Source organism: Cohnella xylanilytica, assembly GCF_014212175.1.
In the GTDB taxonomy this organism is placed as follows: Bacteria; Bacillota; Bacilli; order Paenibacillales; family Paenibacillaceae; genus Cohnella; species Cohnella xylanilytica.
Genome location: NZ_JACJVR010000076.1, coordinates 1 through 57,671 on the forward strand (window position 1 = coordinate 1; position 57,671 = coordinate 57,671).

Genomic DNA, 57,671 nt, shown 5'->3' on the forward strand with positions numbered 1-57,671 from the left:
GCGCTCGGGCCGGGCGCGCCGGTCCGGCGACGGCTGCCCGCGCTGGGCCGCCATGTCGCCTGGCTCGCCCTCGCCCTGTCGCTGGCGGCGGGCGGAACGGTCGGGCTGCTGGCCCAGCAGAGGACGGGCGGCGACGCGGCTCCGCTCCCCGCGGCGCCCTATGCCGATCCGGTCCCCGCGGAGAAGAAGGACGTCGGCATGCCGGATAGGCTTCGGTATGCCGACGTCGATGCCAAGGCCGTCAAAGCGTATTTGCGCAGCCGCGATTCCCTGCTCGCGGACGAGCCATACTTCGGCGCCATCGTCGCCAGCGCCCGGAAGTTCGACGTGAATCCGCTGCTCCTGTTCGCGATAACCGGGCAGGAGCAAGGCTTCGTGCCCCGGTCGGGCAAGCAGGCGCGCCAGATCGTCAACAATCCGTTTAACGTGTTCCACAGCTGGCAGGATTACAACACGGATATCGCGGACTCCTCGGAGATCGCCGCCCGCACGATCGCGAGGCGGATGGTCAAGAGACCGGAAGGGCACGAGCCGTTCGAATGGCTGAACCTTACCTATGCCGAGGACCCCGCCTGGTCCGAAGGCGTACGTTTGATTTTCGACAAGCTCGCGAATCTCTCAAGGTCAAAATAGGCGCGGCGGCGTCGGAAAAAAATATGAAACTTGTATGCTTCTTAGCACGTAAAGGAATAATAGTTAGAAGCGCTATATCCTATTTCAGCTTATTCATCGGGAGGACAATCGAAACTCAATGGCAGACGCGACACTATCGTCAGAACCGGACTCATCCAACTCATTCTGGTCTCTACTCAGGAAGGGCAACACTTCGTCGGCGACGGCCGCGATCGGCAATACGCTGCTGGCCGTGGTCAAAGGCGTCGCGGCGTTCCTGACCGGCAGCGGCGCGATGTTCGCGTCGACGATGCACTCCGTGGCGGACGCGGTCAACCAGGCGTTCGTGTTCACGGGCAGCGTCCTGGCGGAGAAGCGGCCGACGCGAAGGTTCCCGACCGGGTTCGGGCGGGTCATCAACCTGTTCTGCATGGTCGCCGTCATCGTCGTGACGGTGATGGCGTACGAGACGATTCACGAAGGCTTTCACCTGCTTAAGCATCCCGCCCACACGTCGGGGATGTGGCTCAACCTGATCGTTCTGCTTCTGGCTCTGGCGACGGACGGATTCGTCCTGATCAAAGCGATGAAGGAGATTCTTCACGAGAGCCGGGTGGAGGCGAAGGGGCTGCGCATCTTCCCCCAAGCGTTCCGGCATGTCGGCCGGGCCGCTCCTCCGACGCGGCTCGTGTTCTACGAGGACCTGGTCGCGACGCTCGGCGCGCTGTTCGCCCTCATCGCCGTTCTGGTCACCTCGCTCACGTCGTTCCACGCGATCGACGGCGTCATGACGATCGTGATCGGCATCCTGATGGTCGGGGTCGCCTTCCGCGTCGGCTACGACAATATGGTCGGGCTCATCGGCGTGGCCGCACCTCCGGACGTGGAGGACAAGGTGGCGAAGATTATTTTCTCCCATCCGAAGGTCGTCGACATCAACCAGCTCCGCATCCTGCAGGAAGGCCGCTATTACCACGTCGAAGGGCTGATCGAGCTGAAGAAGGGACTCAGTCTCGCCGACGCGGACGATATCAAGTTCCAGGTGCGCGACGAGCTGCTGAACGATCCGCACATCTCGGACGTGACGCTGGGCATCATCGAGGACAACGGCGTGACGGACTGGGATCCGGAAGAAGACGAGGAACAAGACTAAGCCCCGCGCGGGCTCTCCATAGAACGTAAAGAAGGAACCTGAGCGTCTAGACGCCAGGTTCCTTCGCTATTCCGAGATAGTCGTCGATGGCGGGAGGCACTTCCGACAGCGCGGTTAACGTCAGCAGCGCTCCGCGAGGAGGCGTCTCGATCGTCAGCAGGTTGTACGTCCATTCCTGCTCGCGCTTCATGTGGATGGCGTGAATGCCGCATTCCACGGCGGGGAGGACGTCGGTTCGCAGCGAATTGCCGATCATCCACGTACGGTCCGCGTCGAAGCGGCCTTCGCGCAGAATCTCCTTGAGCGCGTCCGTGTTCTTGTGTACCCGAACGTAGATCCGGTCCTGGAAAAATCGCTCCAGATTCATCCGCTCGATCTTCCGCCGCTGGATCGCAGGGTCTCCGCCGGTATAGAGGTGAAGACGGTGGCCTTGCAATGTCAACGTCTCGAGCGTCTCCTCCATGAACGGATACGGCTCGACCTCGTGGTCGTAGACGCTCATGCCGAGCTCCCACAGCCGCTTCTCTTCGTCCTTCGATCCCGGCCTGCCGAGCAGGTCGCCGAAGTACCGGTACGTGTCCACGAACGAACGGGGGAAGTGATCGAACTGAAAGCCGAAGATCTTCACTCCGGCGATGTCGATCTCCGTATGCTTGTCGATAATGCTCTCGCGCGTCGCCGCTAACGGCGCGAACCATTCCGTCATCAGGTCGGCGAACTGGTCGAGGACGAGATTGAAGTATTTATTGCAGTAGATTAACGTGTCGTCCAGATCGAATAAGATGCTCTGCTTCATTGCGCTCGCTCCTTCAATACGTTGCCGGGGGCTCCTTTGTTTATCGTATCCGTCCGCAGCCGAAGGCGCGCCCCGTTCCCGAAGCCGGATATCTTCCATTATGGCCGCGAATACCAGGTTTGTAAATGCGCGCGAAGTGGCATGATGGTAACAAAAAGCCCTTCGCCGCGATCGCGAAGGGACGGAGGTGAGTCGCTATGCCGAGAAACGGCAGCACCAAAGCGGACGATCAGCAGAACTTCGCCCGCCTGAAATCGGAAGCCCGGACGCCGAATCTGGAGAAGCTGTCCCGCCTTCCGCCGAGCCTGAACAAAATCAACAAGAACCTGCCTTGATGCCTCTCAGGCATACTTCTCGCGCTTCGCCCGAAGATCCCTCTTGATGAAGGCGATCCTCTGGCGCACATAGAAGTCGTAGCTGCCCCCGCGCAACTCCCGGGGGCTTATCGTATGTCCGGTGTCGTTATCGATGATGACGAGCTTCCCGTCGGCGTAAAATTTGAAAGTAAGATCCGTTGACGGGCGGCTTCCTCTCGCAGGCTCTACAAATCGCAGGTGCTCGCAGTTGACCATTCCCATCCACCTCGTATTCAGAATTATTCGAACAAATGTTCTTGTTCCCATTATAGCAAACATTTGTTCGTATGGAAAGGCGTTCCGGAATACAATAAACTAGATTCATTGGGGAAACTATCAATTCAAGCATCGCCGGAGAAGGAGCACAAGCAGCCATGATCACGATATCGGGATTGACCCGCACTCTGCCGCAAGGCAAAACGGTGCTTCAGGAGATTCGCGGACAGCTGGAGCCCGGCACGTTCGTCGCGATCGTCGGGGCGAGCGGCAGCGGCAAGTCGACGCTGCTTCGCTGCCTAGCGCTCAAGGAGCCGTGGACGAAGGGAGAGTACCGGTTCGACGGCCAGGAGGTCATGAAGGCCGGCCCGCTCGCGAAGCTTCGCGTTCGGCGCAAGATCGCGTACCTGGAGCAGAAACCGCTTTTATACGAGAAGAAGACCGCGCTGAAGAACGTTCTGATCGGAGCCGTCGGCCAAGTGTCCTGGATTCGCCGGATGACCGGCATGGTCCGCAACGACGACTACATGGACGCGATGGACACGCTGGAGGCGGTCGGCCTCATCGACCGGGCGAAGCAGCCCGCCGAGAAGCTGAGCGGCGGGGAGCGCCAGCGGGTCGCCATCGCGCGGGCGATCGCCCACGGCGCGGAGCTCGTTCTGGCGGACGAACCGGTCACGGGGCTGGACCCGCACTCGGCCGAGGACATTATGGCGATCCTGAAGAAGCTGTGCAAGGAGAAGCGGACGACGATCGTCGTGGCGCTGCATAGGCTCGAGCTGGCCGAGAAGTTCGCGGACGAGATCTGGGGCCTGCATGAGGGACGAATCATCATGAACGTCCGGGGACGCCGGCTGACCGGCGCCGAGAAGGTGCGCCTGTCGTGACGGCCGTCATTCGGCCGGCCCGTTCGGAAGAGGAGATCCGTCTCGCGCACCGGCTGGAGGCGGCCTGTTATTCTCCCGAGCTGGCGGCGTCGCCCGAGGCATTCCTCTACCGTTGGCGGACGTACCCGGACTACTTCCTGACGGCATGGGAAGGGGAACGGCTCGTCGGCCTCGCCTGCGGCGTCCGGACGGACGCGGAGGATTGCTTCGACGTCGGCATCAAGAAGCTGCTCGGAGGCTCGCAGGACGGACGCAAGCTGTGCGTCCTGTCGGTCGCGGTGGACGAGAGCCGCCGCGGCGGCGGCCTCGGGGCGAAGCTGCTCGCCGCCATTGTCGAACGGGCGAAGCGCGGGGGGCTCGCGGAAGTCCTGCTGATGTGCCAGAGCGGTCTGGTCCGCTGGTACGAGGCGAACGGCTTCCGGCCGACGGGACTTATTCACGACGAGCACGGCGGCGTGGAGTGGCACGATATGATCATGAAGCTGACGGAAGAACGGCTCCCAGGCTGAGAGGCTTGGGAGCCGATCCGATTGCGGGAGTCCGATCAGAAGGTCTCTTCGGGCGATTCGCCGGCAAGCTCGTGCAGGGACTTGATCTTGCCATGGGGATGCTGCGTCTGCTTCCGTTGCTTCCAAGCGTTCTCCCTGCGGCGTTTGGACGTGCTCATGGCGCATTCCTCCTCGCGATTCGCATCGCCTAAGATTCGGAGCTCGGCTATATCGTGGCGCAAGCGAGGGGCGGTTATGCAAGCGGGGCGCGGGCGAGCGGGTTCTGAACGTGACGCATTCTGGGGCTGAGCGAGGAAGAAGCGCGAGATTGGAAAACGAAGGAAGCGCGGAAGACCGCGCTGCTTCGGCCGGCGCCGGAGAAGCGGAAGTTAGCGGAAATACGGAAGTTAGCGGAAATACGGAAGTTAGCGGTGATACGGGGAAGTTCCCGAAGATTCGGGAGCTGCCGGAGATAACGGAAGAATTGAGGGTGGGGGTTCGGATGATGGAAGCGACGAAGGAGAGATGGACCGCTCCTCTGCTGTCGGTGAATACGGGCGCGGCCCGCTTGGGAACGTACAAAGGACGGGAAGCGAAGTCCGGCATCGGCAAGGAGCCGGCGGACCGTCCGCTTCTTCTCGGGCCGACGGGGCTCGAAGGGGACGAGCAGGCGGACCTGGTCAACCACGGCGGGCCGGACAAGGCGATGTGCGTCTACAGCTATCTCCACTATTCGCACTGGGAGGCCGTTCTGGGGCGGAAGCTGCCGATGGGCGCGTTCGGGGAGAACTTCACTCTGGACGGCATCTCGGAGGACATGGTGCATGTCGGCGACGTCTTCCGCGTCGGCGGGGCGACCGTCCAGATCAGCCAGCCGAGAGTGCCTTGCTGGAAGCTGGCGATGCGGTGGGGGCTCGACGAGCTGCCCGCTCTCGTGACGCAGACCGGCGCGACGGGCTTCTACTTCCGGGTGCTCGAGCCGGGAGAGGTGGCCGCCGGCGAGATCGAGCTCGTCCGGCGTCATCCCGCGGGTCTCTCCGTGAAGGAAGCGAACCGGATCATGCACCGCGACAAGAAGGATACGGAAGGCATTCGGCGGCTGCTCGCGGTGGAGGCGCTGGCGGACAGCTGGCGCGATACGCTGACGAAGCGGCTGGCCAAATCGGAAGCGGAGGGATAAGAGATGTCGTTCGCCGACAAAACGGTCGTGATTACCGGCGCGGCCGGAGGAATCGGCCGCGCGTTATCGCGGTCCTACGCGGAGCAAGGCGCGGCCGTGCTGCTGACCGATCTGCCGGGCGAAGAAGGCGAAGCGCTGGCCCGTTCTCTCGTGCAGGAGGGGGCGCGGGCCGAGTTCTTCGCCGCGGACCTGGCCCGGCCGGAATCGGCCGCCCGGATCATGAAGGCCGCCTCGGACGCGTTCGGAAGCGTCGATATTCTGATCAACAACGCCGGTCTGGGCATCTGGAAGTCCCCGCTGGAGCTGGAGCTCGAGGAGTGGGACCGCGTGCTGAACGTCAACCTGCGGGGGACGTTCCTCTGCTCCCGGGAAGCGGCGAAGATCATGAAGCGCCAAGGGACCGGCGGCGCGATCGTCAACATCGCTTCCACGAGGCATCTGCAGTCTGAGCCGAACTCGGAAGCGTACGCCGCCTCCAAGGGAGGCATCGCCTCGCTGACCCACGCGCTCGCGCTGTCGCTCGGCCCGGACCGGATCCGGGTCAACGCGGTCAGCCCCGGCTGGATCGAGACCGGCGATTACACGGCGTTGCGGCCGGAAGACCACGATCAGCATCCTTCGGGCAGAGTCGGCGTTCCGGACGACATCGTCCGCGCCTGCTTCTACCTGACCGATCCGGAGAACGGCTTCGTCACCGGCATCGATCTGGCCGTGGACGGAGGCATGACGCGCAAGATGATTTACGTGCCTTGAGAGCCGTCACGATAGATCCGTCGGCAATCGCAGGCGATGGCCGACATACAATAAGAGGAAGAGGGAGGCGGATAGGCGCTTGGGCGGGACGAGACGGGCTTCGCCGTTCCGCGACAGCGAAATTCGTAAGCGTTTTCCAACAACGGCAGGAATTCGCGGGCGAACCGCGAAAGGTATCAACATCGCAGCCAGATGCTTCCGACGACTCTCCGACTTAGCATTCCGAATATGCGAAAGGGGATAGGCAGCCATATGGTCACGTTGCCCAAAACGAACGAGCTAGGCTTCTTCGAGATCCGGCTGGAATCGATCGGCGGACTCGGAGCGAACCTGGCGGGCAAGATGCTCGCCGAAGCCGGAGTGATGGGGGTGGGGCTGAACGGAGTCAGCTTCAGCTCCTACGGCTCCGAGAAGAAAGGATCGCCCGTCAAAGCCCACATCCGCTTCTGCGCGCCCGACGCCCGAATCCGCGATACCTCTCCCGTCGAGCGTCCTCACGTCATCGGCATTTTCCACGAGAACCTGTCCCGTACCGTCAACGTCATCTCCGGCATGCGCGAAGACACCATCGTCCTGGTCAACTCCAAGAAGCCGCCCTCCGTCCTCAAGGACCAACTGAAGCTGAAGAGCGGCACGCTCGCCGTCGTCGACGCGACCGGCATCAGCCTCGAAGAGAACAACCGCGTCAACATGGCCATGCTCGGCGCGCTGTTCCGGCTGTGCCCGTTCCTCGATCCCGAATTCATGAAGGGCGTCGTCCGCAAGTCGCTCGAGAAGAAGTACCCCGGAGCCGTCCAGCCGGCGCTGAACACGTTCGACCGCGGCTACAAGGAAGTGAAGTTTCAGACGTTCGAGCTCGCCCCGGGGGATTCGATGCCGGCGTTCGTCCGGATGGACACCCCCGTGCTCGGCTACGAGACGCAGCCGATCGGCGGCCTCATCACGAATCCCGGCAACAGCGTGCTGAAGGATCTCAGCATCTCCCGCGCCGGGCGCCTCCCGCACTTCGCCGACGACAAGTGCATCCACTGCGCCGCCTGCGACAACGTATGCCCCGACTTCTGCTTCGTCTGGGAGGAGCTTCCCGACAAGAAGGGACGTCCCCAGATGTTCCTGCAAGGAATCGACTACCAATACTGCAAGGGCTGCCTGAAATGCGTGCAAGCGTGCCCGACGGACGCCCTGTCCGCCGAGCTGGAAGAGGACGGGTACGCGGACGGACGCCGCGTCGCCCATCGCTTCAACTACGTCGTCTAACCGCTGCGTCGTCTAATCGCGATGTCTACTATCGCCACGTCCTCGATCGCCGGGCCGGGCCCGGACGGCTTTTCTCCCGCCTCCATCCAAGCCTTGTCGCGCCAACCGATCCTTCCGCCGCCGTCTGCCGGTCCGACTCCCTGATGACAATGGATGATACGAATTCCAAGTCGAGTCCAGAAGGGTGGGCAACGGTAAAATGGCAATCGATATCCGCAAGGAGCACGGCCAAGCGGGAACCGCGGAGCAGCGCGTCGTCTACGAATCCGGCAACGAGATGGCGGCTTACGCGGCCCACCAGATCAATTATCACATCATGGGGTATTTCCCGATCTCCCCGTCGACGGAGGTCGCGCAGTTCCTCGATCTGATGAAGGCGAACGGCCAGCACGACATCGTCCTCATCCCGGCCGACGGCGAGCACGGCTCGGCGGGCGTCTGCTACGGAGCTTCGACGGCCGGAGGCCGCGTCTTCAACGCGACGAGCGCCAACGGCTACCTGTACATGCTGGAGCAGATGCCGGTCCAGTCGGGGACGAGGTTCCCGATGGTCATGAACCTCGTCTGCCGCTCCGTCTCCGGTCCGCTGGACATCCACGGCGACCATTCGGACCTGTACTTCGCCCTCAACACCGGCTGGCCGATCGTGCTGTGCCGCGATCCGCAGGCGGTCTACGACATGAACCTCATCGCGCTCAAGCTGGCCGAAGATCCCGAGGTGCGCCTGCCGGTGCTGGTCGCGTCCGACGGCTACTTCACGAGCCACCAGAAGCGGCGGGTCATGACGTTCGCGAACCGCGAGGACGTGCTGGCGTTCGTCGGCGAGAAGCCGCCCGAAGGGTTCGCGCACGTGCTCGACCGCGACAACCCGATTACGGTCGGGCCGTACATGAACGAGCCGGACTACATCAACAACTGCTACCAGCAGTCGATGGCGATGTACAAGGCGGAGGAGGTCTACGACCGGATCCGCCGGGAGTATGCCGCGCTGACGGGCCGCGATTATCCCGTCCTCGACCTGTACCGCATGGACGACGCCGAGGTGGTCGTCTTCCTGCTCAATTCGTCGGCCGAGATCGTCAAGGACGTCGTCGACCAGCTGCGCGAGAAGGGCGTGAAGGCGGGATCGATCTCCCCGAACCTGATTCGCCCGTTCCCGGCGAAGGCCATCGCGGACGCTCTGAAGGGCGTCAAAGCGGTCACCGTCGGGGATCGCGCCGACTCGTACGGCGGCCACGGCGGCAACATGACGCTCGAGGTGAAGGCCGCGCTGCATACGTACGGCAACGCCGACACGATGGTGATCAGCCGCGTGTACGGGCTCGGCGGGAAGGACTTCTACGCCGAGGACGGCCTCAAGCTGTTCGAATTCGCGATCGAAGCGGCCGAGAAGGGGAAGGTCGAGAAGCCGTTCGATTACCACGGCCATACGAAGGGCGACCCGGCGAAGGCGCCGAAGCGGGTGCTCGAGCCGATGCGGTACGAGGACCTGAAGACCGGGCTCATCACGGTGACGCCGGACGAGTCGACCGGCAAGCTGAACGTGCGGGTGCCGCCGCTCCGCTCGCTGACGAAGAAGCCGAAGCGGATCGCGCCCGGGCACGGCGCTTGTCCGGGCTGCGGCATTTTCTCCGGGCTGGAGCTGTTCTTCAAGGGCATCGAAGGCGACATCGTCGCCCTGTTCCATACCGGCTGTGCGATGGTCGTCACGACGGGGTATCCGTATTCCGCCCACAAGGCGACGTATATCCACAACTTGTTCCAGAACGGGGCCGCGACGCTGTCCGGCGTCGTGGAGATGTTCCACGAGCGCAAGCGCCGGGGCGAGCTCGACCACCTCGGGCTGAAGGACGACTTCACGTTCGTCATGATTACCGGCGACGGCGGCATGGACATCGGCATGGGCCCCGCGATCGGAGCCGCCTTGCGCAATCATCGCATGATCATCCTCGAATACGACAACGAAGGCTACATGAACACGGGGGCGCAGCTGTCCTATTCGACGCCGCTCGGCCACCGGACGTCGACGTCGAATGTCGGCAAGAGCCAGGCCGGCAAGGTGTTCCACCACAAGGACACCGCGCAGATCATGGCGGCGACCCACATCCCATACGTGTTCACGGGGAGCGAGGCGAATCCGCAGGACCTGCTGAAGAAGGCGGCCAAGGCGCAGTGGTACGCGCAGAACGTCGGCATGGTGTACGGGAAAATTCTGATAACCTGTCCTCTCAACTGGCTGTCCGACGACAAAGACGGCTCGACGATCATCGAGCATGCGGTCAACACCTGCTTCTTCCCGCTGTACGAAGTCGAGCGCGGCATTACGACGATTACCTACAACCCCGAGGAGAAGGGCAAGCGGGTGCCGATGGCCGATTGGCTGAAGCTGATGGGCAAGACGAGGCATCTGGTGAAGCCGGAGAATGCCGGGCTGCTGAAGGAATTCGAGGACGAGATCGAGCGTCGCTGGAATATGCTGAAGGCGAAGCACGACAGTCCTTATCTGTAGGCCGGGGCGGTGAAGCGGATGCCATATGCGCTGATGCATACAGGAACGGGCGAGCTGCTGTCGGGCCGGCAGGTGAACGGGTACTCGCTGGCTTATTACGGGATTCTGCTATGGGAGGAGGCGCCGGCCGAAGAGGAGAGGCTGGCGGCGATTCTGCGGACGGACCGCTACGGTCCGGTCGCGTGCCCGCCGGCTTCGAAGCAGGGCCGGCACGAGGCCGAATGGGAGCAGGTGCTGGAGCTGTCCCGCTGGAAGCCCGCGCTGCTCACCGAGCAGGAGGCGAAGATGGCCAACGTCAAGCTGCGCAACGACGCGGCCTTGCGCGTGTACTTCCGCGAGGGCAAGCTGCAGGCGGAGCCGATCGTAAGAGATGCGTGAAGGGAGCGATCCCCGGAAGCGCCGTCGCGGGCGCGTCCGGGGATCTTTTTCGCATCCGGGGAGAGGCCTCATGTCGGCGCCGGTGCTATGAATGCGGAATTTATCGGCATTGGAGGCATCCTGCGCCAGCGCGGACGCCTTGTATGCCGAATTTTTCGGCATTGAAGGTATCCTGCGCCGGTGCGTCCGCCTTGAATGCCGAATTTATCGGCATTGGAGGCATTCTGCGCTGGCGCGGACGCTTTGAATGCCGAATTTATCGGCATTGGAGGCATCCAGTGCCGGTGCGTCCGCCTTGAATGCCTAATTTATCGGCATTGGAGGCATCCTGCGCTGGCGCGGACGCTTTGAATGCCGAATTTATCGGCATTGGAGGCATCCAGCGCCGGTGCGGACGCCTTGAATGCCGAATTTATCGGCATTGGAGGCAACCTGCGCCGGTGCGTCGCCTTGAATGCCGAATTTATCGGCATTGGAGGCATCGCCAGCTTGAAGGCGGCGGATTTATTCGAGGCGACTCCATATCGTCTCCTTGAAGATCCGGAGCGGAACCGCGGTCTTCTTGAACAGCTCGCTCGTGAACGTCGCGACGAGGTCCGCCGCGGGAACGACCAGAATGAACTGGCCGCCGAAGCCCATCGCGAAGAAGCAATGCGGCCCTAAGCGGTCCCCCTCGCCGCCGCCCAGCGTCCACCAATGATAGCCGTAGGAGCCGAGGCGATCGTACGTATGAAGCCGAGTGCGCGTCGATTCCTCGATCCATCGTTCGGAGACGATCCGCCGCCCTTCCCAGCTTCCCTTCCGAAGGACGAGCCTTCCGATGCGGACCAGGTCTTCGCCGCGCAGCCGCAAGCCGAAGCCGCCGATGCCGATGCCGTGCGGGTCCGACGGCCAGACGAAGCAATCGATGCCGAGCGGCTCGAACAGCCGCTTCCGCGCGTAAGCTGCCGTCGGCATTCCGACGGCGCGCTGGAGAACGGCGCTCAGCAGCTGGGAAGCGCCCGAGTTATAGACCATTCTCCGACCCGGCGCCTCCGTCATCTCCCTTCCGAGAACGAATCGGACCCAGTCGGGGCTGTTCACCATCGCCTTCGGATACCCGTGCCATGCCCCCATCTCCGGCCAGTCGAAGCCCGGCGACATCGTCAGCAGGTGCTCCACCGCGATCGAGGCCTTGTCCTCGGGGACGCGGGGCAAATAGTCCGAGATCGGCGCGTCCAGCGGACCGATCCGGCCTTCGTCGACGGCGATTCCGACGAGCAGGGACAGAACGCTCTTGGTGACGGAATTCACTTTATGCAGCTCCGCCGCGGCGTTCGGCTCCTTCTCGTATCGGTAAATCAGGGAACCTCCGCTCCATAGGAAGCAGGTCCGGATGCGGTTCGAAGCGACTTGTTCATGGAGCTCGCGAACGGCGTCTTCGGGTACGGTCAGCGTTCGGATCATGTCGAGGCCGCCCTTCTGCTTGGCTTGGATTGGAATGACTCGATTGACAAAAGAGTACCTGCCCCGGGACCGGGTGTCAAATGGCCCGAATCCTCCTTTCGACATCCTTCGACGTCCTCGCGGTCATAGCGGAAGCATGACGATTCACGTGACCGGGGTAACTATCTGCCGCAATCGCTTGCTCGTTATAATGTCGGCAGATCGTGCAATTCTCATGTTCAATCCAAGAGGAGATCGGGAGGATCCAATCGATGAAGTGGAGCAGGAAGGCAGCGGCGTGCGTGATGTCCGCCTCGCTGGCGGCGGGGCTGCTGCCCGCGGCCGCCGGCGCGGCGGAAGGAAGCGGGCCGGAGGCTGGCGGGCAATCGCCGGTCAGCGCGTATTTTTTCGATGAAAACGAAGAGAAGGGGTTCATCGAAGGGGATATCAGATGGACCGCCCCGGAGGACGATTCCGAGGTCGAGAGCTATGTCTTGACGTTCCAGGACAAAGCCGGGAAGGACCTGGACAAGATTGCCGAAGTCGAGAACGACGGCTCGCACGACTATCGGTACGAGCTGCCGGAGACGGCTTTGGCGGCGGACATGAAGCGGGTAGCCGTCTATTCCAAGCTGGACGACGGCTCGCTCGTCGGACCGGCAACGTCTAAAGTGTGGGACAATCCGGACGGGCTCGTCATGATCACTTCGTTCATGGACGCCGATCCGGCCCCAAATTCGTTCTCGGGAACCCTGAAATGGGAACCGCTCGCCAACGCCGACATTACCGGCTACGAGGTTTGGCTGCTCAAGGGCCACGAGCGTTACGAGAGATTGACCTCCGTGGCGAAGGGAGCCAGGACGGAATATAAATTCCCGGACCATTATTCGTTCCCGGAAGGCGTCGACGGGATCGGGGTATTCGCGATCGATTACGAAGGAATGCCCATCGATTACATCTACGACGGGGAATTCGACTTCATCAATAACCAGTCCGCCATCGTCGATCAGGCTCCCGATGTCGTAAACCCGGCTCCGGCAGACGTTCCGCCGCCGGTCATGTCGGCTATTTACGACTTCGACGCGGCCAAGGGCAAGATCGCCGGTTGGATCTCTCTGTTCAGCTACGGCGGCGGGTACGAATCGGTCGATTCGTTCACGCTCTACTTCGGCAACAAGACGAACCCGAAGATTCAGAAGCTCGCGGACGTGCGCATCGTCGACTTCAACTTGATTTACCTGGATTCGACGGCCATTCCGACGGGTGCCGACCGTTTCACCGCATATTCGAACACGTCTGCGGGCCAGAGCGCCGAGCATTACGAGAGCTTCATCTGGGATTCGCCGGCCGCCGCGACGAACCCGACGATCGATAATACGGACCCCGACGAAGGCCAGATCGGCGGCAAGCTGACTTGGGGCAACCCGGATACGACGACGAAGATCGCCGCCTACAAGATCGGCTGGCAGATCGACAAGACTTACGACTTCGTCAAGCTCGGGCAGGTCGAACGCAAGGACGCCAACGAATTCGCAGTGCCGGCCAACACGGCGATCCCCGCCAACGCGCTCGGCCTCGCCATCGTGTCGATCAACGAGGAGGGTCAGGAAGGCGACTATGCGCTCATTCCCGTGTCCGATCTGAAGCCCGGAACGGTTCCGACGACCCCGGCTCCGGACGCGAGCCGGATCGCGGTGCAGAACAACGCCGGCAAGGCGGACAGCGTCACCGTAACGGGCCTTAAGGCGGGAGACGTCGTCAAGGCGTACGCGAGTCCGGATTCCGCGGAGGCGATCGGGACGGCCGCGGTCGCGAACGGCCAGACGTCCGCGGTCGTCACGGTCGATCAACTCGGGACGGGGGCGGGCTCCGTCTACGTTACGCTGACGAGCAAGGACGACCAAGGCAAACCGATGAAGGAGAGCCTTCGGACGAAGAAGGATTACGCGGCCGAGCCTCCGGCGCAGCCGGCTCCCTTGAATCCGAATCAGATTACGATCGAGAACAACATGGGAGACGTCCAGGACACGGTCAAAGTAACCGGCTTGCTCGCCGGAGACCAGATCTCGGTCTATCGCCAAGCCGAAGGCGGCACTCCGGTCGGCAACGCGGTCGTTAAACCCGGCAAGACCGAGGTGGAGTTGATCTACGGCCAACTGGGCATCGAGGCCGGCACGCTGTACGTGTCGCTGAAGCGCGGAGACGTCGAGACGCCGCGGACCGCCAAGACGTATGCCGCCGAAGCGATCGTTCCTCCCGCCGCCGCTTCGATCCGGATCGTCAACAATCCGGCGGGCACGGCGGACACGGTCCAAGTGTCGGGTCTGCAGACGGGCGATTCCGTGAAGGTGTTCAACCTTCCGAACGGCGGTCAGCTGCTCGGATCGGCGAACGCGGTCGCCTCCACCAAGACGGCGACGGTGACGATCGATCAGCTGGGCGAGGCCGGGGGCACGGTCTACGTCGCGATTCGCCGCGGCGGCGCCGATTCGTCGAGGACCGCCAAGGAGTTCGGCGCGGAGGCTCCCGCGGAGCCGAACCCGCCTGCCGCGAATCAGATCGCGGTCGCGAACGAACGAGAAGGCACGCCCGATAAAGTGAAGGTAACGGGACTTCTCGCGGGCGATACCGTCAAGGTATACGCAGCCGCGACCGGCGGAACCGCCTTCGGTTCGGCGACGGTCGCCCCCGGGGCGACGGAAGCGACCGTCTCGATCGCCCAGCTCGGCAAGACGGCCGGGACGGTCTACGTATCGCTGACGCGGGGAGGCGTGGAGTCGCGGCAGCGCACCGCCAAGGCCTACGCCGCCGAACCGGCCGATCCGGCCGGCGAGCTGAGCGCTGATCAAGTGAAGATTACGAACAAGCGCCCGAGAGAGCAAGACGTCGTGCTCGTGACCGGATTGAAGACGGGCGACGTCATCAAGCTGTATAAGGACAATAAGACGTCGACGAGACCGATGGCTACATCGAGCGCGGTCGCGGCGGGAGCGGACAGCGTAACGGTCAACGTCTCCCAGCTGGGCGCCGCCGCCGGCAAGCTGTATGTCTCGTTGACCCGCGGCAAAACCGAGAGCGCGAGAGTCGAGGTCGCGTACGCCGCGGAACCGCCGCCTCCTCCGGCCGCTCCTGCGGCCGCGACGATCACGGTGACGAATTCGCTGGGCCGGCCGGATACGGTAACGGTGAACCGGCTCGTCGCGGGATACACCGTGAACGTGTACGCCCAGGCGACGGGAGGCGCTCCGCTGAAGTCGGGCACGGCAGGGACCGGCCAGACCGAAGCGACGCTTAGCATCGATCAGCTGTCCGTCGGGGCGGGCACCGTATACGTCTCGCTGACGCGCGGCGGCCAAGAATCCGCCCGAACGGCGAAGCCGTATTCCGCCGAACCGCCGGCGAAGCTGGATCCGGGCGCGATCGTCGTCCAGAACAACCAAGGCAGAACGACGGATATCGCCAAAGTTACCGTAGGCGGGTCCTTGCAGGTCGGCGACGTCGTGAAGGTGTACAAAAACGCGAACGATCCGGCCTCCCGGGCGATCGGCACCTCTTCGGCCGTCAGAAGGACCGATCAAGCCGTCACCATTACGCTGAAGCCCCTCGGCGAAGCCGAAGGAAGCGTCTACGTCTCGATCGTCCGCGGACGGCTGCCGGAGAGCGAACGCGTGAAGGTCGACTATGGGGCCGAGCCCCCGGCGGCTCCCGCCGCCCGGGCCATCTCGGTCGTCAACGAGCTGGGCCGGCCGGATAAGGTGACCGTAACGGGGCTGCTGAACGGCGATGTCGCCAAAGTGTACCGGGATGCCGCCGGAGGAGCGGCGATCGGCTCCGCCGCGGCGGCCGGCGGCACGGCGACCGTCGCCGTCGAACAACTCGGAGCCGCGTCCGGGACGATCTACGTCACGATAAGCCGGGACGGCCGGGAATCCAATCCTCGCACGGCGAAGCCATACGATTCGGAGCCGCCGGAGCCGCCGGCCGCGCAGACGATCAGGATCGTCAACAATCAGGGCAATTCGTCCGATACGGTCGTCGTCGGAGGCTTGCTGACCGGGGACGTCGTCAAGGTCTACAAGGACGCCCAGACGACGAGGGCGATCGCTTCGTCCCGAGCCGTCGGCAAGAACGACGGAGGCGCGGCGACCGTCTCGCTTAAGCTCCCGACGAAGGATGCGGGATCGGTATTCCTCTCCATCTCGCGCGGCCGCAAGGAGAGCGCCCGCACCGAGGCGGCGTACGGAGCCGAACCGCCGGCCGCGCCGCCCGAGCGGACGATCGAGATCGTCAACCGCTACAAGGAAGGCGACACCGTCTCCGTGAAGGGATTGCTGGCCGGGGACGGGATCAAAATCTATGCGTCGGCGAATTCGGCCGAAGCTCTCGGCTCCGGCACGGTCGGCACCGGAAGCGATACGGCGCAAGCCGCGGTGGCGCTTCCCGGTTCCGCGGCGGGCAAAGTCTACGTCTCGGTCGTCCGCGGCGGCCTGGAGTCGTCCCGAACGGCGAAGAACTACACCGCCGAGCCTTCGGCGCCGTTCGATCCGGCGAGAATCTCCGGCTGGACGAACGCGGGCGGCAAGGTCGGGTTCGCCATCGACGTTCGAGGGCTGGCGCAGGGCACCGTCTTGAAGATTTACAAGGACGCCGGGAAAAAGAAGCTGGCGAAATCGGTCACCGTCGGAAGAAACGGAGACCCGATCGCCGTGTCGCTGACGCAGCTGTCCGCCGACGGAGGCACGCTGTATATCACCCAGACGTCGAGAGGACAACCGGAGAGCGCGGTCGCGGAGATCGCCTATCCGGGCAAGGGATAAACGGAACGACCGCGAAGCGGCCGGACGGAAGGATAACTTCCGCGCCGGCCGTTTCCTTCTTCCCGGCTTCCGCGGGAGCACAATCTTTCGCCGATCTGGAGGTTTGTCTCACCTCGCGCTTCGCTTTTTTATGATATAATGGGATTCAATGCACGCGAATCGTTCGCAGGTTATGTCTCCGGGAGGGAACCAATCATGAGTCGACGTTTTGTCATCGAGGCGGTTATGATCGCCACATACGGCCAGCTGCTTCTGCCGAAACGTCCTGTCGAATACAGGATTCCATACTCCACGATCATGGAGTTGTACGATATGAAGGACAGTCCGGAGCCGATCATGCCGGAGCCGGAAGACGACCGCCACGTCAAGGCCAAGGTCGGCGAGATGATCGAATTCTTCGAGGATCCGTTCAACAAGAAGAAGCTGGAGCGGTCTTTGATCGCCCCGTGGCGGGAGAGCCCGCCGCTTCCGATCAACGAGCACGTGACGCTCGTCGTCGTGAACGCGGTCGAGAACATGCAATACGGCGAAGCGCTCGATCCGATCGAGACCGAGCTCATCTTGACTTCGCTGCGGCTTCAATGCCCGATACTGACGGATCAGATCGAGTTCCAGGACAAGGTCGTCCAGAACAGCATTCCGGTCATCCTGTACGATATCGACGATTACGAATTCGCGTTGGAAGAGGACGTCCCTTCCTTCGACGGTTATTCGCAATGAGGAAGCTGCCGGGATTCCCGGCAGCTTTCCTACTACTAGGAGGGACCGAATGCGAATTCCCATGCCGTTGGCCCGCTGGATGGCCGCCCGCTATCGCAAGCGCGGCAAGGCGGAGCGATCGTTGGCCTGGTATGCCGCCATAGGGGAGAACCGGATGACTCCGGCCCAGCGGCTCGAGTACGCGGAGCTGCTCCACGAGCTCGGCCGGCCGGAGCGCGCGCTCCGCGCGCTGGACGGTCTGGAGCTTCCGGACGCCTATGCGCGCCGGGCGCTGATCCATCACGACGCCGGACGGGAACGGGAGGCGATCGACGACTTGAGCGAAGCGATCCGGCTCGCCCCCGCGTCCGGCTATTATCGGTACTCGCGCGCCGTCTCCCTGAGCGGGATCGGGCGATTCGAGGAAGCGATCGCCGACATGAAGGAAGCCATCGCGCGAAGCGCGGACGGCCAGCGAGTGTCGGCGCAATACGAGCTCGGCTGCATCTTCCTCCGCGCCGACCGGTACGAGGAGGCCGCGGAGACGCTCGGCCTCGCCGCGGCCTCGCCCGATTACGCCTTGCCGCTGTACCGGTTCCGCCACGCCCAGGCGCTGGAAGGCGCGGGCAGCGACGCCGAAGCGCTGGAGGCGATCCGGCTCGCCGCCGCCGCCCAGAGCCGGCTTCGGCAGACGCGCGACCAAGGGGAGACCTTCATCCGGGAGAGAACCGGCTATTCCGAGACGGCCGTCCGGACGCTGATGGCGATCATCGACTCGGAGTGCGGATTCCGCCTGAAGGAGGCCCAGCTGCTGGAGAAGGCGGGGAGGCGGGAGGAGGCGCTGGAGGCGATCGAGAGCGGTCTTCTGGATTACCCGGACGAGGAGGATCTGCTTCTCCGTTCCGGGGCCTTGAACCGCGAGCTCGGCCGCTTGGAGGCGTCGGCGGACGTTCTCGAGACGGTCCGAAGCCGGAATCCGGACCGTCTCGCCGCCTATATGGAATTAGGCGCGACCTACCGCAAGATGGAGCGCTGGCCGGAGGCGATCGAAGCGCTTCGGGAGGCGATCGGCCGGTTCCCGAACCAGACGGTCGCCCGCTTCTGGCTCGTCGACGTCTTCCGGGACGCCGGCATGGCAGCGGAAGCGAAGGCCGCGAGCAAGGAGCTGACGGAGATCGAGCCGGACGACCCGCTGAATTGGAAGCAGAAGGCGGAGCTGGCCATCGACGCCGGAAGGTTCGACGAAGCGGACGCCGCCTACTCGGCGGCGCTCTCGCTGGAAGACAGCGCCGAATATTACTTGCGGCGAAGCTATTCGCGCTTCATGGCCGAGAGATACGAGGACGCGTTGCTGGACCTGAATCAAGCGCTGGAGAGGGACGAGTCCTTGCGCGGAGAGAGCAAGACGGCGTACGCCATGGCGGAGCTATACGCCGGCATGGGCAACCGCGAGCTCGCGGAGGAGGAGTACGGGCGGGCGATCCGTCTCGAGCCCGACAACGCGCATCTGTACGAGAGAAGGGCCCAATGCCGGTTCGACGGAGGCCGTCTCGATGAAGCGCTCGAGGACTGCCGGGCCGGGCTCGCCCTCGATTCCGCCAACGTCCGCCTGATCTGGCTGAGCAGCTTCATCCATTGGAGCCGGGGCGACGCCGAGGAAGCGCTGAGCGGGGCGTTGGATTACGTTCGGCTGATGCCCGAAGACGAACAGGGTCATTACAACCTGGCGCTGATCTACTCCCGGATGGGGCTGCAGGACGACGCCATCCGCTCTCTCGGCCGGGCGCTGGAGCTGAGCCCGTTCGAGCCGCGGCTCTATCTGGAGAGAGCGTCCATCTACTATCATCATCTGTTCGACCGGACGAGGGCCGCCGAGGATCTGGCGCATTGGCTCTTGTACACCGGAACCGAGCGGCCCGAGGACGACCGGCTCGGCCGGCTCGCCGAGCTGGAAGGGTTCGACGACGAGATGCGGGAGAGGGCGAAGGAGAAGTTCCTCGGCGGGTTCGGCTTGAGCCGGTACCTCTCTTGACTCCGCCCGAGGACGGCTTCGTGTTCGGGAGCGGAGTATGGTAAAATGAGGGGCGTAACGCGGAATCAAGCAGATCGACATCTTATACCCGATCAGGAGGAGCTATCATGCTCGTAACGACGACCCCCAACGTGGAAGGCTACCGGATTACCTCGTATTACGGAATCGTCAACGGAGAGACGATTATGGGAGCCAACATTTTCCGAGACTTTCTCGCTTCGCTCACGGACGTGGTCGGCGGCCGCTCCGGCTCTTACGAGAACAAGCTGAAGGAAGCGCGCGAGATCGCCATCTCCGAGATGGTGGAACAAGCCCAGCGCATGGGCGCGAACGCGATCGTCGGCGTCGACGTCGACTACGAGGTCGTGCGCGAAGGCATGCTGATGGTCGCGGTCAGCGGCACGGCCGTATCGGTCGAAGCCTGATTCGGAAGGAGCGGAGCGGATGAAGTATCGGAAGCTTGGATCGACGGGGCTGAACGTCTCCGTCGTCGGAGTCGGAACGTGGCAATTCGGAGGCGAGTGGGGCCGTTCGTACGACCTGAAGGAAGCCGACGCCATCCTCGGCCGCGCCCGCGAGCTCGGCATCAACCTGATCGATACGGCCGAATGCTACGGCGACCATCTCTCGGAATCGCTGATCGGCCCCGTTATCGAGCGCAACCGCGGAGATTGGATCGTGGGACGAAGTTCGGCCATCATTTTCACGGACCGTTCCAACGCACCGACGAATTCAAGCCGGAAGACGTCGTTCGTCAGCTGGAAGCTTCGCTTCGCGCGCTGAAGACGGATTACGTCGACCTGTACCAATTCCATTCCGGGCCGGACGCTTCCTTCGATACCGACGGGCTGTGGGAGCTGCTCGGCCGCCAGGTCGAAGCGGGGAAGATCCGCCACCTCGGCATCTCGATCGGCTCGAACCGGAACGTCTATCAGACGGCGAAGGCGACGGAAGTCGGCGCGAAGGCGATCCAGGTCGTCTACAACCGGCTCGACCGCGCGCCGGAGGAGGAAGTGTTCCCGTCCTGCCTGGAGCAGGAGCTCGGCGTGCTGGCGAGAGTGCCGCTGGCCAGCGGCTTCCTGAGCGGCAAGTACCGGCCGGGAGCCTCCTTCGGAGCGGACGACGTCCGCTCGCGCCGCGATGCCGCCGAGCAGGACAAGCTGCTGCGCGAAGTCGAGCGGATCCGGGCCGAGGAAGTGCCGGAAGGCGTCGACATGGCGGCATGGGCGCTGGCCTGGTGCCTGAAGCATCCGGCCGTCACCTGCGTGATCCCGGGCTGCAAGGACGTCGCCCAAGTGGAAGCCAACGCGGCGGCCGTCCGGCTCGTCGAAGCCGGGCATCCGCAGGATCGTTAGAACCGCGCAGGAGGCCGGTCATCCGCAAGAAGATTGGGGCCGTAAGCACGCTGCGGTCGCTGAGCAAGCTCAGACCGCAAGTTAGATGGGGAGAGCGGTATATTTTTGCTGGACTAGAGGATACTGGGACGAGACAGCTAATCCAAAGGCGGTGCTCTCCCATGTGTCAACGATTCTCCCTGTCGGCGGAACTGAGCGATCTCGTCGAGCAATTCCGAATCGGCCACGTCGCCATGCCGTACGGACCCAAATACAATATCTCGCCGACGCAGACGGTGCCCGTCATCTACGAGTACCGGAAGCAGCGGATCCTGGACAATCACCGGTGGGGCTTCATGCCCTACTGGTCCAAGGACGCGGTGAACGCGGACGGGCGGGCTATCGCCAGCCGCCCGATCTTCCGCCGGATCGTGAACAAGCAGCGCTGCGTCATCCCCTGCAACGGCTTCTACGGCTGGTTGTCGGAAGGCAAGGTGCATCAGCCGATCCGATTCGTGTTCCGCGACCGGAGAGTGTTCGGCATTCCGGGGTTCTACGAGAGATGGCCGAGGGTGGACGGCGAGGAGCTTCGCGCGTTCACGATGCTGACGTCGGAGCCGAACCGGGTCGCCCAAGGCTACGTCGAACGGATGCCGGCCATGCTCGACGAGGACGGAATCGACGCTTGGCTGAGCGAGTCCAACGTCGAGTACCGGTCGGTCTACCCATACGTGCGCGAACTGCCGGAGGACATGATGGAGATGTATCCGGTCGGCGGATACGTGAACGACTTGAACCTCGAAGCGCCGGAATGCGCGGAGCCGATCCGCGCCTCGTACGCCGCTCTTCGCCGGTGAACGGACAGCCTCCGCGGATCGATCCGCGGAGGCTTTGTTATGCGATAAATTCGTACGACGGGATGGGAAACCGAATGGAGAAACGAATGGAGAACCAAATGGAGAACCAAATGGAGAACCAAATGGAGAACCGGATGAAGAATCGAATCGAGAGTCCTATGGAGAACGAGGAACGGAATCGAACGGAGAACGTCATCGGAGTCTATCTGTTGTCGGGCTTCCTCGGCAGCGGCAAAACGACGCTTCTGAGGAACCTGCTGAACGAATCCCGGCGGAAGGGGTTGAAGCCCGCGGTACTGATGAACGAAGCGGGCGACGTGAATCTGGACGGACTCGCCGTCGATGCTTCGGTGCCGATGGCCGAACTGCTAGGGGGCTGCATCTGCTGCACGATCAAATCGGACGTCGGCATGGAACTTCTCAACCTGGCGAAGCGGTATCGTCCGGACGTCGTCTTCATCGAATCGACGGGCATCGCGCAGCCGCTCGAGATCATCGACGCCGTATCGGAGACTTCCTTGTACGAGAGGCTCGAACTGCGCGGCATTCTGACCGTCGTCGACGCCGGCCACCTGCTCGACCGGGTCCGGATCGGATCCGGCAAGACGTTTAAGCTGATGAAGGAGCAGATACGGGCTTCGACGCTGCTGCTGCTCAACAAAGCGGACCTCGTGCGCGAGGAGGAGCTGCGCGAGCTGGAGGATCTGCTTCGCGAATGGAACCCGCGCGCCGACGTCGTCGTCACGGTTAAATGCGAGACGGACTTGTCCGCGATCTGGGACGGAGCGGGCGATCGTTCCGCGTTGGACGCGGCGAGACGGCAGGAGGATCGGGAACGGGGAGAAGAGAGCGGGGAAGAGAGGAACGGCGGAGGCTCCCCGTTCCGCGTCCTCGGGAGCGGCGGCCGCGATCACGATCACGTCAACGTCGTCACGTACTATCTCCCGGGACCGCTAGACAGCACTGCCTTCGAGCGCTTCCTCCAGGAGCTGCCCGAGGGGATCTATCGCGCCAAGGGGATCGTCACTTTCCGCGACACGGCCAGCCGCTTCCTGTTCCAATACGCGTACCGGGAGAGCGACTTCCTGCGCATTACGCCCCAGAAGACGGTTCACGACGCCGCGGTGTTCATCGGCGAAGGATTCTCGCGTTCCGAACTGATCGGCAGGCTGGAGAAGCTGATCGCGAACGCGGAAGAATAGTCCCCGCGGCATTTCGCCCGCGAGGCTCCGCTGTCTCGGCTGCCAAGTTCCGTCTCTCGGTTACCAGGCTCCGTCCTCTCTGCCGCCAGGCTGAGCCCTCTCGGCAGCTTCCCGCCTTTCCGTCCTCTCCGCCCTCCCACCCCAGCCGATTCCATCGGGTCCCCGCGAATGCGGCATATTTTAACCAATCCTTGGAGAGCGTAAGGGTGGGGGTGGTCCCGATGGAAACGCCTTGGATCCGATTCGGGCGAATTCCGTGCATCATGGTGATCCTGTTATCGGTAGGCTTGCTGAATCACGTCATCATCGCGCCGCTCGTGCTGCAGGCGTCCGGGCGCGACGCCTGGCTGACGATTCTGCTGTGCGCGATTCCGCTGCCGCTCTGGCTTCTGCTCGTCTATCCGATCGTCCGCTCCATCGGAACGCGGCCGCTCGGCGATTGGCTGGCCGAACGGACCGGCAAGACCGCCCGAGCGGCGATCGTCGGCGTGGTGCTTATCCTGCTGCTCATGATCTCCTATATCACTTCGACCGACACGATCTCCTGGGGCTCGAGCACTTATCTTCCGGAGACCCCGAAGCTGGTGACGTCCGTCGTCTTCGTGGGGACTTGCGTGGCGGGGGCGGTCTTGGGCATGCACGTCATCGCTTATATGTCTTGCATTCTGCTGCCCGCCGTTTCGCTGCTCGGCGTGTTCGTCGGGACGGCCAACTCTCCTCGCAAAGATTATTCGCAGCTGTTCCCGGTCATGGAGCGCGGTTGGGGCCCGATCCTCGACGGAGCGATCTACGTCGGCGCGGGCTTCGCCGAGCTGTTCCTGTTCACGGCGTTCGCCGGATACGTCGATCGCCCGTTCAAGCGCCGGCACCTCATCGCGACGGGCCTGTTCATCGTGGTCCTCTGCTGCGGCCCCGTCATCGGGGTTCTGACGGAATTCGGACCCGACGAAGCGATGGGGCAGCGGTTCCCGGCCTTCGCCCAATGGCGTCTCGTCCAAATCGGCAAATATATCGAGCACATCGACTTCTTCGCGATCTACCAGTGGCTGAGCGGAGCGTTCGTGCGGACGGCCGCGGCCTTGTGCCTCTGCTTCGATCTGATCGGCATCCGCAAAAGAAAGTTCCGGGCCGCGGCGGGCGCGCTCGTCGGCGCGATCATCGTCGCCTTGACGGTTTATCCGTTCGGGGACACGGCGGAATACCGTTTCTACGGCCGGTACTTCGCGTTCTCGTTCTATCTTGTTCTCGGTCTGTTCGCGTATATGTTCTTGATCGCCACGTTCTCCGGGAAGAGCGGGAGAAGGGGGGATGCCGATGCTCTCGACAGGTCATGATTGGTTCGACGAAGGGATCCGCGATTGCGCCGACGTCGTCGTGAACGAGCTTCGTACCGAGGGCGATCGAACGCCCTTCGCGTTCGCCCGTTCGCTCGTGAACGACGAGATGCTGAACGAGACGCTTATTCCGCGCCTGCAGAAGGCCATGGCCGAGCACGTCGGCTTCGAGCTGCAATATCCGGTGGAGCGCTTGCCTTCCGGCACGGAAGAGGAACGCCGGAACATCTTCGCGAAGCTGTTCTCGGGATTTCTTCTCCTGTTCCGGGAAGGGGAGATCGAAGCCTACGGCATCGCCAAGCTGCCCGGCAGGCAGCCGGAAGAATCGAGCTCCGAGGTGTCGGTCAAAGGCCCTCGGGACGGGTTCGTCGAATAGCTCGACGTCAACATCGGCCTCATTCGGAAGCGGCTCAAGACGCCGGATCTGAAGATCGTCCGCTATACGGTCGGTTCGGAGAACCGGGCGGATATCGCTATGCTGTACCTCCGTTCGGCCGCCAAGCCGGAATGGGTGAACGAAGCGAAGAGAAGGCTGGAGGGCATTCACGCGAAGGCGGTAGTCGGCGCGGCGCAGGTCGAGGAGATGCTCGCGGACCGCTCGGTCGCCTTGTTCCCGCAGATCGATTACGCGGGCCGGCCCGATTCCGCCGTCGCCGCGCTGCTTAACGGCCAAGTCCTGTTCACGTTGAACGGATCCCCGCTCATTTTCCTGGCGCCCGTCAACCTTCTGTCTCTTCTCCGCTCGCCGGAAGACAACTACTTGCCTTACTATTACGTCACCTTGGAGAAGATCGTCCGAATCATCTCCCTGGTCACGACGATATTCCTCCCCGGGTTCTGGGTCGCGGTCTCGTCGTTCAATATCGACCAGATTCCGTTCCCGCTGCTGTCGACGATCATCATGTCCCGGATCGGCCTGCCGATGTCGGCGACCATCGAGATGCTGTTGATGCTGGCCCTGTTCGAGGTGTTCCGGGAAGCCGGCGTCCGGCTGCCGCGGGCGGTCGGCCAGACCGTCGCCGTCGTCGGCGGCATTATCGTAGGGGATGCGGCGATCCGCGCCGGCTTGTCCTCGCCGACGATGCTGGTCGTCTCCTCGCTGACGGCGGTCTCCTCGTTCACTCTCGTCAATCAATCGTTATCGGGCGCCGTCACCGTCGTCCGGCTCTTCGTATTGGGTCTCAGCATGCTGTTCGGGATGTTCGGGTTCTTCGTCTCGTTCCTGATCGTCCTCATGTACTTGGCGTCTCTGCGGTCGTTCGGGGTACCCTATCTGCAGCCTCTCGCTCCGTTCAAGTGGAGCAAGCTGGCCTACTCGTTCTTCCGGTTGCCCGCCGACTTGTCGAACGGTCCTTACCGGCCGCGTTCGGGAGAGGGAGAACGATGAGGAAGAGACGCTTCGGCAGCGGTCCCGCAAGGGCGTCCAAGGCAGCGGGCTTGCTTCTCTCTTGCGTCCTGCTCACGTCATGTTGGGACGAAGTGATCATCCAGGATCTCCTGTACGTCACCGCGATGGGAGTCGAATACGATGCGAAGACGGGACAGTACGAGGTATACGGTCACCTGATCGACGTAACGAAGGTAGCGAAGAAGGAGGAGGGGGGCGGCAGCGGCAAAAACGTGTCGTTCGTCGGCCACGCCAGCGGCCCGTCTCCCTATTCCGCGCTGTACAATCTATACCGCACGATGCAGATGGAACCGAATCTGGACCACCTCATGACGCTGGTGGTCGGGGAGTCGAGCCTGCCGAAGCTGAAGGACATCCTCGACGGCATTAACCGAAGCCGGGCCGTACGCTACACGGTGAATCTCATGGGCACGTCGGATGCGATGGCGAAGCTGTTCCAGTCGAGCGAGATCGTCAGCAAGTCCCCCTTGAATACGAATATCTATCAGCCCGATTCGAACCCGACGAATAAGCCGTTCGACTCGCCATGGGATTTGCAGCGGATGACCCGCTCGTTCTCCCATTGCGCCTGCACCGCCTTCATCCCGCGGCTCGACAGCGTCGCCGCCTGGGAGTCCTCCAGCAAGAAGCCGAGTCTGCCCCGCTTCAACGGAGCTTACGTGCTGGCGGAGCAGCGGTACAAGGGGATGTTCACCGACGACGAGCTGGCGGGCGCGCGTTGGTTCCGAGGCACCGCGAAGAGCATCCTCGTTCCGCTGAGCCAAGACGGCGAATTCGTCGGCGCCCTTAACGTGAAGAAGGCGAAGCGGAGCGTGAAGTTCGTCGATTCGGCGGGCGCGCCCTCGTTCCGGCTGAAGCTGAAGGCGGACATGACGCTGATCGAACTGTTGAAGTCCTTTCCCGACAGGGAGCTGGAGAAGCTGGCCGAGAGCTCGATCCGCCAGGAGATCGAGCGAACGCGCAAGCTGTCGGTCAGCAAGGACGTCGATCTGTTCGGCCTGGAAGAGACCGTCTTCCGGTATCATCCGAAGCGGTGGAAGCGGCTGAAGACGGAAGGAACCGAATTCGCGAAGCTGCCGGTTCGCGTGGAGGTCGAGGTCCATCTTCTTCATCCGGGCAAGAGGAAATTAAACCAATCTTAAGAGAGGGCGAACGAGCACGATGGACGAGACCGACAACTGCGATTTCTCCCCGCTGAAGGAAGAGCTGAAGCATCGGCTCCGATTGCTTCAAAGCTATATTGCGACGACGATCGAAGCGCTCGACGGCTCCGACGACTGCATGCTGGGCGAGTTCGAACGGATCCGCAAGGATATCGGAGAGACGGAGCTTCTGGCGGGAACCTTCTACTTGAAGTGTTATCTGTCTTCTTATACGGACAAAATCCCGGAGATCACGCGTTCGGTCCGCCATCTGTCGGATCGAAGGCACGGAGCGCTCATCGTCGTCGAACGGGAGCAAGCGACCGGCGAATTCGTCACACCCGGCATCGGCATCGGAGCCGAGATTACGAACTCGCTGCTCGAATCGATCTTCGCTCCGGGAACGCCTCTGCACGACGGCGCCGTCATCCTGCGCCAAAGCCGGATCGTCAGCGCGGCCAGCGTGCTGCCGCTGTCGGTGAGGGACAGCTCGGGCCGCAAGCTCGGCACCCGGCATCGCGCCGCTCTCGGCTTGTCCGAGCGCTGCGACGCGCTCGTCGTCGTCGTCTCGGAGGAGACGGGGCGGGCGTCCTTCGCGATCGAGGGCAGGCTGTACCCGTTCGCGACCGGGACCGCGGCGGAACCGTGAGCGAACGGGCCAAATAAAAAGCGCCTCGCGAAGAGGCGCTTGGGGGGACGCGGAAGCCGCTTAGATGACGCGGCGCGCGGTATTGTAGTGGTTTTTCCACCAACCGGAGTTGATGCTGGAGATCATGACGCCCGGCTTGCCGTACGTGTGGATGATCTTGCCTCCGCCGATGTAGATGCCGACGTGGTGGATCGGGGAGTAGAAGAAGACGAGATCGCCCGGCTTCAGATTCGCCTTGGAGACGTAGCGTCCGACCTTGGATTGGGACTTGGAATCCCGGGGAAGGGAGATGCCGTACAGCCGATAGACGTACTGGGTCAGGGACGAGCAGTCGAACGAGCTCGTGTTGCCGGTCTTGGCGCCGAACTTGTACGGGCGTCCCATATATTGCTTCGCTTTGGCGATGATCTTGCTGGCGGTGCTCGAAGTCGTGACCGTTGCTGCGGCGCTTGCCTTGGCGGGCGCGAATCCGGCTGCTCCCGAGAAAACTACGGTGAGGGCGATACCGGCGGCGGCCATCATTTTGAACAGAGATTTGCGAGTCGTCATCTGGGTGTGTCCTCCTGGAATCTATGATGTGAATCTACTATATCACATCGAAATCTACCAGGATTTCTCTCTAAGAGAAAAAAGCCGGAGCTGGCACGATTCTTAAAGCCAGATGAAAATAAAATAAGAAATTCCTCAGAATTGCAACCTTTCGGGAAGGATCGGTTTCTCGTATCTGCTAATATAGAAGGGAACGGCAATAGAAGGCAAAAATTCGGAAACGGGAGGAGAGGCGAGATGAAGATCAACATTCTCGGCGCGCGCATGACCCACGATTCCTCGAACGGGTTCGTCGCGCACGTGCAATTCGAAGTGGAAGGCCACAAGCAGCCCTACGAGGCGACGCTCCAGAGCGATAACGGGAGCGAGTGGAGCCATTCGCTCTTCTTCCTGAACGAATCGGGAAGCGAAGAGGAGATCGAAGCGGTCGAGGACGAGCTCGACCGGAACGACGAGCTGTTCGGCAGCCTGATCGACGCGGCCGAAGCGTCGTGGAACCAAGAATAAAGCGCGATCGGCCGCTCCCCCGTCACGACGGAGGGCGGCCGATCTTCGATTTTATCGCTTCTTCGCTTCTTTGCTTCTACGCTTGAGCGGATAACGAGCCGCTGCGAGACGGCGTCACTTGACGACGAGAACCGGAATCTTGGAATGCTGCGCGACGTTGTGGCTGACGCTTCCGAGCACGAATTCGCGGATGGCGCCGAGGCCGCGGCTGCCCATCACGATCAGATCGGCGCCGCTGTCCGACGCGTATTCGAGCACCGCTTGGGCGGGATAGCCTTCGAGCAGCTTGTACTCGGCGCGGATTCCGGCCGGAACGCGGGCTTTGGCCGCCTCCAACACCTTGCCGGAATGCTGGACGTATTCCTGCGCCCATTCCGCCGGCGCGGTAATGAGCATGTCCCCCGAATTCAGCATCGGCGTCGTATACGCATGAACGACCGTCAGCTCCGCCCCGAACGCCTCCGCAAGCCTCGCCGCATGGTCCAGCGCTTTGTTGGCCAGATTGGAGCCGTCGTAGGCCGCCACGATTTTCGAATAACTCATCTCCGGGCACCTCTTCTCCATATGTAGGATCGATTCCGATACCGTTACTTTACCCACATTCCGGCGGTTTGAATAGGAATTCGATCATTGATTTCCATCGGCGGTTGTGCTATTATATTCGCCTTGTCGACTAAGAAACGGATAAATATGGGAGGGAAAACGGGCATGTCCGCGGACGCGAAGCATATCGAGGAAGAACGGCGCCTGAAGGACGTCCTTCGGGAGATTCGGACCCAGCTGGACGCCATCGGACCTCGCTATACGGGCAACGATTACACCGAGCAGGTTCTCGACGATCTGAGGCAGGAGCGCAAGGCGAGACTGGAAGTGGCTCAGCGGGAGCCGTACTTCGGGCGGCTCGACTTCCGGGAAGGGGGACAGCCGGCTCCGGTTCCTCTCTATATCGGCAAGGCCGGGGTCGGCGAGGAATCGTCCAGGCAGCCGCTCGTCATCGATTGGCGGGCGCCGGTATCCAGCCTGTTCTATTCGTTCAACGGAGGGGACCCGAACGTCTCGTACGACTCTCCGGAAGGAACGATTCAAGGGACGGTCTCGTTGAAAAGAAATCTGCTGGTGCGTCAAGGCGTCCTGCAGCGGGTCGTCGACAGCTACGAGGAAGGGCAGGACGCCGGGGCCGCGGTGTCCGACGAATTCCTGCTGCACCGGCTCGGGGAGAGCAAGGACAACAAGCTGCGGGATATCGTGTCCACGATCCAGCAGGAACAGGACGCCATCATCCGCACGGACAAGAACAAGGCGCTGTTCATCCAAGGGGTGGCGGGCAGCGGCAAAACGACGGTGGCTCTTCACCGGCTGGCTTATTTGCTGTATCACTACAAGGACAAGGTCAAGGCCGACCGGATGATCATTCTGGCGCCGAACCGCATGTTCCTCGACTATATCTCCGGCGTGCTTCCCGAGCTGGGCGTCGGCGACATCCGGCAGACGACGTTCGCGGATTGGGCGGCCGATCTGCTGGGAGGGAGCGTAACGCTCGCGCCCCCGGCCAAGACGCTGGAACGCTGGTTCGAGCGGAAGACGACGGAAGCGGACAAGGAAGGGGCGCCGGGTCGCTTGAAAGGAAGCGTCGCGTTCCTGAGGCGCCTCGAGGATGCGCTGGACAGGTGGGAAGCGGAGCTGATTCCCGACGAGCCGTTCGTTCCGCATCCGGGCGTCGTTCTTCCGGCCGCCCAGATTCGGGAGTGGTTCCGCTCGGAGCCGGCGGACGAACCGGTCCTGAAGAGGAGAGAACGGCTTCTGAACCGGCTGAAGCGGTGGATGGAGATTCAGCTCGGGAAGAGCCGCTGGGGCGACAAGACGATCCGTTCGAACGCGACGGCGAAGTGGAAGCAATACTCGAACAAAGTTCCGAGTCCGAGCGCGGTCGAGTTCTACGCCGGCCGCTTCCCGGACGAATTCGCCCCCGCCAAGCCGTCGTCCAAGCGCAAGCCGGTCGTAGCGGAGGCCGAGGATCTTCCGCCGCTCGCCTTGATACAATTGCGGCTGTACGGCACGGATTCGCCGAAGTTCGACCATATCGTCATCGACGAAGCCCAGGATTATTCGCCCCTGCAGCTCGCCGTTCTGAAGAAGCTGCAGCGAACGCCGTCCATGACGGTGCTCGGCGATCTCCAGCAGGGGATCCACGATTACGCGGGCATTCGCCGCTGGGCGGAGCTGACGGAGCTGTTCCCGCCGGAGGAGACGGCCTATTACGAGCTGGACCGGAGCTACCGGTCCACGATGGAGATCATCGAGTTCGCCAACCGGATTCTGGCCGGCATGGAGGGCGGCGTGAAGCCCGCCGTTCCGGTGTTCCGCAGCGGAGAGCCGGTGGAGACGGCCGAGGTCTCCGCGAAGGATCGGGCGGACGCCGCGGCGCGGATGATCCGGGAATGGAGCGGCGTCCCGGAGCTGTCCACGATCGCGGTGCTGTGCCGGACGGCCGAGTCGAGCGAGCGGATGCATGTCGGGCTCCGGGAGCGCGGCATCGAAGCGGCTTTGCTGACCGCGGATCAGCAGGCTTACGGCGGCGGCTTGACCGTCGTGCCCGTCTATCTGTCCAAGGGGCTCGAATTCGACGCCGTGCTCATTCCGGACGCGGACGAGGACGCCTACGGCCCGGCGGACGCCAAGCTGCTGTACGTCGGCTGCACGCGCGCCCTTCACCGGCTGAAGCTGCTGTACGCGGGGCGGCTGACTTCCCTGATTGTGGTATAATAGAGCGCAGATTCAGAAGACTTCCGGGGGAGCTCCGCCAATATGAACAGATCGATGCTGCTTCGCCTCGTCCCGATGCTGATCGTCTTCGGGGCGTTGAACTTCTACGTCGGCTGGCACGGGGACCTGCTGCTGTCGTCCCTGTGGCCGGCCTTCCCGCGCGCCGTCTATTGGATTCTATTCGCCGTTATCGCATTCTCTTATCTTCTCGGGAGAATGCTGATCGGGGATGGAAGCGGAATCGCCGCCGCGCCGGGCAGACTGCTCAAGGTGGTCGGCTCGTATTATTTCGCCGTGTTCGAGCTCGGCTTTCTGCTGGTCGTGCTGGCCGACATCGCGGCTCTCGTCGCGTATCTGTGCGGCGCCGACATGTCCGCGTTCGTTCCTGCGGCCGGCGGCATCGTCGTTCTCGCGCTGCTTGTCCTGCTCGCCTGGGGTTCGAGGAACGCCTGGAGCCCCGTCGCCCGGACGTACGATATCGAGGTCGCGAAGAAGGCCGGGGACTTGAAGACGCTCAAGATCGCGGTCGTCTCCGACATCCACTTGGGCAACACCGTCGGCAACCGCCATCTCGATCGGCTCCTTCCGCAGGTGAACGAATGGCGGCCGGATCTCATTCTGCTCGCCGGGGACGTGATCGACGACAGCATCGAGCCGTTCGTCCGCCGTTCGATGGCCGATCGGCTCGCGCGGCTCGAGGCCGAGTACGGAACGTTCGCGGTGCTCGGCAACCATGAATATTACGGCGGCCACATCGAGGAGTACGTCGAGCGGATGCGCGAGATCGGCATCCCGGTGCTGAGGGACGAGACGGTGACGGTCGCCGGAGGCGTTCAGATCGCGGGCCGGAAGGACAAGACCGCGGAGGCGGCGGATCCGGAAGGAAGGCTGCCCGTTCGGGAGCTGACCGCCTCCTTCGACCGTACCCGGCCGATCGTCGTCCTCGACCATCAGCCGTACGGGTACGACCTCGCGGCCGAGGCCGGAGCCGATATTCTGATCTCCGGCCATACGCACCGGGGCCAGTTCGCACCGAACCACTGGATCACGAGAAGGCTGTTCGAGCTGGACTGGGGTTACCTGCGCAAAGGGAGCATGCATGCGTTCGTATCGTCGGGCTTCGGAACGTGGGGGCCGCCGATCCGGCTGGCCAGCCGTTCGGAGACGATGCGGATTACCGTTCATTTCAAGGAGGAGACCGCTTGAGATCGTTGCTCTACGGGTTGACAAGGGCGTTCGGCGTCAGCGCCCTTTGCTTTATCGCTTTTGCCTGCGTGGCGCTGCTCGTCGGGTTCGACCGGATCTCCGGCTTCGACGAGGCCGTCATCCGGTCCGTGCAAGGCTTGGAGACGCCTACGCTGACGAAGGCGATGGAGGCCGTCTCTTCGATCGGGACGACGAAGCCGGTCATCGGCATCGCGCTCGTCGTCATGGCGTTCCTCTACTTCGTTCTTCGGCACCGCAAGGAGCTGATTCTGTTCGTCGTCGTCTTGGCCGGGTCGACCGTGCTGAACAACCTGCTGAAGGCTCTGTTCCGCAGGGAGAGACCGACGCTGCACCGGCTCGTCGAGGAAGCGGGGTTCAGCTTCCCGAGCGGCCATTCGATGGCGGCGTTCAGCCTTTACGGCATTACGGCCTATCTGCTCTGGCGCCATATTCCGAGTCTGGCCGGCCGAATCGTCCTGATCGTTCTCGCCGTCCTTGTCGTCGGGACGATCGGATTCAGCCGGATTTACCTCGGGGTTCATTATCCGAGCGACGTCATCGGGGGCTACTTCATGAGCGCCTGCTGGCTGGCCGCTTCGATCGGCGTTTTCCAACGGCTCGCGAAGAGGCGACGGTCGACGACTCCCCTTCGTTGACACGCGGCGGGGCGATGTGCTAATTTGTTAGTAAGCCTTTATTCATTTTAATCTTATCGGATATATCAGAATTATAGCCACGGCCTACCCGACGACAGGAGGCTCCGCTTATCGCACCCGGCGTGCGAGAAGGGAGCCTCTTTTTTTCATTGGATCGGTCGGAGACGGGGAACGCGAACGAAGGAGATGGAGAGCTTGACGTTGAGACTTAGTTTGCTGGATCAGAGCCCGATTTACGAAGGAGAGTCGCCTACGCGGGCGCTCGAGCACACGATCGACCTCGCCGTGTTGGCCGACCGGCTCGGCTATCACCGCTTCTGGGTGTCGGAGCACCACGATTCCTCCCTGGTGGTCGGGTCTTCGCCCGAAGTGCTGATCTCGCACCTGCTGGCGAAGACGACGCGTATCCGCGTCGGCTCCGGCGGGGTGATGCTTCAGCATTACAGCCCCTACAAGGTAGCCGAGAACTTCAACGTGCTGGCCGCGCTCGCCCCGGGCCGCGTCGATCTCGGAATCGGCCGTGCGCCCGGAGGGCTGCCGCATTCGACGCGGGCTCTCCAAGGAGAAGGCGCCGCGCAGGCGCCGCTCGGCGACAAGCTGGAGCAGCTCGACCAATATTTGCGCAACCGGCTGGACGAGAACCATCCGCTTCAGGGGCTTCGGGCGACGCCGGTCGTCTCCCGTCCGGCGGATCTGTACCTTCTCGGCGCGACGGGCGCGAGCGGACAGCTCGCCGGAGAGTTCGGCGTGCCTTACGTGTTCGCCCTCTTCATCAACGGAGACGAACAGGTCGCCCTCGAAGCCTTGGAGAGCTATCGCCGCAGCTTCCGGCCGGTCCGCTCGGAGAAGCCGGAGCCGATTCTGGCTCTGTCCGCGATCGTGGCGGAGACGGAGGAGGAGGCGAAGCGGATCGCCGCGGACTTCAAGCTGGTGAAGATTCATCTGGAGAGCGGCCGCACCATAACGGTGTCGAGCCTGCAGCACGCCGAAGAGTTCGGCAGGCAGACGGACGAGAAGTACACAATCGAAGCGAAGGATGCTAACATAGTCGCAGGAACCAAGTCGAGCGTACGCGAGCGATTGCTGGACATCCGGAACCGGTTCGGGGTGGACGAGGTCATTCTGACGGTCCCCGCCAAGGAATTCGGCGACCGGGTTCGCACGATCCGGCTTCTGCGGGAGGCGTTCTCGGAGGTCCCCGCGGAGGGCTGACAGGGAGGCGGTAGGAGAGCATGGACCATTCGGCGTTAGATCTATGGGAGGGGGAGGGGCTGCAGGGCAAGCTAGCGGCGATCCGCAGGCACCTGCATCGCTACCCCGAAGTGGCGTACGAGGAACACGAGACGACGAAGGCGATCCGGAACTGGCTCGCCGAGGCGGGCATCGCGGAGGCGCAGCATTCGCTCGGAACCGGGCTCGTCGCGGAGATCAAGGGGGCGGAGGACGGCCCCGTCGTCGCTCTGCGCGCGGACATCGACGCGCTGCCGATCCAAGAGGAGACGGGGCTTCCGTTCGCGTCGGCGATTCCGGGCAAGATGCATGCGTGCGGCCACGACTTCCATACGGCGGCGATCCTCGGAGCGGCCTTCTTGCTCAAGCGCGCCGAGAGCCGGCTCAAGGGGACGGTGAAGCTTCTGTTCCAGCCGGCGGAAGAGAAGGGGACGGGAGCGCTGCGGGTGCTGGAGAGCGGCGCTCTTCGGGGAGTCGACGCGATTCTCGGCCTGCACAACAAGCCGGACCTGCCCGTCGGGACGGTCGGGATCAAGCCGGGGCCGCTTATGGCTTCGGTCGACGGGTTCAAGGTCGAGGCGACCGGAGTCGGGACGCACGCGGCCGTTCCGAACGCGGGCGTCGATCCGATCGTCGCGTCCGCGCATCTTGTGACGGCGCTGCAGACGATCGTCAGCCGCAACGTCGGCTCCCTGCGAAGCGCGGTCGTCAGCGTGACGCGAATCCAGAGCGGGACGACGTGGAACGTCATTCCCGACAAGGCGATTCTGGAGGGCACGATCCGCACGTTCGACGAGAGCTTGCGTTCGGAGGTGAAGGAGCACTTCGAACGGATCGTCGCCGGGGTGTCGTCCGGGCTCGGCGTCCGCTCCGAGATCCAATGGTATCCCGGACCTCCGAGCGTCGCCAACGATCCTCGATTAACGGAATTAATGATTCATGCGGCTAATCGTATCGGACTTAACGTCGTGACGCCGGAGCCTTCTCCTGCGGGAGAAGACTTCGCGTTCTATCAGCGGGAGATTCCGGGCGCGTTCGTCTTCGTCGGAACGTCGGGGCCGCACGAGTGGCATCACCCCGCGTTCGACCTGGACGAGAGCGCGCTGGAGCCGGCGGCCCGGCTGTTCGCCGAAGCCGCCGCCGAGGCGCTGGAGCGTCTCGCCGAAGGGAGGAGGAACGAACATCCGAATCCATTATGACGTCATCATCGTAGGCGCCGGCTCGATGGGGATGAGCGCCGGCTATCACCTGGCCAAGCAAGGCGTCGATACGCTGCTCATCGACGCATTCGACCCGCCGCACGGAGAGGGCAGCCATCACGGCGAACCCCGCCTGATCCGGCACGCGTACGGAGGGGATTCGACGTACGTGTCGATGGCGCTGCGGGCGCACGCGATCTGGCGGGAGATCGAGGAGCTGACGGGAACGAAGCTGCTCGTGCCGTCCGGCGTGCTGAACATGGGGCCTCCGGATGTCTATCCGTTCGAAGAGCGATTGGCCTATTCGTCGCTGTTCAAGGTGCCGGTCGAGCGGCTCGGCGCTTCCGACATCCAATACCGCTGGCCCGGTATTCGGCTGCCGGAGCATTACGAGGGCCTGTACGAGCCGGGGGCCGGCTATCTGTTCAGCGAGAAGTGCGTGAGCGCCTTCCGCACGCTCGCCGTCGAACGCGGCGCGACGCTCCTTCCGTACACGAGGGCGGAGAGCATCCAAGTCTCCCAAGGACGCGTATCCATCCGGACCAGCAACGGCATTTTCCATGCGGAGAAACTCATTCTAAGCGCCGGCGCGTGGTTCAAGACGCTCGCCCCGTTCGTCTCGCTGCCGATCCGGCCGGTCCGGAAGGCGGTGGGGTGGTTCGAAGCGGACGAAGCGCTGTTCGACACGGGGACGTTCCCCGGCTTCACGCTGGCGACCGCCGAGGGCGGGTTCTACGGCTTCCCGAGCATCGGCGGCTCCGGCGTCAAGATCGGGCGCCACGATACCGGCGCCGCCTGGAAGCCCGGGAGCGAGCTGGAGCCGTTCGGCTCGTTCGCGGAGGACGAGGGCGACCTGCGCGGCGCGCTCGAGGCGTTCATGCCCCGGGCGGCGGGCAAGCTGCTTCGCGGGGCGGTATGCAAGTACGAGCTGACGCCGGACGAAGACTTCATCATCGACCGCCATCCGGTCTATTCGAACGTGCTGCTGGCGGGCGGCTTCTCCGGCCACGGCTTCAAGTTCGCCAGCGTCGTCGGGGAGATCCTCGCCGATCTGGCGACCGGCTTCGAGCCCCGGCACGACATTCGCCCGTTCTCGCTGTCCCGCTTCGGCAAGGAGCAGGTGTCCTGACGGAACGAGCGGATGTCGGCGCCGCCGAGGAGTGGACCGCAAGAGCGTACGTGAGTGCGCTCTTGCGGTCGTTATCGGCGGAGGCCGCAAGAGAGTAACGCGGTTACTCGCTTGGGTTCGTCTACGGCAAATTGGTCGCAAGAGAGTAATGCGGTTACTCACTTGGGTGCGTCTACGGCAAATTGGTCGCAAGAGAGTGACACGGTTACTCTCTTGGGTGTGTCAAAGGCGAATTAGTCGCAAGAGAGTAACGCGGTTACCCACTTGGGTGCGTCAATGGCAAATCGGTCGCGAGAGAGTAACGCGGTTGCTCTCTCGGACGCGCGTTTCGTTTCGCCTTTCCGAGACTCCTTGAGTTTGTGCGGCTTTCTAGTAACGTCGCCTCGCAATCACCTCGTTCCTATCGTAAACCTCCCAACTTCCCAACCTCCCAACTTCCCAACCTCCCAACTTCCCAACCTCCCAACTTCCCAACCTCCCAACTTCCCAACCTCCCAACTTCCCAACCTCCCAACTTCCCCAACCTCCAAACTCCCCCCAAACCTCCCAAATCTAAAATCCTGGCTAACCTACTAGTCCTAACCAAGCCCACATAGTGCGCAATCTAAGCCGACCTCTTGAACGCGCGGTCCTCGCCACCCCGCCGACATTGCCAATTCACGGCGCTCGCCTTTCTCCTATTCGTATTGTTCGCCCGCCCCACGCAACTTCTCCTCTCAACGATCGGGACTATCGAAATGGAATGGTTAGCCAAATCCTCTTATAGCCTTTATAATGATTAATGCGCTAAACGATCGGGTCCGACGAATTTCGACTCTTCAATTCGCGCGTCTCCCTACCGAAAGTAAAGATAAGGCCATGAGGAATGACTTCCAAGATTAGCCTGCGAAAGCGAGGATCTCTATTTGGAGCACGTTCATGTAGAGCACGTTCATGGTTCTTTTGACTCGATATTGGTCATTTTCTCTTACGTTGTCGCGGTCGTTGCGTCTTACACCGTGCTGGATCTCGCCGAGCGGGTCACCAAGGCCGAAGGGAAGGGCCGCTGGTTGTGGCTCTGCTTCGGCGCGGTGGCGATGGGGCTCGGCATCTGGTCGATGCACTTCGTCGGGATGCTCGCCTTCAGCTTGCCGTTCCCGGTCGCTTACGACCTGATGCTCGTCCTGCTCTCCGTCCTGGCGGCCATGGCCGCTTCGTTCGTCGCCCTCTACGTGGTGGGGCGGAACCGGCTGACGGTCGGCAGGCTCATCGGCGGAGGCTTGCTCCTCGCGACGGGGATCTCGACGATGCATTACACCGGGATGGCCGCGATGCTCATCGACATCGACTACGATCCTTTTATTTTCTTCCTCTCGATCCTGATCGCGCTCGTCGCGTCGGTCGCGGCGCTGTGGCTCGCGTTCTACTTCCGCAAGGGGGGAGAGCAGGGGGAGATCTGGAAGAAGATCGGAAGCGGCCTCATCATGGGAGCCGCAATCGTCGGCATGCACTACACGGGCATGGCGGCGGCCGAGTTCCACCCCGTCGTCCGGGCGGCGATCTCGTCCTCCCTGGTGCTCGATCACAAGTGGCTGGCCTACTTCATCTCCGGCGGCACCTTGTTCACCCTGGGGCTGTCCCTGTTCGGAATCTTCATCTCGAAGCGGCTCTCCAGCAAGGATTCGGAGATTCAAGACAAGACCCGCGAGATTTATTTGAAGAACCAGGAGCTTCAGTCCTTGAACGACCATCTCGAGGAATTGGTCCGCGAGAGGACCGCCCAACTGGAGAAAGCCCATGACGAGGCGATTCAGGCGAATATGGTCAAGAGCCAGTTCCTCGCCAACATGAGCCACGAGCTGCGGACGCCGCTTAACGCGATCATCGGTTACAGCGAGATGCTGATGGAAGACGCCGAAGATCTCGGGGAACCGACGTTCTCCGAAGACCTGGCCAAGATCAGCAAGGCGGGCAAGCATCTGCTCAGCCTTATCAACGACATACTGGACATATCGAAGATCGAGGCCGGCAAAATGGATTTGCACTTCGAGACGTGCGACGTGCCCGGGCTCGTCCAGGACGTCCTGACGACGGTCAAGCCGCTCATCTCGGCCAACGGCAATCGCTTGGAGACGAGCTTGGCCGAAGGAGAGATCACGACCGACGTGACGAAGCTCCGTCAAATTCTGATCAACCTCCTCAGCAACGCGAGCAAGTTCACGAAGGAAGGGACGATCGCCTTCGAAGCGGCCCGCCAGGCCAGAGGCCGGCAGGACGGCTACCGCTTCAGCGTCAGGGATACGGGAATCGGCATGACGCCGGAGCAGCTTGGACGGCTGTTCCAGCCGTTCACCCAAGCGGATTCGTCGACGACCCGGAAGTACGGGGGGACCGGTCTCGGTCTCGCGATCAGCCAGCGGTTCTGTCAGATGATGGGCGGCGATATCCGGGTCGAGAGCGAGCTGGGCGTCGGAAGCACGTTCGAATGCTGGCTGCCGATCGATCCGGCGAAGTCGGAAGCCGCCGCCGGAAGGCAAGACGCCGCGGATGCGGCGGATTCCAACCACCAGGTGAGCATTCTCGTCATCGACGACGAACCGCTTAGCCAGCAGCTGATCAAGCGCTATCTGGCCAAGGAGGGCTGGACGCTGGCGTTCGCCGAGAGCGGCCAGGAAGGACTCGAATTATCGCGGAAGCTGCGGCCCAAAGTCATCTGCCTGGACATTCTCATGCCGAGCATGGACGGATGGAGCGTCTTGTCGGCGTTGAAGAACGATCCGGAGCTTCAGGATATTCCCGTCATTATTTTATCGGGGACGAGCGACATGCAGCTCGGGTACGCGCTCGGCGCTTCCGAGTTCCTGACCAAGCCGATCAAGAGGGATCGTCTCATCTCCATTATCGACAAGTACGTTCCGGCGGGCAGCGAGCAATCGGTGCTCGTCATCGAAGACGACGCCGCGGCCAGCGAGATGATGGCCAGGCTGCTTCAGAAGGAAGGCTACGCCGTTACCCGGGCAGTCAACGGGCTTCAAGCGCTGGAGAAGCTGGCCGGGGAAGCGCCGAAGCTCATCCTGCTGGACCTGATGATGCCGGAGATGGACGGCTTCCAATTCCTCGCCGAGCTGCGCAAGCGGGAGGAGTGGAACGACATTCCCGTCGTGGTGGTGACGGCGAAGACCATCACGCAGGAGGACCGCTTGAAGCTGAACGGCTACGTCAAGGGCGTCATTCAGAAGGGGACGTTCAGTCCGGCGACCTTGTTGGAGGCTATCCAGAATTCCATCGGGAAAATCAAGGAGGCAGGAAGCGATGCACACCGTTCTGCTAGTGGAGGATAACGAGCTTAATCGCGATATGCTGAGCCGAAGATTGACCCGGAAGGGATATCGCATCCTCTCCGCGGAAGACGGGGAGCAGGGCGTCGAGATCGCCCGGCGGGAGCGCCCGGATTTGATTCTGATGGATATGAGCTTGCCGGTGCTCGACGGATGGGAAGCGACGCGGAGGCTGAAGGCGTCCGAGGAGACGCGGAAGATCCCCGTCATCGCCCTGACGGCCCACGCCATGACCGGCGATGCGGAGAGAGCCTACGCGGCCGGGTGCGACGACTTCGATACGAAGCCGGTCGAGCTCGAACGGCTGCTCGGGAAGATGCAGTCCGCTTTATCGAACAACTTAGAGGATGGTTAAGCGCAATGGTAGATCTCAGACAATCCAAGATTCTGATCGTGGACGATCAGGAATACAACGTGAGCCTGCTGGAACGGATTCTGGGACGAGCCGGATTCAAGAACGTGCACAGCACGACGGACTCTCTGGAGATTGAAGGAATGCTGGACGGGATCGATCCCGATATCGTCCTGTTGGACTTGCACATGCCGGGCATGGACGGGCTCCAGGCGCTGCGGCTTATCCGCGAACGCAAGGGGGAAGACGTCTATCTGCCGGTGCTCATGCTTACTGCGGACACGACGCCCGAGGCGAAGCAAGAAGGGCTGAAGGCCGGGGTCAACGATTATTTGACGAAGCCGTACGACCGGACGGAGGTTATTCTTCGCATCGAGAACCTGCTTCGGACGCGTCAGCTGCACTTGCAGCTTCAGCAGCATAATCTCACCTTGGAGGACCGGGTCCGGGAGAGGACGCTGGAGCTGCAGCAGGCCAAGTTCGAAATCCTGCAGCTGCTGGGGAGAGCCGGCGAGTACCGCGACGACATCACGGGGAGCCATACGCAGCGCGTGGGGCAATTGTCCGGAATGATCGCCGCCCGGCTGGGCCTTCCCGAACCGGAGGTCGATCGGATTCGTAGAGCGGCTCCCCTTCACGACATCGGCAAGATCGGCATACCCGACGATATTCTGCTGAAGCCCGGCCGGTTCGAACCCGAGGAGTTCGAGAAAATGAAGAGCCATACGACGATCGGCGCCAACATTCTGGAAGGAAGCTCGTTCGATGTGCTGCGGCTGGCGAGAGTGATCGCGCTGTCCCATCACGAGAAGTGGGACGGCACCGGTTACCCGAATGGGCTGTCGGGGGAACAGATTCCGATCGAAGCCCGAATCGTCGCGTTGGCCGACTTCTATGACGCCCTGACTCACGAGAGGCCATACAAGCAGGCGTGGACTCCCGAGGAGGCGGCATCGGAGATCGAGACGCAGCGCGGGCGCCACTTCGATCCCCGGGTGGCGGACGCGTTCCTCGAGTTGTACCGCGGCGGGGAAATCTTTATACTGGACCAGAACGAATCCCGCCCTTGACGGACGGACAAGGAGAGAGGACCATGCTGTACGATTTGAAGCCCGACTTGGAGCGGCCCGAAGTTCTCGAGCTTCTGGAGATGACCGTCTTCCCCGATCCGGAGCGGCTCGAGCGAGCGATCGGCGAGTACCGGGACGATCCCCGGAACGAGCTTCGAGGGTATCGATCCGAAGAGGAGAACCGTCTGATCGGCCTGATCGGTTCGCGGCTGGATCCGGAAGGCGAGCTGGAGATCCGGCACATCGCGGTCGTTCCCGACGAGCGGGGCCGGGGCTACGGCCGCGCGATGATTCTGGAGCTGCTGGCGGAGAAGGATCCCAGGGTCATCGTCGCGCGGACCGACGAGGAAGCCGTCGATTTCTACCGGAATATCGGCTTCACGATCGAGAGCCTGGGAGAGACGGTACCGGGAACGGAACGCTTCAAGTGCACGTATGTAACGGAGCTTGACGAGACCGAGTAAGACGTCGATCCGGTTATTCGCCGCGCGGCCAAGCGCGAGCGGCCGTCCGGAGCGGAAGGAAGCGATCGGCCTTTGCGGGTCGGTTGCTTTTTTTTCTATTGGCGCCCCTTTGAACAGTCATTCCGATTCTAGTCGTCGCGAGGATTAGAAGATTTGGCGGAAAATGCTATAATAACGGTAGCAAAGCGGTTCGGAGCCGAACGACGACGAATGATCGCGCACAACCTCCGCCGAACGGGCCTAACCGCTTGGCGAAGTCAGTACCGGAACCCCGCGCACCGTCGGATGTGAATCGATCGACCTAGGAGGAGGAGGAATCGGGATGCTTCGACGCGACGACGTATACGACCACATCTCCAGCCGTTACGAGCTTCTGATCTCGAAGGAGGATTACGAGGGGAACATCGCCCGGGCGATCGCCGGCATCGTCCGGATGCAGGGGAAGGACTTCGTCGACCTGGGAGCCGGAACGGGGCGGTTAACCCGTCTGTACGCTCCGATCGCGGCCAGCGCGACGGCCGTCGACCGGGCGGCGGACATGCTGAAGGTCGCGGCTTCCAAGCTGGCCGCGGCCGGCCTCTACAATTGGCGGACGATCGTGTCGGATTACCGCCGGGTGCCGCTCGACGACCGATGCGCGGACGTCGTGACGGCGGGCTGGACGCTCTGTTACGTCGCCGCGTCGGACGTGCCCGGACGGGAAGAGCATCTGGAGACGGCGATCGGGGAGATCGACCGGCTTCTGCGCGACGGAGGCACCTCGATTATTCTGGAGACGCTGGGCACCGGGGAGGAGGAGCCCCGGAGGCCGGAGCATCTGAGAGAGTATTATGACGCTCTGGAGCATAAGTACGGCTACCGGCATCTCGCCATCCGCACCGATTACGCCTTCGATTCGGCCGAACAGGCGGAGTCGCTGTGCAGAGACTTCTTCGGGGACGAGCTCGGCGACCGTATCCGCGAGCAGGGGCTGCGGATCGTTCCGGAGAACACGGGCATCTGGTGGCGGACCAAAAGCGAGAAGGGATAAGGACGGCCGACGCGGTTCGTCCCCGTAATCAAACGTCATCCGAAGGAAGCGTGCTTCCCGGGATGACGTTTTTTTCTGCATTTGTCCGATTCACATACACATTCAAGTGCGAATCGAAATAACTCGGGATAGGTTTCGTTAGCGAATCGGACACTCGTCATTTTGTGGCATGGGCGCCGGCGCTCCCGCATCGGCTCTCAGCCAAGGGTCTTGACCGAACGGCGAACGATCAGTTCGGACGGGAGAACGATTTTTTTCCAAGGTCCCGCCGCTTCGCCTTCCTTGATCCGGTCGATCAGCATCTGCATGCCGAGGTAACCGAATTGGTACGCTTGCTGGGAGATCACGGTCACGAACGGGTCAACCTCCGCGTAGGACGCAAGTTCGTCGAAGCAGACGATGGACATGTCGTCCGGGGCTTTGCGGCCGCGCGCGGCGAGGCTGCGCATCACCTCGACGGCCAGGAAGTTGTTGCCGGCGATAATCGCGGTCGTGTCCGGATCGATCCGGTCGAGCCACGCCCCCACCTCCGACAAGTCGTTGCGCGGACCGAAGCTCGTCTCCAACACGTTGTTCTCCGAATATGCCAGATCGTTCAGCTTCAGCGCTTCGCGGAATCCTTCCAGCCGCTGCCTCGCCGACGAGACGTGCGGCGATCCGTTGATCAGCGCGATGCGGCGATGCCCCCGCTCCGCCAGATGCCCCACGAGCTGCCTCGCGCCTTCCTTGCCGTCGCCGAGCACGATGTCGCTCTCCACGCCGGGCACTTCCCGGTCGATCAGAACGAAGGGCACGCCGTGCTTGCGGAGCATCTCCAGGTGGGGGAGGGAGGCGTCCCCCGTCGGCGCGACGAGAACGCCGTCCGTCCGCGTCTTCAGAATCGTGTCCAAGTATTCGTTCTCCTTGTCCAGATCCTCGTCGCTGTTGCCGAACAGCAGCCGGAACCCGTGCTTGCGGGCGGCGTCCTCCGCGCCCCGGGCCAGCGTCGTATAGAAAGGGTTCGTAATATCCGTAATGAGCAGGAACAGCAGGTTCGTCTGCTGAAGAACGAGGCTCCGCGCCATCTGGTTGGGCACGTAGTTCAATTCCTCCATGACCCGCTTCACCTTGGTCCGCGTCTTCTCGCTGATGCGTCCTGTGTTATTGATAACTCTCGATACCGTCATCGCGGAGACGTTCGCTTTGGCGGCAATGTCGTAAATCGTGACCATCGTCTAGCTCCTTCTCGACCAATCCTGTTCTTATCTTACCGAAACGGAGCATTGACAGCAAGACAAAACGTTGTTAATTTAGGGTTATCGGTAACACAATTTATCGACCTGGAGGGTATCATTTATGGCAGATCTGCAGCACCGTTGGCAAGACGGATTCCCCAAGATCGGCATTCGGCCGACGATCGACGGCAGGCGCAAGGGCGTCCGCGAGTCGCTGGAAGAGCAAACGATGAACATGGCCAAGGGCGTGGCGGCGCTGCTGAGCGAGAACCTGCGCTATCCGAACGGGGAACCGGTCGAGTGCGTCATCTCCGACAGCTGCATCGGCGGCGTGGCGGAAGCGGCCGCATCGGCGGACAAATTCGCGAAGGCTGGCGTAGGGGTATCGATAACCGTCACTCCGTGCTGGTGTTACGGAACGGAGACGATGGACATGGATCCGTCGATTCCGAAGGCCGTCTGGGGCTTCAACGGAACGGAGCGTCCGGGAGCGGTTTATCTGGCCGCCGTGCTGTCGGGCTACGCGCAGAAGGGACTTCCCGCGTTCGGCATCTACGGGGAAGACGTCCAGGACGCCGGAGACGCGACGATTCCGGAAGACGTCAAAGGCAAGTTGCTCGGCTTCGCGAAGGCCGGACTCGCGGCGGCTTATATGCGCGGCAAGTCGTACCTGTCGATGGGCTCGGTATCCATGGGGATCGCCGGCTCGATCGTCAATGACGCTTTCTTCCAGGAATATCTCGGCATGAGAACCGAATATATCGATATGTCCGAGTTCGTCCGCCGCATGGAAGAAGGCATCTACGACGACGCGGAGTTCGAGAAAGCGCTTGCATGGGTGAAGGACAACTGCCTGGAAGGACCGGACAATAACCCGCCTCATCTTCAGACGTCCCGCGAGCGCAAGGACAAGGATTGGGAGACGGTCGTCAAGATGGCGATGATCTCCCGCGACTTGATGGTCGGCAACCCTCGTCTCGCGGAGCTCGGATTCGGCGAAGAAGCCCTCGGGCACAACGCGATTCTGTCCGGCTTCCAAGGCCAGCGCCAGTGGACCGACCACTTCCCGAACGGCGACTTCCTCGAATCGATTCTGAATTCTTCGTTCGATTGGAACGGCATTCGCGCGCCGTATCTCGTCGCCACCGAGAACGACAGCCTGAACGGCGTCGTCATGCTGTTCGGCCATCTGCTGACGAACACCGCGCAGATCTTCGCGGACGTCCGCACGTATTGGAGCCCGGATTCCGTCAAGCGGGTGACCGGTCACGAGCTGTCCGGCGCGGCGGCCGGCGGCATTCTGCATCTGATCAACTCCGGTTCGGCGGCCCTCGACGGCACGGGAGAGCAGACGAGGGACGGCCAGCCGGCCATGAAGCCGTTCTGGGAGATCTCGGAGGAGGAAGCGAAGAAGTGCCTGAAGGCGACGTCCTGGCGCCCGGCATCGGTCGAATATTTCCGCGGGGGCGGCTATTCTTCGGACTTCCTGACGCGCGGCGGCATGCCGATGACGATGTCCCGGCTCAACCTGGTGAAGGGAATCGGCCCCGTGCTGCAGATCGCGGAAGGCTACTCCGTCGAGCTTCCGGAGCATGTCCACGACGCGCTCGACAAGCGGACGGACCCGACGTGGCCGACGACCTGGTTCGCACCGAAGCTGACCGGGCGGGGCGCGTTCCGTACCGTTTACGACGTCATGGACAACTGGGGAGCGAACCACGGCTCGATCAGCTACGGCCATATCGGCGCGGACCTGATCACGCTCGCCTCGATCCTGCGCATTCCGGTCAGCATGCACAACGTGGCCGAAGAGCATATTTTCCGCCCGCGGGCTTGGGGACTGTTCGGCACCGACAACGCCGAGAGCGCCGACTACCGGGCATGCGCCAACTTCGGACCTCTCTATAAATAAGAAGCGCGGAGGAACCTTCGATGAACAGCCAGGCCATACGCGAGGAACTATGCAAGTACGCCCGCAAGACCGTCGCCAACAAGCTGGTGGTCGGGCCGGGAGGCAATATCAGCGCCAAGCGCGAGGGGAAGATGTACCTGTCCCCGAGCGGCTTCGCGCTCGACGAGATCGAGCCGGAGCAGTGGGTCGAGGTCGACATCGAGACTGGCGCCATTACGGATATCGGGCTCCGGCCGTCGTCCGAAGTGCTGATGCATCTGTACGCCTACCGGACGAATCCGGCGATCGGCGCGATCGTTCACACGCATCCGCCATACTGCATCGCGTTTACGTTGGTGGAGAAGACGCTCCCGGTCATGTTCCCGGACCAGGCGGCGCTCGTCGGCAAGACGACGTACGTCCCTTACGTGCTGCCGACGACCGACAAGCTGGCGGACGCCGTCGCCGCCGAGGTGAACGGCTTCAGCACGATCCTGCTCGGCAATCACGGGCTCGTGACGACGGGGCGCAATCTGCGCGAAGCGTACTACCGCACGGAAGTCGTCGAGGAGAGCGCCAAGATCTACCTGATCGCCAGCGCGATCCGCGAGCCGAAGGCGCTCACCGACGAGGAGTACAAGGAGATCGCCTCTCTCGAGAGCGAGGCCTACCGGATTCAATTGCTGCAGAAAATGAAGTGACGTTAGGCGGCAAAGCTGTAGGAGGTGATGGGGCATGACGAACGGCGGCGGCGCATCGGCGGTTCTGGCCTTCGATCTCGGGGCGAGCAGCGGCCGGGCGTTGATCGGCGAGCTCGCGGAGGAGGCCGGCGGCCTCAGAACGCTGCGAGTGACGGAGATTCATCGCTTCTCCAACCGGGCGATCCATGTCGGCGACCATCTTCACTGGGATACGCTGCGGCTGCTTCACGAGATGAAGCAGGGCATTCGCCAGGCGTTCAAGCTGGGCTACGCGCCAGTCTCTCTCGGCATCGACACGTGGGGAGTCGACTTCGGCCTGCTCGACGCGAACGGGGAGCTCATCGGCAATCCGTACCATTACCGGGACCCGCAGACGGAAGGGCTGATCGACGAAGTCGCCTCGCTCGTCGGCAGGGAGGAGCTGTTCCGGCAGGGCGGGCTTCAACTGATGGCGTTCAACACGATTTATCAGCTGTACGCGATGCGCAAGGCGAATTCGCCGAAGCTCGACATCGCGAAGACGCTGCTGCTGACGCCGGATTTGCTCGCTTACCTGCTGACGGGCGTCCGGGTATGCGAATTCACGATGGCGACGACGACCCAGCTGTTCCACCCCGAACGCCGGAAGTGGAACACGGAGTTGATGGAACGGCTCGGCATTCCGCCCGGCCTGTTCCTCGATCCGATTCGGCCGGGAACGGCGATCGGACCGCTGACGCCGGCGGTGCAAGCGGAGCTCGGCGTGCCGCCGGTCGAGGTGATCGCGGTCGGGACGCACGACACGGAATCGGCGGTGGCGGCCGTGCCCGCGGAGGATCCCGAGTTCGCGTATCTGGTGTGCGGCACGTGGTCGCTTCTCGGCACGGAGCTGCCGGGGCCTCATCTTACGCCGGAGACGATGGAAGCGGAGTTCTCCAACGAAGGCGGAGTCGGCGACACGTACCAGCTGCTCAAAAACATCATGGGGCTCTGGATTCTGCAAGAATGCAAGCGCGAGTGGGACGAACGGGGCGCCGAGATCTCGTTCGAGCAGCTGGTGGCCGAAGCGGAAGCGTCCGAGCCGTTCCGCAGCCTGATCGATCCGGACGACTCGCGCTTCTACGCGCCGGGCGGGATGAACGAGAAGGTGCGCTCCTATTGCGCGGAGACGGGGCAGGCCGTCCCCCGGACCGAAGGGGAGACCGCGCGCTGCATCCTCGAGAGCTTGGCGCTTCGCTACCGGCAGGCGCTGGAGCTGGCCGAGGGGTTGACCGGCCGCTCGTTCATGGCGCTGCACATGGTCGGCGGAGGCATCCAGAACAAGCTGCTGTGCCGGATGACGGCGGACGCGCTGAACCGGCCCGTTCACGCCGGTCCGGTGGAGGCGAGCGCCATCGGCAACATGCTGCTGCAGCTCATCGCGCTCGGCCGCTGCGCCGATCTGGCGGAGGCGCGCCGGCTCGTCGCGGCTTCGTTCCCGGTCGAGACGCACCGGCCGTCCGGGGATAGCCGGCGGTGGAACGACCCTTACGAGAGATTCAAGAAGCTGCGGGGAGACCGGCCTTGATAGGCTGCGGTTGCCGCGGCCCGATACGCGGAGCGAACTCATCCATCTAACTCATACGTATGTATCCATGTATGCGCGAGAATGGCGGCCGAAATGGCCGCCCTTTTCGTTTCGGGGCTTTCCGCCGCTTTCACGCATTTATGTCGCTTCTCCGCAAGTCGAGCAAGTCCACTTACACGCCCGCTTGCTCGCTGCCGCACCTCCGCAAGTCGAAATAATCGACTTGCAGCCCGGGTCGCCTGCTGCTAATCGCATGAGCCGCCCAGGCCAAGCCTTCCCGTTATGCCGCCGAATGCCCCGAATGGCCGATCCCTTCCGTTGGAATGATAGTACGGTCCGCCCCCGGGAACAAGAAGAAGCGATAACGGCAATCCGCCATCTCCGATTATGTATGACGTCTCATTATGACATCCTAATGATTTAAATATTGTATCATAATTAAAATTATGATATACCATAGTTGAGCTTGTCGAAATCCAAATTCAAGGAGTGGAGCAGAGAATGAAGTTTTTCCTGGATACCGGCAACGTGGACGAGATCAAACGCATCGTGAAGCTCGGGCTGGTGGACGGCGTCACGACGAACCCGTCGCTGATCGCGAAGGAAGGCCGCGACTTCAAGCAAGTGATTCAAGAGATCGCCGGCATCGTCTCCGGTCCGGTCAGCGCGGAAGTGATCAGCCTCGACGTCGAAGGCATGCTCAAGGAAGCGCACGACATCGCGACCTGGGCGCCGAACGTCGTCATCAAGCTGCCGCTTACCGAAGCCGGGCTCGAAGCGACGCACCGGCTGGCCCAGGAAGGGATCAAGACGAACGTAACGCTCGTGTTCAGCGTCGCCCAAGGGCTGATGGCGGCCAAAGCCGGCGCCACCTTCATCAGTCCGTTCGTCGGCCGTCTCGACGATATCGGCGTCGAAGGACTGAAGCTGATCCGCGAGCTGCGTCAAGTTCTCGACTTGTACGCCATGAAGACGGAGATCATCGCCGCGAGCATCCGCGGCATCGCGCACGTCGAACAAGCCGCCCTCGCCGGCGCGCACATCGCCACCATCCCGGGCTCGCTGCTGCCTACGCTGTGGAAGCATCCGTTGACGGACATCGGCATCGACCGGTTCCTGAAGGATTGGGAGAAGATGTCGAAGGCGTAAGCGATACGGCTGGCCAGAGGGTGAACGCCCGGAATCCTAAGGAGGGAGCGGGTATCGAACTCACGCCGCGACAATTGGAGATCGTCGAATTAGTCACCCGGAACGCTCCCATCACGGGAGAACAGATCGCCGAGACGCTCGGCGTCAGCCGTCCGACCATCCGGTCGGACTTGTCCGTCCTCGTCATGCTCGGCTATATCGACGCCAAGCCGAAGGTCGGCTACTTCCTCGGCAAGGCTCTGAAGCCGGACCGCGCCGTTCATTCGTCCCTTCTCCAAGGGAAGGTGAGGGATCGGATGAGCCGTCCCGTCGTCATCCGCGACGACGCGACCGTGAACGACGCGGTTATCAGCCTGTTCGTCGACAACGTGGGCAGCCTGATCGTGACGGACGAGAACGATCGGCTGGTCGGCATGGTGTCGCCGAAGGATCTGCTGAAGTTCACGCTCGGACATGCCAACGCGTCCGTCATCCCGATCCGCATGGTCATGACCAAGCAGTCCCAGCTCGTCACGATCTCGCCGGAGGACACGCTTCTCGAAGCGGCGCGCCGGATGATGGGGCATCAGGTGAATAGCCTGCCCGTCGTCCGGCCCCGTTCCGGGGGCGGGGCGGAAGTGATCGGCCGGATTACCAAGACCAATATCACGCAAGCGATGATCGAGATCGCGTCGGATTTGTAGCAGGGTAGGGGGAGAAGCCGTGTCGGCGGATCGTCAGAAAATCATATACGTATGCTCGGACGCCGTAGGGGAGACGGCCGAAGCGGTCGCCAAGGCGACCGCGCGCCAATTCGCGACCGAGAAGGTCCGGATCAAGCGCTATGGAGGCATCAAGCACGAGGACGAAGTCAAAGCCCTTATCCAGGAGGCCGCGTCGGCCGGAGGCTTCATCGCGTACACGCTCGTCCAGCCGGAGCTGAGGGAGACGATGCGCGAGGAGGCGATCCGCGCTTCGGTGAAGGCGGTGGACGTCATGGGTCCGATGATGCAGGCATTCATCGATACGTTCAACGACTCGCCCAAGTACCAGCCCGGTCTGCTTCACGAGATGGACGACCATTACTTCCGCAAGATCGAAGCGGTCGAATTCGCCGTCCGCTACGACGACGGCAAGGACGCGAGAGGGCTGCTGCACGCGCAGGTCGTGCTCGTCGGCGTGTCCCGCACGTCCAAGACGCCGCTCAGCATTTACTTGGCCCATAAGGGCATACGGACGGCCAACTATCCGATCACGCCGGAGGTGAAGCCGCCGGAAGAGCTGTTCATGAAGGCCGACCGCTTGATCGTCGGCTTGACGATGAATCCCGAGCGGCTGCTCAAGATCCGCACGGAACGGCTGAAGGCGCTGGGGCTGCCGGTACACGCGCATTATGCCTCGCTGGATCGAATCCGCGACGAATTGAGCTTCGCGGACCGGCTCATGGCCCAGCTCGGCTGTCCGGTCATCGACGTCACGGAGAAGGCGATCGAAGAGACGGCGGGCATCATTATGGAGAAGTGGTTGAATTCATCGGCATAGGGGGAGAAGAAGTGGAACGAGAGCTTGCACTGGAGATCGCGCGCGTCACCGAATTGGCGGCCCTGGCTTCCGCGCCGTGGATGGGCAGAGGGGATAAGAACAGCGCCGACGGAGCCGCGACGTCCGCCATGCGCGCGATGTTCGACACCGTGTCCGTCAAAGGAACGGTCGTCATCGGCGAAGGCGAGATGGACGAAGCGCCCATGCTGTATATCGGCGAAGAAGTCGGCAGCCGGAACGGTCCCGAGGTGGACGTCGCCGTCGACCCGCTCGAGGGGACGGAGATCGTCGCGAAGGGCTTGAACAACGCGATGTCGGTCATCGCCGTGGCGAACAAGGGCCAGCTGCTGCACGCCCCGGACATGTACATGGAGAAGCTGGCGGTCGGTCCCGAGCTCGCCGGCAAGCTGAGCCTGGAGGATCCGCTGGAGGTCACGCTGAAGAAGGCGGCGGACGCGCTGGGCAAGAAGGACTCCGACCTCACGGTCATGATCCTGGATCGGACCCGGCACGAGTCGATCGTCAAGACGCTGCGCAAGGCGGGAGTCCGGATCAAATTCCTGTCGGACGGAGACGTGGCCGGCGCCATGGCCCCCGCGTTCCCGGAGGCAGGGATCGATCTGTACGTCGGTTCCGGCGGAGCCCCGGAAGGAGTGCTGGCGGCGGCCGCCCTCAAGTGCCTCGGAGGGGAGCTGCAAGGAAGGCTGATGCCTTCGGACGCGAACGAATACAACCGCTGCGTTCGCATGGGGATCGAAGACCCGTACCGCATTCTGACGATGGACGACATGATCGGGACGGAGGACGTCATCTTCGCCGCGACCGGAGTGACGCCGGGCGAGTTCCTGGGCGGAGTTCGGTACTTGTCCGAGCAACGGGCCGAGACGCACTCGATCGTCATGCGGGCCAAGACGCGAACGATCCGCTTCATCCGCTCGATTCATTATTTGCCGAATAAAGCCTTGCTGAACGATAATCGATAAAGTCCCGAACTCATTGGAAGAACTTATTTAACGTTATTAATTAATGATCTTAATAATCTTGATGATCTTCATGAACGAGCTTGTTTGACGTACCTATTCGACAGATTTATTCGACAGACCATTGCGATGCTTATTTGACGGTCGTGCTTGACGAACTTATTTGACGAACTTATAGCCGACGCCCCACACGGTCTTGATGTGTTGGGGCTCTTTGGGATTCACTTCTAGCTTCTTGCGGAGATTCGTGATGTGCACGTCCATCGCTCGCTCGTTGACGAACGAATCGATGCCCCGGACGGCGTTGAGCAGCTCCTCGCGGCTGAAGACGCGTCCCGGATGCTGCGTGAACAGCTTCATCATCTCGTACTCGGAGAACGTCGTCTCGATGGGCTTGCCGTCGAGCACGATCGTCCGGCGTTCGACGTCGAGCGTGATCCGGTCGCCGCTCTGGGCGGGCAGGAACGAATTCGGAGCGAACGCGGGCATTCTTCGCAGCACCGCCAGAATCCGGACCTTAAGCTCCTGGACGCTGTAGGGCTTCGTCAAGTAATCGTCGGCGCCCGAGCTGATGGCCTGGATCCGGTCCGTCACGGCGTTCTTCATGGAGGTCACGATGATCGGGACCGCCGTTCTCTCCCGGAACGAAGCGCATAACGTGGAGCCGTCCGCGTCCGGCAGCATCAGATCGAGGATGATGGCGTCGGGCTTGAATTCCGTGAGCGCCGCGAAGCCGTCTCTCGCGGTCTCCACCCTCCGGACGTCGAATCGTTCCTCTTCCAGGTACAGCGTCAGCATCTCCCCGAGAATCGGATCGTCCTCAATGACCAATATCTTCGTCAAAGCGAATCTCCACCTGTGTCTGATTTGTTAGTCAAACTAATACTTTGCTTATATTTATCGATGGATCGGAATACCGCTCGAAATTCGTCGTCCAGCTCGCCGATCAGAGAGTTCAGACCTTCGGGCGGCGACTCGCCGAAGGCGGATTCCAGACGGGTCGCGATCTCGTAGACGCCCCCGGCCGCCAGATGGCTCGCCGCGCCCCGCAAGGAATGAAGCATCCGCTTCGCCTCCCGGAAGTCGCCTTGTTCCGACAACCGCTTCAGCTCCGCTCCGGCGCCGGCGTACTTCTCCTTAAGTCTGTCCAGGAGATGTACGTACAACCTTGGGTTCCCGCCTAAGCGGCCCAGAGCCAACGCGACGTCCAGCCCTTCCAGCTCGGGGACCGGAACCGGAGCGCATCCGTTCTCCGCGGCCGCGTAATCGGGCAGCCAGCGTTCGAGAAGGTCGCGCAATCTCTTCATCTCGACGGGCTTCGTGATCACTTCCTGGGCGCCGGCTTCATAACAGCGCTCATGCTGCTCCTTCGTCGTGTCCGCGGTCAGCATCACGATCGGAAGGTTCATCCGGCGCGGCAGCGAACGAATGTTCCGAACGGCGGCGATTCCGTCCATGACGGGCATGTGAAGATCCATCAGGACGAGGCCGAACGGTTCGTCGGACTCCAGCATCCCCAGGGCCTCCGGCCCGCTGGCCGAAGCGACGACTTCGGCTCCGAGACTCTGAAGCATCCTCGCCGCGACCTTGCGGCTGATCTCGTGGTCTTCCACCAGAAGCACCTTCGCCTTCGGGGAAGGTGCGAAGCAGTCCGATCCCGCGGGCGGTCCCGCTTCCAGCAGCTTGCGAAGAGCCCGGTGCCAGGCCGAAGCGTCCGCCGTCTTCAACACGACCGCCGCCGGCCGCAGCGATTCCGGCAGGCGGTTGATCGCCTGCCGGCCGTGGAATCCGCACGCCGCGGCGACGGGGATGCCGCGGCGGTCGCATTCGCGCTTCCAGACCGACCAATGCCCGTATCCGCTCATCCGGTCCGCTTCCATGTCCACGATGAGACCGGCCGCCGAATGCCGCTCCGCTTCGGCCAACGCGTCTTCCCACGAGCCGAAGGCGATCGCCTCGCATAATCGGGAGAGCTCTTGGAACCAGGACGGAGGGTTGTCCCCGGACGGCCCGACTACGAGAACCCGGCATGGGAGGGGAGAGAATTCTGCGGCCGCGGGCGGCGCCGTCCGGAACGGGACGACGAACCGGAAGACGGTTCCGGCGCCCGGCTTGCTCTCCGCCTCCAGCGTTCCGTCCATCAGCTCGATCAGCCCCTTGGCGATCACGAGCCCCAACCCGCTTCCTCCGTAGTGCCGGGAGATCGAAGCGCTCGCCTGGTGGTAGGGCTGGAACAGCCGCTCCAGCTGAAGCCGGGTCATTCCGATTCCCGTATCGCGAACGGCGAAATGAATACAGGGCCCGTCAGGTTTATTTTCCGCCATCTCCACGATCAATTCAACTTCGCCGCGTTCCGTGAACTTGACGGCGTTGCCAGCCAGATTATAGAGCACTTGCTCAAGCTTGTGCGAATCTCCTACGAGATGATCCGGAACGTCGGAATCGACGTTCAGCTTCAGCTCCACGGGCTTGTCTCCGAGAAGGGCCGCCATCGTGTGCATGACATGCCTCATGGATCTTCGAAGCCGGAACGGGGCGTTCTCCAGAACCATCTTCTCGGCTTCCAGCTTGGAATAATCGAGAAAGTTGTTGAGCGTCCGAAGCAAATGCCGCGAAGAGATATCGATCTGCTCCAGCCCGTCCCGCTGCTCGTCGGTCAACTCCGAACGGTCGATCAGGTTCGCGGTGTTGATGATGGCGTTCAGCGGGGTCCGGATGTCATGGCTGATGCGGGCGAGGAAGCGGCTCTTGTCCCGATTCGACTGCTCTTCTTTTCTCAACGCCCGCTCGTATTCGCGCTCGATTCGCTTCTGTTCCGTCGTGTCGCGCAGGATCCCCGAATAATAGGAGACGGGATGATCCGGCTTGGGAAGGCGAACGGCCAATGACAAGTTCGCGAACGCGGGTTCACCGCCGGTTCTGCTAGTCCGGAACTCGACTTCCCGCTCGGATGAACCGGTCTCCCGGGCCTCCTTCATTCCCGCAAGAAGCCGCTCCAGGCTCTCGGCGGTCAAGCGGTCGAAGAAGGAGCAGGAGGCGGAATCCCCCTCGATGCCCAGCAGCCTGCGAGCGGCTTCGTTCGAATACAGCAGCCGGCCGGACGGATCGAAAGAGAGAATGCCGTCCTTGGCATTCTCCGCGATTCCGAGCAATATGGAATGTTCCTTCTCGTACTTGGCCAGCCTCATCTCCATCGGCGACAGCCTTCGCCGAAGAGTTCGGTACGCCAAGCAGGCCAGAACGGCTTGGGCGACGATCGGAACGGCTGCGGCGACCCAGGAGCCGGCCGAAGGAGGCAGCCGCCAGATGTGGCGTATTCCTTCGATGGCCGCGATCAGAAGCGACGCCGCGACGGCGGGAGCGAACACAGCCCCCATTGTAATCCTAAGCGATCGAGTCATGCAAACCCTCCGCAAGAAGTGTGAGCGAAACTAACAATTGCCAAACAACAAACAAGCAAAAAATTTAATGGTTTGTCTATATGATAACGAATGCGCTCGTTTTGTGAAGAGCAGCGCGGGATTCCCGGGGGAGGAAATCAATGGAATGAAGACGAGGTGGACGGTAAGGAACAAATTGGTCGGCGGCTTCGCGATGATCTTCATCCTGTCGGCCGTTCTGGCCGCCATCGGAGCGGCGAGCATCAAGACCGTCCGCGACAACTCGAAGGAGTTGACGACGAATTGGCTGTGGGGGATCGAGACGATCAACCGCGTCAAAGTCGGAACGCAGCAATTCGTGAACCTGTTTTACCAGACGATGATGACGAAGGACCCCGCCGGGCAGAAGCCGATCCTCGATGCGATGAAGACAGAGATCGATTCCATCGGCCGGAACATCGAGAGTTATGCGAGCTCGGTGTCCAACGAAGAGGATCAAGCGAACTACGACGAACTTAAGAAAAACTGGAACCTGTTCAAGGAGCAATACGGCGGCTCCCAGGCTGAAGAGCCGGGGCGGCAGCAATCCGGCACGCCTAGCGGGGACGTAGTGAAGACGTTCACGGATATGGTAACCGTGCTCGACCGAATGATTCAGTTCAACCACGACGGAGCCGTCGAGAGCGTCGACAAGAACGAGGCGCTGTACAAGAGAAGCGTTCTCGCCACGATCATCGTCGGGGCCGTATCCCTGATCGCGATGATCGGTCTCGGGGTCACGCTGACGCTGTCGATCACCCGCCCGTTGAACCGGGCCACCCAAGCGCTGAACCGAATATCGGCGGGAGACTTGGCCATCGGCCACATACATATTCGCAGAAAAGACGAGTTCGGGGTTATGCTGGAAGCCGTTAACGTCACCGTCGAACATCTGAGGCAGTCGGTGCGGCAGATGCAGGACGCGGCGAGCTCGGTCGCGGCGTCGGCCGAGCAGCTGGACGCGAGCTCGGACCAGAATTCGGGGGCGGCCCGCCAGGTCGCGGAAGCGATCCAGCAGGTCGCCGCGGATTCGGAGAGGCAGGCGGCCGTCTCCGGAGAATGCGAGCGGGTCATGGACGAGATGGCCGAAGGCGTGCAGCGCATCGCCGAGACGACTTCCGACATCGCGGACCTTAGCGGAAGCGCTGCCCGCTCCGCGCGGGAAGGAGTGGAGCGGATTCAAGACGTCTCGTCTCGAATCCGGGCGCTTCGGAATACGGCGAACGAGGCGGGCGACGACATCAGGCGGCTGGAGGAGCAGTCGGAGCAGATCGGCAGCATCTCGACGCTGATCGGAGAGATCGCCACCCAGACGCACTTGCTCGCCTTGAACGCGGCGATCGAGGCGGCCCGGGCGGGCGAGCACGGCGCGGGATTCGCGGTCGTCGCCGGAGAGGTCCGCAAGCTGGCCGCGCAGACGGACGAATCGGTCAAGGGAATCGGGGAATTGCTGCGCGCGGTAGGAAGCACGACGCGCCAAGCGGCCGAAGCGATGAGCCGGAGCCTGGCGCAAGCGGACGAGAGCGTGGAGGCGGTCGCCGAGGCCGAGCGGGCGTTCGAGCGGATCGCGGGCAGCTCCGGCGAAGTATCCGTTCGGATTCAGGAGACGGCCGCGGCGGCGCAGCAGCTGGCGGCCAGCTCGGAGGAGGTCGCGGCGTCCGTCGCGAACATGGGCCATCTCGCTTCCAGAACGGCGGAGGCTTCCCGGCAGGTCGCGGGGGCGACGGAAGAGCAGCTCGCGTCGAGCGAAGAGATCGCCGCTTCTTCGCGGATGCTGTCCGCGACCGCGAACGACTTGCAAGATACGGTTCGAACATTCGAAATATAAAAAAGGGGATCGCAACGAATGAAAATGTTGAACAGCTTCTTCCAGACCGACGGACCTCAGGTGCAAATGCAGACGACGATGCTCAATCCGATCTTCGTCTCCTTCGCCAAGAAGTACAAGCTGACGCCGAGAGAGACGCAGGTGATGAGAATCCTCGTGACGGAAGGCCTTCGGAACGACGAGATCGCGGCCCAGATGCACATCTCCCCGAAGACGCTGAAGAATCATTTGGCCTGCATGATGAAGAAGACGCAGACGGCCTCGTCCCGATCCCTGCAAGCCTTGTTCTTCAATTACGTTCTGAAGACGCTGCTCCCTTCCGTTTAGGAAGGGTTTTTTTGTTGCGCGGCGTCCTTGCGGCGGGCGGACAGCTCGCCCGCCGCCTTCAAGGGAAGGCGGACCCGGAACCGGGTTCCTTCGCCGGGACGGCTCTGGGCGGAGATGTCGCCGCCGTGAAGATCGACGA

General features: G+C 62.4%; 50 protein-coding genes and 2 pseudogenes (1 of these 52 running past the window's edge). 42 read left to right on the forward strand and 10 right to left on the reverse strand.

All coding sequences use genetic code 11. The features are described from left to right. Positions 1 to 633, forward strand: a 633-nt coding sequence (locus H7B90_RS19525) for a glucosaminidase domain-containing protein (RefSeq protein WP_185137573.1), incomplete at its 5' end; no start/stop codon positions are given. A gap of 118 nt (positions 634 to 751) precedes the next feature. Continuing rightward, on the forward strand, positions 752 to 1,765 hold the full coding sequence (locus H7B90_RS19530) for a cation diffusion facilitator family transporter (protein WP_185137574.1): 1,014 nt from the start codon (positions 752 to 754) through the stop codon (positions 1,763 to 1,765). Between the two features lie 46 nt (positions 1,766 to 1,811). Here the strand turns inward: H7B90_RS19530 and H7B90_RS19535 are convergent, their stop codons facing one another. Beyond that, a complete protein-coding gene (locus H7B90_RS19535; protein WP_185137575.1) occupies positions 1,812 to 2,561 on the reverse strand; it encodes an HAD family hydrolase in 750 nt (249 codons plus the stop codon). A gap of 197 nt (positions 2,562 to 2,758) precedes the next feature. Between H7B90_RS19535 and H7B90_RS19540 the strand changes: the two genes are divergently transcribed. Beyond that, complete coding sequence (locus tag H7B90_RS19540) at positions 2,759 to 2,896, forward strand: hypothetical protein (protein ID WP_185137576.1); 138 nt, start codon at positions 2,759 to 2,761, stop codon at positions 2,894 to 2,896. Between the two features lie 6 nt (positions 2,897 to 2,902). Here H7B90_RS19540 and H7B90_RS19545 read toward each other — a convergent pair whose 3' ends face one another. Beyond that, positions 2,903 to 3,133, reverse strand: coding sequence for a hypothetical protein (locus H7B90_RS19545; RefSeq protein ID WP_185137577.1), 231 nt, complete (start codon positions 3,131 to 3,133; stop codon positions 2,903 to 2,905). 158 nt (positions 3,134 to 3,291) lie between these two features. Here H7B90_RS19545 and H7B90_RS19550 point away from each other — a divergent pair, with 158 nt between their 5' ends. Together H7B90_RS19550 and H7B90_RS19555 are read left to right on the forward strand one after the other, a co-directional pair. After that, complete coding sequence (locus tag H7B90_RS19550) at positions 3,292 to 4,020, forward strand: phosphonate ABC transporter ATP-binding protein (protein ID WP_185137578.1); 729 nt, start codon at positions 3,292 to 3,294, stop codon at positions 4,018 to 4,020. Beyond that, positions 4,017 to 4,529: a GNAT family N-acetyltransferase gene (locus H7B90_RS19555; RefSeq protein ID WP_185137579.1), complete on the forward strand. Its 513-nt coding sequence runs from the start codon at positions 4,017 to 4,019 to the stop codon at positions 4,527 to 4,529. Before H7B90_RS19550 ends, H7B90_RS19555 begins: the two co-directional genes overlap by 4 nt. Positions 4,530 to 4,564: 35 nt before the next feature. On the opposite strand, the gene H7B90_RS32585 is transcribed toward H7B90_RS19555, so the two are convergent. Next, positions 4,565 to 4,687 (reverse strand): DUF6254 family protein, encoded by a 123-nt coding sequence (locus tag H7B90_RS32585; RefSeq protein ID WP_221482103.1) that lies wholly within the window; start codon positions 4,685 to 4,687, stop codon positions 4,565 to 4,567. Positions 4,688 to 4,836: 149 nt separating this feature from the next. On the opposite strand from H7B90_RS32585, the gene H7B90_RS19560 reads away from it, so the two are divergent. The 5 genes from H7B90_RS19560 (at position 4,837) to H7B90_RS19580 (ending at position 10,585) form a co-directional block, all read left to right on the forward strand. Further along, entirely contained in the window at positions 4,837 to 5,688 is an 852-nt protein-coding gene (locus tag H7B90_RS19560) for an MOSC domain-containing protein (protein ID WP_260411123.1), read from the forward strand. A gap of 3 nt (positions 5,689 to 5,691) precedes the next feature. Continuing rightward, positions 5,692 to 6,441: an SDR family NAD(P)-dependent oxidoreductase gene (locus H7B90_RS19565; protein WP_185137580.1), complete on the forward strand. Its 750-nt coding sequence runs from the start codon at positions 5,692 to 5,694 to the stop codon at positions 6,439 to 6,441. A gap of 252 nt (positions 6,442 to 6,693) precedes the next feature. Continuing rightward, complete coding sequence (locus tag H7B90_RS19570; RefSeq protein WP_185137581.1) at positions 6,694 to 7,698, forward strand: 2-oxoacid:acceptor oxidoreductase family protein; 1,005 nt, start codon at positions 6,694 to 6,696, stop codon at positions 7,696 to 7,698. 199 nt (positions 7,699 to 7,897) lie between these two features. Further along, the gene (locus H7B90_RS19575) at positions 7,898 to 10,207 is read left to right on the forward strand and encodes a thiamine pyrophosphate-dependent enzyme (protein WP_185137582.1); all 2,310 of its coding nucleotides are present in this window, start codon (positions 7,898 to 7,900) and stop codon (positions 10,205 to 10,207) included. A gap of 18 nt (positions 10,208 to 10,225) precedes the next feature. Continuing rightward, positions 10,226 to 10,585, forward strand: a complete 360-nt coding sequence (locus H7B90_RS19580; protein ID WP_185137583.1) for a hypothetical protein — start codon at positions 10,226 to 10,228, stop codon at positions 10,583 to 10,585. A 504-nt stretch (positions 10,586 to 11,089) separates the two neighbouring features. Here H7B90_RS19580 and H7B90_RS19585 read toward each other — a convergent pair. After that, positions 11,090 to 12,031 (reverse strand): serine hydrolase domain-containing protein, encoded by a 942-nt coding sequence (locus H7B90_RS19585; protein WP_185137584.1) that lies wholly within the window; start codon positions 12,029 to 12,031, stop codon positions 11,090 to 11,092. Between the two features lie 251 nt (positions 12,032 to 12,282). Here H7B90_RS19585 and H7B90_RS19590 point away from each other — a divergent pair, with 251 nt between their 5' ends. The 11 genes and pseudogenes from H7B90_RS19590 (at position 12,283) to cdaS (ending at position 27,484) form a co-directional block, all read left to right on the forward strand. Continuing rightward, positions 12,283 to 16,827: a hypothetical protein gene (locus H7B90_RS19590; protein WP_185137585.1), complete on the forward strand. Its 4,545-nt coding sequence runs from the start codon at positions 12,283 to 12,285 to the stop codon at positions 16,825 to 16,827. A 195-nt stretch (positions 16,828 to 17,022) separates the two neighbouring features. Beyond that, positions 17,023 to 17,547 (forward strand): ADP-heptose synthase, encoded by a 525-nt coding sequence (locus tag H7B90_RS19595; RefSeq protein ID WP_185137586.1) that lies wholly within the window; start codon positions 17,023 to 17,025, stop codon positions 17,545 to 17,547. A gap of 49 nt (positions 17,548 to 17,596) precedes the next feature. Then, entirely contained in the window at positions 17,597 to 19,558 is a 1,962-nt protein-coding gene (locus H7B90_RS19600; protein ID WP_185137587.1) for a tetratricopeptide repeat protein, read from the forward strand. Between the two features lie 107 nt (positions 19,559 to 19,665). Continuing rightward, entirely contained in the window at positions 19,666 to 19,983 is a 318-nt protein-coding gene (locus H7B90_RS19605) for a YbjQ family protein (protein WP_185137588.1), read from the forward strand. A gap of 19 nt (positions 19,984 to 20,002) precedes the next feature. Continuing rightward, a pseudogene (locus tag H7B90_RS19610) lies at positions 20,003 to 20,913 on the forward strand (aldo/keto reductase). Positions 20,914 to 21,074: 161 nt separating this feature from the next. Next, the gene (locus H7B90_RS19615) at positions 21,075 to 21,749 is read left to right on the forward strand and encodes an SOS response-associated peptidase (RefSeq protein WP_185137589.1); all 675 of its coding nucleotides are present in this window, start codon (positions 21,075 to 21,077) and stop codon (positions 21,747 to 21,749) included. Between the two features lie 110 nt (positions 21,750 to 21,859). Then, a complete protein-coding gene (locus H7B90_RS19620) occupies positions 21,860 to 22,951 on the forward strand; it encodes a CobW family GTP-binding protein (RefSeq protein WP_246578460.1) in 1,092 nt (363 codons plus the stop codon). Between the two features lie 221 nt (positions 22,952 to 23,172). After that, the gene (locus H7B90_RS19625) at positions 23,173 to 24,285 is read left to right on the forward strand and encodes a GerAB/ArcD/ProY family transporter (protein ID WP_185137590.1); all 1,113 of its coding nucleotides are present in this window, start codon (positions 23,173 to 23,175) and stop codon (positions 24,283 to 24,285) included. Then, positions 24,266 to 25,672 (forward strand): annotated as a pseudogene (locus H7B90_RS19635) (spore germination protein). The gene H7B90_RS19625 and the pseudogene H7B90_RS19635 overlap by 20 nt, the downstream one beginning before the upstream one ends. Then, positions 25,669 to 26,835 (forward strand): Ger(x)C family spore germination protein, encoded by a 1,167-nt coding sequence (locus tag H7B90_RS19640; protein WP_185137592.1) that lies wholly within the window; start codon positions 25,669 to 25,671, stop codon positions 26,833 to 26,835. Before H7B90_RS19635 ends, H7B90_RS19640 begins: the two are co-directional and overlap by 4 nt. Positions 26,836 to 26,854: 19 nt before the next feature. Further along, entirely contained in the window at positions 26,855 to 27,484 is a 630-nt protein-coding gene (gene cdaS / locus H7B90_RS19645) for a sporulation-specific diadenylate cyclase CdaS (RefSeq protein ID WP_185137593.1), read from the forward strand. 60 nt (positions 27,485 to 27,544) lie between these two features. Here cdaS and H7B90_RS19650 read toward each other — a convergent pair whose 3' ends face one another. Then, on the reverse strand, positions 27,545 to 28,033 hold the full coding sequence (locus tag H7B90_RS19650) for a C40 family peptidase (protein WP_185137594.1): 489 nt from the start codon (positions 28,031 to 28,033) through the stop codon (positions 27,545 to 27,547). A 237-nt stretch (positions 28,034 to 28,270) separates the two neighbouring features. Here H7B90_RS19650 and H7B90_RS19655 point away from each other — a divergent pair, with 237 nt between their 5' ends. Continuing rightward, a complete protein-coding gene (locus H7B90_RS19655) occupies positions 28,271 to 28,540 on the forward strand; it encodes a hypothetical protein (RefSeq protein WP_185137595.1) in 270 nt (89 codons plus the stop codon). 114 nt (positions 28,541 to 28,654) lie between these two features. Here the strand turns inward: H7B90_RS19655 and H7B90_RS19660 are convergent, their stop codons facing one another. Next, complete coding sequence (locus H7B90_RS19660; protein WP_185137596.1) at positions 28,655 to 29,083, reverse strand: universal stress protein; 429 nt, start codon at positions 29,081 to 29,083, stop codon at positions 28,655 to 28,657. 165 nt (positions 29,084 to 29,248) lie between these two features. On the opposite strand from H7B90_RS19660, the gene H7B90_RS19665 reads away from it, so the two are divergent. The 11 genes from H7B90_RS19665 (at position 29,249) to H7B90_RS19715 (ending at position 42,956) form a co-directional block, all read left to right on the forward strand. Further along, entirely contained in the window at positions 29,249 to 31,303 is a 2,055-nt protein-coding gene (locus H7B90_RS19665; protein ID WP_185137597.1) for a HelD family protein, read from the forward strand. A 42-nt stretch (positions 31,304 to 31,345) separates the two neighbouring features. Then, a complete protein-coding gene (locus H7B90_RS19670) occupies positions 31,346 to 32,509 on the forward strand; it encodes a metallophosphoesterase (protein WP_246578459.1) in 1,164 nt (387 codons plus the stop codon). Further along, entirely contained in the window at positions 32,506 to 33,165 is a 660-nt protein-coding gene (locus H7B90_RS19675) for a phosphatase PAP2 family protein (RefSeq protein WP_246578458.1), read from the forward strand. Before H7B90_RS19670 ends, H7B90_RS19675 begins: the two co-directional genes overlap by 4 nt. A gap of 195 nt (positions 33,166 to 33,360) precedes the next feature. Beyond that, positions 33,361 to 34,377, forward strand: coding sequence for an LLM class flavin-dependent oxidoreductase (locus H7B90_RS19680; protein WP_185137598.1), 1,017 nt, complete (start codon positions 33,361 to 33,363; stop codon positions 34,375 to 34,377). Between the two features lie 20 nt (positions 34,378 to 34,397). Further along, a complete protein-coding gene (locus H7B90_RS19685; protein WP_185137599.1) occupies positions 34,398 to 35,594 on the forward strand; it encodes an amidohydrolase in 1,197 nt (398 codons plus the stop codon). Beyond that, positions 35,578 to 36,723 (forward strand): N-methyl-L-tryptophan oxidase, encoded by a 1,146-nt coding sequence (gene solA, locus H7B90_RS19690; RefSeq protein ID WP_376701740.1) that lies wholly within the window; start codon positions 35,578 to 35,580, stop codon positions 36,721 to 36,723. Before H7B90_RS19685 ends, solA begins: the two co-directional genes overlap by 17 nt. Positions 36,724 to 37,628: 905 nt before the next feature. Continuing rightward, positions 37,629 to 40,043 carry a response regulator gene (locus H7B90_RS19695; protein WP_185137600.1) on the forward strand — a complete coding sequence of 805 codons (2,415 nt, stop codon included), beginning with the start codon at positions 37,629 to 37,631 and terminating at the stop codon, positions 40,041 to 40,043. Further along, positions 40,015 to 40,395, forward strand: coding sequence for a response regulator (locus tag H7B90_RS19700; RefSeq protein WP_185137601.1), 381 nt, complete (start codon positions 40,015 to 40,017; stop codon positions 40,393 to 40,395). Before H7B90_RS19695 ends, H7B90_RS19700 begins: the two co-directional genes overlap by 29 nt. A gap of 5 nt (positions 40,396 to 40,400) precedes the next feature. Then, positions 40,401 to 41,462, forward strand: coding sequence for an HD domain-containing phosphohydrolase (locus H7B90_RS19705; RefSeq protein WP_185137602.1), 1,062 nt, complete (start codon positions 40,401 to 40,403; stop codon positions 41,460 to 41,462). Between the two features lie 23 nt (positions 41,463 to 41,485). After that, positions 41,486 to 41,926: a GNAT family N-acetyltransferase gene (locus tag H7B90_RS19710; protein WP_185137603.1), complete on the forward strand. Its 441-nt coding sequence runs from the start codon at positions 41,486 to 41,488 to the stop codon at positions 41,924 to 41,926. A 322-nt stretch (positions 41,927 to 42,248) separates the two neighbouring features. After that, a complete protein-coding gene (locus H7B90_RS19715; protein ID WP_185137604.1) occupies positions 42,249 to 42,956 on the forward strand; it encodes a class I SAM-dependent methyltransferase in 708 nt (235 codons plus the stop codon). A gap of 197 nt (positions 42,957 to 43,153) precedes the next feature. Here the strand turns inward: H7B90_RS19715 and H7B90_RS19720 are convergent, their stop codons facing one another. After that, a complete protein-coding gene (locus H7B90_RS19720) occupies positions 43,154 to 44,167 on the reverse strand; it encodes a LacI family DNA-binding transcriptional regulator (protein WP_185137605.1) in 1,014 nt (337 codons plus the stop codon). Between the two features lie 124 nt (positions 44,168 to 44,291). Here H7B90_RS19720 and H7B90_RS19725 point away from each other — a divergent pair, with 124 nt between their 5' ends. The 7 genes from H7B90_RS19725 (at position 44,292) to glpX (ending at position 51,961) form a co-directional block, all read left to right on the forward strand. Next, the gene (locus tag H7B90_RS19725; protein WP_185137606.1) at positions 44,292 to 46,082 is read left to right on the forward strand and encodes an L-fucose isomerase; all 1,791 of its coding nucleotides are present in this window, start codon (positions 44,292 to 44,294) and stop codon (positions 46,080 to 46,082) included. 20 nt (positions 46,083 to 46,102) lie between these two features. Continuing rightward, the gene (locus H7B90_RS19730; protein WP_185137607.1) at positions 46,103 to 46,762 is read left to right on the forward strand and encodes a class II aldolase/adducin family protein; all 660 of its coding nucleotides are present in this window, start codon (positions 46,103 to 46,105) and stop codon (positions 46,760 to 46,762) included. Positions 46,763 to 46,796: 34 nt separating this feature from the next. Beyond that, entirely contained in the window at positions 46,797 to 48,308 is a 1,512-nt protein-coding gene (locus H7B90_RS19735) for a rhamnulokinase (RefSeq protein WP_185137608.1), read from the forward strand. 501 nt (positions 48,309 to 48,809) lie between these two features. After that, positions 48,810 to 49,457, forward strand: coding sequence for a fructose-6-phosphate aldolase (gene fsa, locus H7B90_RS19740; RefSeq protein ID WP_185137609.1), 648 nt, complete (start codon positions 48,810 to 48,812; stop codon positions 49,455 to 49,457). A gap of 20 nt (positions 49,458 to 49,477) precedes the next feature. Next, positions 49,478 to 50,140: a helix-turn-helix transcriptional regulator gene (locus tag H7B90_RS19745; protein WP_246578876.1), complete on the forward strand. Its 663-nt coding sequence runs from the start codon at positions 49,478 to 49,480 to the stop codon at positions 50,138 to 50,140. Between the two features lie 19 nt (positions 50,141 to 50,159). After that, positions 50,160 to 50,978 (forward strand): pyruvate, water dikinase regulatory protein, encoded by an 819-nt coding sequence (locus tag H7B90_RS19750; protein ID WP_185137610.1) that lies wholly within the window; start codon positions 50,160 to 50,162, stop codon positions 50,976 to 50,978. Between the two features lie 11 nt (positions 50,979 to 50,989). Continuing rightward, on the forward strand, positions 50,990 to 51,961 hold the full coding sequence (gene glpX, locus H7B90_RS19755; RefSeq protein ID WP_185137611.1) for a class II fructose-bisphosphatase: 972 nt from the start codon (positions 50,990 to 50,992) through the stop codon (positions 51,959 to 51,961). A 156-nt stretch (positions 51,962 to 52,117) separates the two neighbouring features. Here the strand turns inward: glpX and H7B90_RS19760 are convergent, their stop codons facing one another. Beyond that, on the reverse strand, positions 52,118 to 52,801 hold the full coding sequence (locus tag H7B90_RS19760; protein WP_185137612.1) for a response regulator transcription factor: 684 nt from the start codon (positions 52,799 to 52,801) through the stop codon (positions 52,118 to 52,120). Then, complete coding sequence (locus H7B90_RS19765) at positions 52,798 to 55,359, reverse strand: response regulator (RefSeq protein ID WP_185137613.1); 2,562 nt, start codon at positions 55,357 to 55,359, stop codon at positions 52,798 to 52,800. Before H7B90_RS19765 ends, H7B90_RS19760 begins: the two co-directional genes overlap by 4 nt. Before the next feature lie 145 nt (positions 55,360 to 55,504). Between H7B90_RS19765 and H7B90_RS19770 the strand changes: the two genes are divergently transcribed. Together H7B90_RS19770 and H7B90_RS19775 are read left to right on the forward strand one after the other, a co-directional pair. Continuing rightward, the gene (locus tag H7B90_RS19770; protein ID WP_185137614.1) at positions 55,505 to 57,205 is read left to right on the forward strand and encodes a methyl-accepting chemotaxis protein; all 1,701 of its coding nucleotides are present in this window, start codon (positions 55,505 to 55,507) and stop codon (positions 57,203 to 57,205) included. A gap of 18 nt (positions 57,206 to 57,223) precedes the next feature. Continuing rightward, on the forward strand, positions 57,224 to 57,532 hold the full coding sequence (locus H7B90_RS19775; RefSeq protein WP_185137615.1) for a response regulator transcription factor: 309 nt from the start codon (positions 57,224 to 57,226) through the stop codon (positions 57,530 to 57,532). Here H7B90_RS19775 and H7B90_RS19780 read toward each other — a convergent pair. Beyond that, positions 57,529 to 57,671, reverse strand: the 3' end of a protein-coding gene (locus tag H7B90_RS19780; protein ID WP_311772767.1) for an ATP-binding protein. It continues 1,147 nt past the right edge of the window; the window shows 143 of its 1,290 coding nt (coding positions 1,148–1,290); its start codon lies off the right edge, out of view; it ends in the stop codon at positions 57,529 to 57,531. The genes H7B90_RS19775 and H7B90_RS19780 overlap by 4 nt on opposite strands.

What these genes read in the sequence shown, in the direction of transcription:
- H7B90_RS19585 (WP_185137584.1), bottom strand. Translation starts at nt 12,031, where the DNA reads ATGATCCGAACGCTGACCGTACCCGAAGACGCCGTTCGCGAGCTCCAT.
- H7B90_RS19545 (WP_185137577.1), bottom strand. Translation starts at nt 3,133, where the DNA reads ATGGTCAACTGCGAGCACCTGCGATTTGTAGAGCCTGCGAGAGGAAGC.
- H7B90_RS19530 (WP_185137574.1), top strand. Translation starts at nt 752, where the DNA reads ATGGCAGACGCGACACTATCGTCAGAACCGGACTCATCCAACTCATTC.
- H7B90_RS19670 (WP_246578459.1), top strand. Translation starts at nt 31,346, where the DNA reads ATGAACAGATCGATGCTGCTTCGCCTCGTCCCGATGCTGATCGTCTTC.
- H7B90_RS19720 (WP_185137605.1), bottom strand. Translation starts at nt 44,167, where the DNA reads ATGGTCACGATTTACGACATTGCCGCCAAAGCGAACGTCTCCGCGATG.
- H7B90_RS19565 (WP_185137580.1), top strand. Translation starts at nt 5,692, where the DNA reads ATGTCGTTCGCCGACAAAACGGTCGTGATTACCGGCGCGGCCGGAGGA.
- H7B90_RS19590 (WP_185137585.1), top strand. Translation starts at nt 12,283, where the DNA reads ATGAAGTGGAGCAGGAAGGCAGCGGCGTGCGTGATGTCCGCCTCGCTG.
- H7B90_RS19620 (WP_246578460.1), top strand. Translation starts at nt 21,860, where the DNA reads ATGGAGAACCAAATGGAGAACCGGATGAAGAATCGAATCGAGAGTCCT.
- H7B90_RS19775 (WP_185137615.1), top strand. Translation starts at nt 57,224, where the DNA reads ATGAAAATGTTGAACAGCTTCTTCCAGACCGACGGACCTCAGGTGCAA.
- H7B90_RS19615 (WP_185137589.1), top strand. Translation starts at nt 21,075, where the DNA reads ATGTGTCAACGATTCTCCCTGTCGGCGGAACTGAGCGATCTCGTCGAG.
- H7B90_RS19665 (WP_185137597.1), top strand. Translation starts at nt 29,249, where the DNA reads ATGTCCGCGGACGCGAAGCATATCGAGGAAGAACGGCGCCTGAAGGAC.
- H7B90_RS19655 (WP_185137595.1), top strand. Translation starts at nt 28,271, where the DNA reads ATGAAGATCAACATTCTCGGCGCGCGCATGACCCACGATTCCTCGAAC.
- H7B90_RS19710 (WP_185137603.1), top strand. Translation starts at nt 41,486, where the DNA reads ATGCTGTACGATTTGAAGCCCGACTTGGAGCGGCCCGAAGTTCTCGAG.
- H7B90_RS19570 (WP_185137581.1), top strand. Translation starts at nt 6,694, where the DNA reads ATGGTCACGTTGCCCAAAACGAACGAGCTAGGCTTCTTCGAGATCCGG.
- H7B90_RS19765 (WP_185137613.1), bottom strand. Translation starts at nt 55,359, where the DNA reads ATGACTCGATCGCTTAGGATTACAATGGGGGCTGTGTTCGCTCCCGCC.
- H7B90_RS19770 (WP_185137614.1), top strand. Translation starts at nt 55,505, where the DNA reads ATGAAGACGAGGTGGACGGTAAGGAACAAATTGGTCGGCGGCTTCGCG.
- H7B90_RS19535 (WP_185137575.1), bottom strand. Translation starts at nt 2,561, where the DNA reads ATGAAGCAGAGCATCTTATTCGATCTGGACGACACGTTAATCTACTGC.
- H7B90_RS19715 (WP_185137604.1), top strand. Translation starts at nt 42,249, where the DNA reads ATGCTTCGACGCGACGACGTATACGACCACATCTCCAGCCGTTACGAG.
- H7B90_RS19640 (WP_185137592.1), top strand. Translation starts at nt 25,669, where the DNA reads ATGAGGAAGAGACGCTTCGGCAGCGGTCCCGCAAGGGCGTCCAAGGCA.
- H7B90_RS19685 (WP_185137599.1), top strand. Translation starts at nt 34,398, where the DNA reads ATGGACCATTCGGCGTTAGATCTATGGGAGGGGGAGGGGCTGCAGGGC.
- H7B90_RS19705 (WP_185137602.1), top strand. Translation starts at nt 40,401, where the DNA reads ATGGTAGATCTCAGACAATCCAAGATTCTGATCGTGGACGATCAGGAA.
- H7B90_RS19600 (WP_185137587.1), top strand. Translation starts at nt 17,597, where the DNA reads ATGCGAATTCCCATGCCGTTGGCCCGCTGGATGGCCGCCCGCTATCGC.
- fsa (WP_185137609.1), top strand. Translation starts at nt 48,810, where the DNA reads ATGAAGTTTTTCCTGGATACCGGCAACGTGGACGAGATCAAACGCATC.
- H7B90_RS19625 (WP_185137590.1), top strand. Translation starts at nt 23,173, where the DNA reads ATGGAAACGCCTTGGATCCGATTCGGGCGAATTCCGTGCATCATGGTG.
- H7B90_RS19540 (WP_185137576.1), top strand. Translation starts at nt 2,759, where the DNA reads ATGCCGAGAAACGGCAGCACCAAAGCGGACGATCAGCAGAACTTCGCC.
- H7B90_RS19735 (WP_185137608.1), top strand. Translation starts at nt 46,797, where the DNA reads ATGACGAACGGCGGCGGCGCATCGGCGGTTCTGGCCTTCGATCTCGGG.
- H7B90_RS32585 (WP_221482103.1), bottom strand. Translation starts at nt 4,687, where the DNA reads ATGAGCACGTCCAAACGCCGCAGGGAGAACGCTTGGAAGCAACGGAAG.
- H7B90_RS19725 (WP_185137606.1), top strand. Translation starts at nt 44,292, where the DNA reads ATGGCAGATCTGCAGCACCGTTGGCAAGACGGATTCCCCAAGATCGGC.
- H7B90_RS19575 (WP_185137582.1), top strand. Translation starts at nt 7,898, where the DNA reads ATGGCAATCGATATCCGCAAGGAGCACGGCCAAGCGGGAACCGCGGAG.
- H7B90_RS19660 (WP_185137596.1), bottom strand. Translation starts at nt 29,083, where the DNA reads ATGAGTTATTCGAAAATCGTGGCGGCCTACGACGGCTCCAATCTGGCC.
- H7B90_RS19550 (WP_185137578.1), top strand. Translation starts at nt 3,292, where the DNA reads ATGATCACGATATCGGGATTGACCCGCACTCTGCCGCAAGGCAAAACG.
- H7B90_RS19595 (WP_185137586.1), top strand. Translation starts at nt 17,023, where the DNA reads ATGAGTCGACGTTTTGTCATCGAGGCGGTTATGATCGCCACATACGGC.
- H7B90_RS19580 (WP_185137583.1), top strand. Translation starts at nt 10,226, where the DNA reads ATGCCATATGCGCTGATGCATACAGGAACGGGCGAGCTGCTGTCGGGC.
- cdaS (WP_185137593.1), top strand. Translation starts at nt 26,855, where the DNA reads ATGGACGAGACCGACAACTGCGATTTCTCCCCGCTGAAGGAAGAGCTG.
- H7B90_RS19605 (WP_185137588.1), top strand. Translation starts at nt 19,666, where the DNA reads ATGCTCGTAACGACGACCCCCAACGTGGAAGGCTACCGGATTACCTCG.
- H7B90_RS19650 (WP_185137594.1), bottom strand. Translation starts at nt 28,033, where the DNA reads ATGACGACTCGCAAATCTCTGTTCAAAATGATGGCCGCCGCCGGTATC.
- H7B90_RS19700 (WP_185137601.1), top strand. Translation starts at nt 40,015, where the DNA reads ATGCACACCGTTCTGCTAGTGGAGGATAACGAGCTTAATCGCGATATG.
- H7B90_RS19730 (WP_185137607.1), top strand. Translation starts at nt 46,103, where the DNA reads ATGAACAGCCAGGCCATACGCGAGGAACTATGCAAGTACGCCCGCAAG.